The organism is Nannocystis sp. RBIL2 (assembly GCF_026626745.1).
Classification (GTDB): Bacteria; Myxococcota_A; Polyangia; order Nannocystales; family Nannocystaceae; genus Nannocystis.
Window position 1 is genome coordinate 691,131 of the sequence record NZ_JAPNJW010000002.1, and the last position, 57,671, is coordinate 748,801.

Here is a 57,671-nt window from a genome sequence, read left to right on the forward strand (position 1 = left end):
AGTCGCCGGTCAGCACCGCCATGCCGTTGCCGTACTGCAGGCGCGCGGTGGGCCGCCCGCGGCGGAATTCGCCGCCGTCGATGACGTCGTCGTGGAGCAGCGTCGCCGTGTGCAGCAGCTCGCCGACGGCCGCGATCGTGATCCGCACCGGGTCGATGAAGCCGGCCGCGCGCGCGGCCAGCAACGTGACCAGCGGCCGGAACCGCTTGCCGCCGGCGAACGCGAGCTTGCCGCCCAGCTCGGGGATGATCGCTATCGACGACTGCAGCAGCTGCTCGAGCCGCGCGTCCACCTCGGAGAGCTCGCCGGCGACGAGGCCGACGGCCTGCTCGAGCGCCGTTCCTGGGGTAGCGGGCGAGGACTGCAGGGCTGCGTGCGTGGCCGGAGGTGTCATTGGCAGGCGGCGCGGCGCGGCGCCGCAGGTGCGAGAGGATGCCAGAAACGCGCGCGCGGCTCACCTCGCCACCACGCGCCCGGCGGCCATTTTCTCACGCGGGCGCCCGGATCGGCCCGCCGGCCCGAGCATGACATGCCGGGGGCGAAGATCCGCGCCTGCGACCCGGCGTCGCGGCCGCAGGTCGGCGATCGCGCTGCCGCCCTTGCCAAGCACGATCCCGATCGCTGGACACCGGGCGCACCGCGAGACGGCATCGACCTCCCAGCGCCAGCGAGTCCGCTCGCACTCGAATCGAGCGAGCCCGCCGCTCCGCGACCCCGAACGAGCGCGAACCGCAGGTTTTACGAACAGCGTCCGCGGCCCTCCCTGGCGGGTCGCGGCGGCCGTTTGGGAATGCGGCGAGGACGCGCTAGGTTGTCCCGACGATGCCCACGAATGCCCCGGGACCCGAGCCGCGACCTGCGCGCGGCGAATCGCTGTGGATCGCCGCCGGAGCCGCGGTGCTCGGCGTGCTGCTCGGCGGGGTCGCGGTGCTGGTCGGCATCCAGACCGCGCCGCCCGCCGCATCTGTCCCTGTCGACAGCCCCGCGCCCTCCGTGCCGGTCCCTGCCCTGCCGCCCGTCGCCCCGCCGGCCGCGTGCGACTGCCCCGAGGTCCGCGGCGACGCCGGTCCGAGCCTCGTCGAGGCCGTCGAGCGCACGCGCGACGCGGTCGTCACCCTCAGCGGCACCGACGCTCTCGGCGCCGGCGTCCTGGTCGATGAGACAGGTCTGGTCCTCACCAACTACCACGTCGTGGCCGGCCAGATCCGCGACCCGCGGCAGCGCGTGCTCGGCGGCGTGACCGACGCCTCGGCCGTGGCCCAGCCGATCCGCGCCCGCTTCGTCGACGGCCGCGAGCTGCCGGCCGAGCTGCTGGTCGCCGACCGCGACCGCGACATCGCCCTCCTGCGCCTGCGCCCGGCCGACAGCGCCGAGCGGTTCGCCTTCGCCACCCGCGGGCGCTCGCACGAGCTGCGCGTCGGCGAGACCGTGTTCGCCGTCGGCACTCCGTTCGGGCTCGAGCACAGCGTGGCCCAGGGCATCGTCGCCGCGATCGGCCGCACCGGCCTGCTGCGCAGCCGACAGACCCCGCTCTTGCAGCTCGACGCCGCCATCAACCTCGGCAATTCCGGCGGCCCGATCTTCAACCTCCGCGGCCAGCTCGTCGGCATCACCACCGCCACCCTCGAGCGCGCCCAGGGCATCGCCTTCGCCATCCCCATCGATCACATCGCCGCCCTGCTCGAGGCCCTGCGCGCCGGCCATGGCGCGCGCTCCGGCCAGGTGGGCGCCGAGGTCGCCCCCCACGGCGAGCTCGACGACGACGCCCGCGCTCTCGGCTACCAGAACGGCCTCCGCGTCAGCCGCGTCCTGCCCGGCCGGTCCGCCGACGCCGCCGGCCTGCGCAAGGACGACCTGATCGTCGAGGCCCAGGGCCAGCGCTTCGACTCCTTCGGCACCGGCCCCGAGGCCCAGCTGCGCCTCGCCAACCACTTCGTCTCCACCGTCCGCGGCCTGCTCCCGGGCGAGGTCCTGAACCTCACCGTCGTCCGCGGCAAGGACCGGCTCTCGTTCAACATCCCGGTCGCCGCCGCCCCGCCCGACCAGCAGGTCCTCATCGACGCCGACGCCCTGCTCGGCCTCCGCCTCGACGAGTCGCGCCGCGAGCCGATCGTCAAGGATCTGCGCCCCGACGCCCCGATCTCGCGCAGCCGCGGCCGCGAGCTGCTGCGCAACGCCCGAGTGTCCGAGATCGCCGGCATCCCGGTCGAGAGCCGCGACGACCTCGGCCCGCTGCTCACCGAGCTGCGCCAGATCGGCCGCTTCGCCGCCGTGCAGGTCGGCTTCGTGCTCGCCGACGGCCGCGCCCTGCGCGTGCGCGACTTCCCGGTCTCGCCCGACTGAGGCGGCGCCACACAAATTCGCGGCGAAACCGGGTTCCCGGCCTGGGCCGACTGACGGCTGTGCCCGACGAACACGCGAGCAAGACCGACTTCTCGGCCTCCCCCGAGTGACTGGCTTCCCCCGACGAACACGCTGGCGAACCGGCTTCCCCGGTCTCGCCCGACCGTCGGCACCGTCCCGCGATGGTCGCTACACCGTCGCCCGCGTCTGGCCGATAGAGCATGTCTTCACGAGCATGTCTCAACGAACATGCTCGCTCGAACATGCTCGCTCGAACATGCTCGCTCGATCAAGCCAGCTGCCGCGCCTCAGGACGCCGACAGCCCGGTCTTGAGCCACACGCCGATCCGCTGCGGCGTGATCACCCCGCCAGCGCGCCGCAGGTCGACCGTGCCCTCCTCGTCGCGCTCGAGCGCCCCGAGCTCGACCTCGAGCCGCAGCAGCACCGCGGACACGAACGCCTCCGCGTGCTGGGGCGCCCCGATCGCCAGGCAGCGCTTGCGCAGGTCGGCGGCCAGGCCCGGCGCCAGGCGGCCGTTCACCAGCAGGTGATCGGCGGCCCAGGCCAGGTCGTCGGCGTCGACCGGGGCGAACGCCGCGGCTGTCTCTTCGGACATCCCGGGCAGCTGTCGGCGCAGCGCCGACGTGCGCACCAGATCGCCGAGCGTCAGGCGATCCGGCTCGTCGACGCGGCTCACCCACTGCGGGTCGATCGCGTAGCCGCGCGGGTCGAACGTCAACGCCGCCAGCGCGCCGGCCTGAGCCAGCAGCTCGGTCGCGCGGGCCACGTCGCGCAGGCCCGCGATCGGCCGCCAGCCGCTGCCGGCCGACTCGATCGGCAGCTCGGGCAGCCAGCGCGACAGCCCCTCGAGCGCGGGGCCCCACGGCCGATCGAGCAGCGACCCGATCTTCGCCAGCGAGACCCGGCCCTCGCGGTGCAGCGCCAGCGCCGTCTTGCGCAGCGTCGCCAGCGGCCCGTAGCCGACGCGGAACACTCCGCGCAGCCCGAGCGCCGCGATCCGTCCGGCCAGGAACGCGTCGACCTCGGCCGGCGGCAGGCCGAGGCCGACCATCAGCACCTCGAGGCCGAGGCTGACCGTCGCCTCGGCCTGGTGGAACGCCCGCTCCTGCGCCTTCGGATCGCCCGGCTCGCTGCGCTGGGCCGACATCAGCTCGTTGACCAACAACGTGAACTCGCGCGCGCGCACGCCTTGCTCGCCGGCCGGGAGCCCGCCGAGCACCCGCCGGAGCAGCCCCGCCGACGGCGACGGGAACGCCACCGACAGCGCCTCGCCCTCGCGCGCCGGGGCCGGGGTCGTCGGCTCCGCCGAGGCCTCGCGCGCCGACTTGGCGTCGAGCGGACGGAACAGCTTCATCGCCTCTTCCCAGTCGACGAACCCGAGGTCGGCGAGGCGACCGCTGCGCCAGCGCAGCAGATCTTCCTCGAGCTGGGCCGGCAGGGCCCCGCGCAGCGACAGCGTCATGTCGCGGCCGAGCTGAAGGTCGTCGGCGTAGACCCGCTCGAGCACGTGGATGGCCATGTGACCGAGCTCGTTGTCCGGCACCGCGACGATGAAGCCGCCGTCGGGCGTCTCGTACGGGAACAGCGCGTCGACGGCCGCCAGCGCCTGCTCGCGCAGCTCGACGTCGTCCGGATCGAGCTCGTAGACGGCCGTGCCGGGCAGCAGCGCCATCGTCCACATCTCGGGGTCCATGTCCTCGATCACGTTGCGCAAATGCCCGCGCCGCTTGCCCGTCATCGCGTACGCGTCGACGATCGCCACCAACCACCCGCGCGCCTTCTCGACGGCCAGGCGATCGCGCGACCAGCCGTCGAGGTCGAGCAGCGCCGTCAATTGTTCGGGCGACGCGTGCGGCAGCACCAGGTCGAGGCGGTCCTCGTCGCGCAGCCCGCGGGCGATCTGCACGAACGCGGTCGGCGGCAGCGTCGGCACGAGCTCGGGGAGGTCGTCGCGCTGCTCGAGCACGAGCGGATCGCGCTGCACGCTGGCGAGGTCGTAGCCGGCGCGGGGGAGCTCTGCGGGCGAGGTCATCGGCGGGAAGGTATCATCGCCGCACGCGCGTGCCACCCCGCCACCCGACCATCGCCAGCGCTCTCGGCCTGGTCCGCCGCAGCCTCCGCGCCGCCGGCTCTCCGCGGCGGCTCCTCGTCGCGTGCTCCGGCGGCGCCGACTCGACCGCGCTCGTCGGCCTGCTCCACCTCCTCGCCCGCGACGAAGCGCTCGCCTTGATCGTCGCCCACGTCGACCACGGCCTGCGCCGCGAATCGGCCGACGAGGCCGCGGCGGTCGCGCGTGCGGCCGCGCAGCGCGGGCTCCTCTCGGTCGCGACGCGCCTGTCCCTTTCGCCAGGTTCGGGCCTGCCCGCGCGCGCCCGCGAGGCCCGGCGCGCCGCCTTGTGTGCGTTCGCGTCGGCGCACGCGTGCGACGCGATCGCGCTGGGTCACACGGCCACCGATCAGGCCGAGACCTTGCTCATGCACGCCGCCCGCGGCTGCGGACTCGAGGGCCTCGCGGCGATGCGGCCGTGGGAAGCGCCGTGGCTGCGGCCGCTGTTGGAGCTGCCGCGGGCCGCCACGCGGGCGCTGTGCGAGCGCATGGCCCTGCCCTTCGTCGACGACCCGACCAATGCCGACGAGGAGCAGCCGCGCGTGCGGGTGCGCGAGCGCGTGCTGCCGGAGCTGCGGGACTACAACCCGCGCGTCGAGGCGGCGCTCGTGTGTCTCGCCACACACGCCGCCGACGCGGAGGAGGCGCTCGCCGGCTGGGCCGAGCGCGAGGAGGCCGCGCGGCGGCGAGGTCCTGCCGCTTGTTGGTCGACCGACGACCTGCACATCTTGCCGCGAGCCGTGCGGACCCGGGTCCTGCGCCGGATCTGCGGCCTCGGGGGCGCCGACCTCGGGGCGCTGCGAGCGGCCGTGATCGAGGACATCGACCGCGCCGTGCTCGCGCGCGCCGCAGCGCTCGGGGGCACCGACGCGGTGCTCCGGCCCCATGTTTGGCACCTGCGTCCCGGCCTTCACGTGCGCCTGGACCGCCAAGGCCTCACGCTCGCGGGGGCCGCTCCCGGCGCGGAGATCCCGGGCCCGTAGCGCCGAGGTACGGCCCCTGGCGGCGAGCAGAGCGGCGAACGTGCGCGATCCGAACCCTCGCGGCTGGCCGGGCGATCCGTCTTCCGCTATGCTCGCAAAGCTCCAGGCGCGGCTCTGGAACCTTCTCACCGTGAAACAGCAGACGAAGACCCTCCTGGTGTGGCTCGGCCTGATCGTAGGCGTGCTCGCGCTGGCCAACATGTTCAACACCAGCCACGAGGTGGTCAACATCTCGTACGCGAAGTTCGTCGAGACGGTCGACCGCGACTGGGGGTCGCTCAAGCACAGCTCGAACATGGTGATCGCGGTCCACCCGAGCTACGTCGACATCTCGTACGACCTCGACGGCAAGACCTACCAGGCCACCGGCCCCGTCGCCGAGAACCTGTACCAGAAGCTGAGCGAGAAGCAGATCGACTACCGCGTCGAGCCCGAGGAGGACAGCGCGCTGCTGCAGTTCGCGCTGATGTACCTCCCGCTGATCTTCATCGTCGTGCTGATGGTCGTGTTCATGCGCCAGATGCAGGCCGGCGGCGGGCGGGCGATGAACTTCGGCAAGAGCAAGGCGCGCCTGCTCAACGAGCACCAGAACAAGGTCACCTTCAAGGACGTCGCCGGCGTCGACGAGGCCCGCGAGGACGTCGAGGAGATCATCGACTTCCTCCGCGACACGCGGAAGTACCTGCGCGTCGGCGGCCGGATCCCCAAGGGCGTGCTGCTGATGGGCCCTCCGGGCACCGGCAAGACCCTGCTCGCCAAGGCCATCGCGGGCGAGGCCGGCGTCGCGTTCTTCAGCATCAGCGGCTCCGACTTCGTCGAGATGTTCGTCGGCGTCGGCGCCTCGCGCGTGCGCGACCTGTTCGAGCAGGGCAAGAAGAACGCCCCCTGCATCATCTTCATCGACGAGATCGACGCCGTCGGTCGCCACCGCGGCACCGGCCTCGGCGGCGGTCACGACGAGCGCGAGCAGACGCTGAACCAGCTGCTCGTCGAGATGGACGGCTTCGAGTCGAACGACGGCGTCATCCTCGTCGCCGCCACCAACCGCCCCGACGTCCTCGACCCCGCCCTGCTCCGCCCCGGCCGCTTCGACCGCCGGATCATCGTCGGCCTGCCCGACGTGCGCGGCCGCGAGGCGATCCTCAAGGTCCACACCCGCAAGGTCCCGGTCGACGACACCGTCGACGTCAGCCTGATCGCCCGCGGCACCCCCGGCTTCTCCGGCGCCGACCTCGAGAACCTCGTCAACGAGGCCGCGCTGATGGCCGCCCGCAACGGCCGCGACCGCGTCCACGAGGACGACTTCGACCGCGCCAAGGACAAGGTCCTGATGGGCTCCGAGCGCAAGAGCGCCATCATCTCCGAGAAGGAGCGCTGGACCACCGCGTGGCACGAGGCCGGCCACACCCTCGTGGCGATGAGCCTGCCCAAGGAGACCGTCGACCCGATCCACAAGGTCACGATCATCCCCCGCGGCCGCGCCCTCGGCGTCACCCAGCAGCTGCCCGAAGAGGACCGCTACAGCCTCGACCGCGAGCAGGCCCTGGCCCAGATCGCCATCCTCATGGCCGGCCGGATCGCCGAAGAGATCGCGTTCAACGGCCAGAAGACCACCGGCGCCAGCAACGACATCGAGCGCGCCACCGCCCTCGCCCGCAAGATGGCGTGCGAGTGGGGCATGAGCGACGAGCTCGGCCCGGTCGCCTACACCAAGGCCGAGAGCCAGCCCTTCCTCGGCCGCGAGATCCAGCAGTCGCCGAACTACTCCGAGTCGACAGCCCAGGCGATCGACCGCACGATCCACGACATCGTCACCCGCCAGTACACGCTCGCCAAGGAGCTGCTCACCACCAAGGCCGAGGCGCTCCAGCGCCTGGCCCGGGCCCTGTTCGAGCGCGAGGTGCTGTCCGCGGTCGAGGTGGCCGCGGTCATCGACGGCCGCCCGCTCCCGCCGATCCGCGCCCGCAACAGCCCCCCGGTGCCCGCCAGCGAGCCGAGCCGCAAGCCCGCGCCCGTGCCCCCGGGCGGCCTGGTCGCCGAGCCCTCCTGAGCAAACGCCGAGCGCGAGACGGCCGGGCCCGAAAAGCCCGGCCGTTTTCGTTGGGTCGTTCGGACATGTCCGATCGGGCATGCCCGTTCCGACATGCCTCAAGAGGCCGTCGCGCGGAAGCCGAACCGCTCGGCGAGCAGCTTGCCGGGTGCCCGTCAGCTGCCTGGCGGCCGGTCCGAGGGGCGCACCATCGCCGTAGCGATCACCGCCGCCAGCGTCAGCAACGCTCCGGCCGGCACCACGAGGATCGGCGGGCCCGGGTCGGTCGATCCGTGCATGAGCCCGCCGGCCATGAAGCCGGCGCCGACGAGCAGCGCGCCGAGCAATCCCGCGAGCCGGATCTTCGCGGCCCACACCTCGGGGGTGCCGAGCTGCCCGATCGACCAGGCGATCGCCAGGTTGACCAGCGCCAGGATCCCACCGTGCGCGTGGCCGAGGCGCAGGAACTCGCGGCGCAGCGGGTCGTCGACCCACCCGCCCGCGCGCAAGCCGATCATCGCCTCGAGCCACAGCCCCGAGGCGAGGAAGATCGCCAGCAACGCGAGCGAGAGCCGGTGGTGCCGTTCGGCGCGCACGGGGCGAATCTAGCCGCAGGACCGCTCGCTCGCCAAATCTTCCGTCGCGGGCCCACGCCTCGCTACCAGGCTTGAAAACGCCTCACTCCCCGATCCACAGCACCGTGCGCTCGCGCCGGGCCTCGAGCGCCTCGCGCTGCTCGGGGCTGAACGGTCCGCCGCCGAACGCCGCGCGCAGGGCATCGGCGGCCGGCACCCGGTGCTCCGCGTCGGCGTGCGGGTCGTAAGCGTCGACCAGCGCGACCTGCTCCGGCTCCGCGAGCTGCCGCAGCGCGCGCCAGGCGAACCACCGCACGGCCGGGTACTCGTCGTCGAGCCCGTCGGTGATCCAGGCGCGCCGCAGAGCGACCGCCACCGGCACCTCTGGCCGCGTCAGCGCGTGGATCGCCAGCACCCGCTGCAGCGGATCGCCGCCGACCAGGTCGAGCTGCACCCGCGAGCCCCACGCCTCGTCCGGCGCCGGCGGCGGCAGCGGACCCGGGTCCGGGAATCCGAGCCGCGGCAGCGCCTCCGCCGCCCACGTGCGGCTGCGATCGGCGTGGCACTGCGTGCAGGCGTCCGGCTGGTCGTGGCGGCCGATCCACGCCTGCGGCCGCGGCACCGCGATCCGGTGGCCGATCATCCCCTCGAGCAGGCCGTACGTGATCCGCGGCGTGTGGCAGCCCTGGCACGTGACCGTTTCCCCATGTCCTCCGTGCCGTGTCCCCGAGGACAGGTCCTCCAGGACATGGCACGAAGTACATGCCTTCGCCCCCGCGCGATCGCGGCGGACCTGCATGTCGGGCCGGTCGCCGTGCATCGCGTGGCAGTCGTCGCAGCCGAGCCCGCCCTCACGGCCGTCCTGGTGGCACGGCGACAGCAGCAGCCCCTGGTACTCGTAGGCCGACAGGCGCGGCGTCCCGTCGGGCCAGAAGCGCTCGGCGAACAGCGCCTCCCCGCCGACGGTCGCCTCGCGGAAGATCGGCCGCGACACCGCGGCCAGGTCGGTGCCCGGCAGGAAGCCGTCGCCCTCGCGCAGCACCGCCGCCACGTCGGCGCTGATCCGGTTGCCGTGGCAGCGCCCGCACACCCCGCTCTCGTCGCGCGGCACCAGCCGGCCCGGGTGCGCGATCGATCCGTCTTCCGCCCCGCCGGCCAGAAGGCGCCGGAACGGATCGGCGTGCCGCTGCAGGTGAGCCCCAGCCGGCCCGTGGCAGGCCTCGCAGGCGATCCCGAGCTCGCCCACGGTGGTGTCGAAGCGCGGCGCGCCACCTGTCTCTTGCGCCAGCCCCGGCCGCGGCTCGGTGTTGTGGCACAGCACGCAGTTGTCGTTCCAGCGGCTGAGGTGGCGCAGGTACGCCTCGGCGTCGCCGCGCGCGCCCTCCGGCTCGAGGAACGCGGCGTTCATCGGGATCCACCGCGCCGTGGCGACGTGCCAGGCGACCGGCAGGCGCCACACCTCGCCCGGTCCGCCGCCGCGGTCGAGCCGCGCCAGGTACTGCTGATAGCGGTGGCTGCCCACCGTCATGACCACGTCGACGTCGAGCAGCGGCTCTCCGGCCTCGCGCCCCTCGTCGTCGAGCGGCGCCACGCGCACGTGCGGGCGGCCCTCGGCGCCGCGGGTCATCGTCGCGCGGAAGCCGAGGTGATCGACGTGCTCGCCGGCGAACGGCGCCAGCACTGCCTCACCCTCGGCGCGCTGCGTCATCGTCCGGTGGTAGGTCGCCGACCAGCTGGCGTGCTCGGCCGGATGACAGGCGCGGCAGGCCGCCGAGCCGACCACCGCCGCCTCGCGGCGCGGCGCCGGTCCCCACGCGTCCGCCCGCGCGCCCGCCCACGCCAGCCCGGCCGCCGCCGCGAGCGCCCACGCCAGCGCCGGCCCGAACAGCAGCGCCGCGGCCAGGCGCCGCGTTCGTGTCGGTACCGGCTCAGCCTCGAGGCTGTCCTTCAGGACATGTCCAGAGGCACCGACATCGCTGTCCCTGAGGACATGTCTCGAAGCATCTCCGTCCCGAGCCTCGACCGTCTCGGCATCGCTGTCCCTCCGGACATGACCCGAAGCACTGACGCTGTCCCCGAGGACATGCCCTGAAGCGCCCTCGCCCCGCGCACCACTGCTGTCCTTCAGGACGTGTCCCGAAGCACTCTCACCCGCCGCGCTCGCCATGACGCGGCCTCACGGCCCCGTGGTGGTGCACAGACGGACGGCGATGTTGCGGTTGTAGAGCGTGAACACGGCGGTCTGGCCGCCCGGCGGGAACGGCATCGGAACGCCGGGCTGGAGCGCGCGGCCCTGGAACAGGGTGCCGTTCTGGCTGTGCAGGTCGGCGGCCCACACCCGCCCGCGGTGCAGGTACACGCACGCGTGCAGGCGGCTGAGCCGCGGCGAGCCGAGCACCACCTGGCACGACTCGTGGCGCCCGAGCACCAGCGGCCCGTGGCGCACGTCGAAGCGCTGGCGCGACTCGCCGTCGATGATGATCTCGGCCATCGGGTGGGTCAGCGCCGGGAACAACGGCGTCATGTCCGAAGGGTCAGGGATCTCCCACAGCCCGTCGGCCTTGGCCGCGCGCTCGAACTCGGAGGCCATCTCGCGCCCGCTGCCGAACCGCAGCCGCGGCTCCTTGGCCATCGCCTTGCGCATGAACGCGTCGAGGTTGGGCGACGGGTACGTCGCCTTGGCGGCGGTGTCGCGGATCGCCCCGGTGCGCACGCGCTTCGGGATCTGCAGCTCCGGCACCGGCGACTCGAGGTGCTGCCGCAACAGCTCCGGGATCGTGCGGCCCTCGAACGGCCGCCGCCCGGCGAGCAGCTCGAAGATGATGACGGCGACGGCGTAGCGGTCGGTCGCGGGGCCGACGTGCTTGGTGTCGCGGCACTGCTCCGGGCTCATGTAGTGCGGCGTGCCGAACACAGAGCCGCTCGCGGTCGCGGTCTCCTGCGCCAACCACTTGGCGATCCCGAGGTCGATGATCACCGGCTCCCAGCCGTCGACCGAGCTCCGCAGCAGCACGTTCTCCGGCTTGAGATCGCGGTGCACGACGCCGAGGCCGTGGAGGTCGTCGAGGCCCTGACCGACGCCGGCCAGCAGGCGATGCACCGACCAACAATCGCCGGGCCCGACCACCGCCGAAGGCATGAGCCCGTCGACGAACTCCATCGCCATCCACGTGCGACCGAACTCGTCGAGGCCCCACTCCTCGACCTTGATGACGCCGGGGAAGTTGGCCCCCGCCATCAGCTCGGCCTCGCGTCGGAACCGGACCGCCGCCTGGCTGCCCTCGTGCAGCTCGGCTCGCAGCCACTTGACCACGACCAGGCGCCGCTGCTGCACGTCGACGCACAGGTGCACGTCCCCCATCGACCCCTCGCCCAGCGGACGGATCTTGCGATAGGGACAGGGCTGCATCGCCGGCGAGTCTATCAGGCCCCGCCCGCCGTGCAGCGCCGATCGGCGCCGACCACCGGCGGGCTCAGCGGCGCGAGCATCAGAGGTCGATCGTCACCCGGGTGTAGGGCTCGGTCACGAAGCTGGAGACCTTGCCGTTGATCCGGAAGTACGTCAGGCCCGGGTCGCGCACGATGACCTCGGCGCCCTCGCTGCCCGCAGGAACGCGGATCGTCTGCTCCCCGCTGTCGGTCTTGACCCCGACTTCGCCGCCCGCGCCGCTCTTGAAGCGGATCTTCAGGATCGCCGTGCTGTCGGCGTTGAACTCGACCGGGAACGGGTAAAAGGCGCGCAGCTGGCGGTCGAGGTTGGCCATGCGCGCGTCGATCCCGGGCCCGCGGAACAGGTAGCCCTCGCCGAGCCCGCGCGCTTGTTCGCGCGCCCACGCCAGCTCCGACAGTGCCTCGCCGTAGCGGTTGACCTCGTCGTTGGGGTACTTGACGATCCCGCTCTTCTTCAGCTGGCGGACGATGCCCTTGTTCACGCCCGCCGCCGGAGTGATGACGAGCATCTCGGCCATCGCCACGTGGACTTCGGGCGTCTCCGCGCTGGCCGCCTGCGCGCGCGCGAGCGCGGCCTTGGCCCCCTCGACGTCGCCCTCGGCCAGGCGATCGGCGACCTGCATGCTCTCGAGGATCGCCATCACCTCCGCGTGCCCCTTGGTCTCCTTGGGCAGCGCCTTCACCACCTGGAGCGCCTTCTCGGTCTCGTGGTGGCCGCCGATCGCCAGCGCCCGCAAGAGCTTGATCTTGTCGTCGCCCGGCAAGAACTCCATCGCCAGCCGGAAATTGTCGTCGGCCTCGGCGAGCTTGCCCTCGCGCAGATAGCCGACGCCCTGCAGGCGATAGATGTCGGCGAGGAAGCGCTGGAACTCGGTCTTGCGGTTGGCCGGCAGCGTGTCGGTGTGCGTCGAGCCGAGCATCGTCCGTGCGCGCGTCACGGCGACGTCGACCTTCTTCTGGCGGTACAGCTCCTGCGCGACGCGCAGCTGCAACACGTACCAGCCGTCACCGCCCGCGCCGGGCGGGAAGAAATTGAGCCAGCGATCGCAGGTGGCGACGTCACCGCGACCCGCGGCCGCCAGCACGGTTCGCTCGCGGAACCCGAGAAATTCCGTCTGCGCCGCGGTGTCCTCGGGGCGGATCAGCGGCACCGCCTTCTCGATCGCGCGCGTCATGCCCTCGAGATCGCCGAGCTGTTCGCTGCTGCGCGCGACCGCCAGCGCGGTCGTGGCGTCAGGGATCAGCTCGGTCGCCCGCGAGTAATCGGTGCGCGCGCCCTCGAAGTCCTTGGCCGCCTCGCGCTTGCCGGCCCGCTCGAGCAGCAACACCGAGAGGTAGCGCTTGCACATGTCGCAAGACTTGCCGTCGCCCTCGCCGAGCACCTGGATCGCCTCGTCGAGGCGGCCCTGCGCGTGGATGACGCGACCGAGGAGATCGACGGCCTTCTCGTCGCTCGGGACCAGCGTGAGGCTCTCGCGCACCAACTTCTCGGCGGCCGCGGGATCTTGCTTGGCTTGGGTCTGCGCTTGGGCGAACTTGAGCGACGCCAATTCACGCTGGGCCGCGGCGCGGTCCTCGGGATCGCTCGCCATCGACTTGCGGAGGTACTGCTCGGCCCTGACGTCGTCATTCGCGTTGCGTGCGACACGGGCCTTGTCGAGCGACGAGGCGCACGCGACGAGGATCGAGGCCGCGAGGAGAGTTGCGCAGACAGAGAATGAAGAGCGCATACGGGCGAGGGGCAAAATGGCCCCGGTACTGTACCAGCCCGGGGCCATATCCCGGCAATTGCGTGCAAAAGGGTGTGTGTTGGCTCCATCCCTCTGCGGACGGCGCTGCCGCACATCTTTCTCGATTGCCGCGCAGTCGCAGGGTGAGCTAGCAGGTGACGCATGCGTCGGTTCAAGATCCTCGCAACTGCGCGCGCCTTGCCGCCGCGGGTGCTGACGAACGCCGAGCTCGAGACGATGATCGACACCACGGATCAGTGGATCGTCGAGCGGACCGGAATTCGTGAGCGCCGGATCGCGGCTCCCGAAGTAGCGACCTCCGACCTCGCCGCCGAGGCCCTGCTCTCGGCGTGCAACGCCGCCGGCCTCGGACCTGATGCGCTCGACGTCCTCATCGTCGCCACGTCGACCCCGGACACGTTGTTCCCGTCGACCGCGTGCTGGGTGCAGCACAAGCTCGGCCTGCGCGGGCCCGCGGCGTTCGACGTCAGCGCCGGCTGCTCCGGGTGGCTGTACGGCATGGAGCTCGCGGCCAGCTTGATCGCCGGCGGAGGCGCCCGCACCGCCGCAGTCATCGGCGCCGAGGTGATGAGCAAGGTCGTCAACTGGGAGGACCGCAGCACCTGCGTGCTGTTCGGCGACGGCGCCGGTGCGGCGATCCTCACGGCCTGCGAAGAAGATCGCGGCCTGCTCGGCTCGGCCTGGGGCGCCGACGGCACTCTGGCCCGGGTGCTCTATCAGCCCGCCGGCGGCACGCGTCAGCCGGCCAGCGCCGAGAGCGTCGCCGCCCGGGCGCACACCGTCCACATGGAGGGCAACACGGTGTTCAAGCACGCCGTCACCGCCATGAGCGAGGGTGCGATCGAGGCCCTGAAGCGCGCCGGCGTGACCCCCGAGGACGTCGCGCTGCTCATCCCGCACCAGGCCAACACCCGCATCATGGAGGCCACGCGGGCCCGCACCGCGATCGCGCCGGCGAAGATGGTGTCGGTCGTCGATCGCTACGGCAACATGTCGGCCGCGACGATCCCCGTCGCCCTCGACGAAGCCCGCGCCGCCGGCCGCCTGAAAGACGGCGACCTCGTGGCGATGACCGCCTTCGGCACCGGCTTCACCTGGGCCGCCCAGGTCCTGCGCGTGTGAGCGTGGGCGCGAGCCGGCGGACCAAGATCGTCGGCCGCAACAAGACCGCCGCGCCGAGTCGGCCTGCGAGCGAACGGCACGAGCATGACAAGCGTGATCGGCGGCCCGTGAATGACGGTCGCAGCAAGCCTCGGGAGTCGAGTCGGCGGGAGCACGCGGCCCACAGGCGGACTGTGAGCGACGGCCGCAGCAAAGGCCGCAGTGTCGCGCCCGCGCCAGGAGCGGACGGCGCGAGCACGCGGCAGACGTGACTGGCGGACGGTGAGCGACGGCGCTGCGAGACCGCAGCGTCGGGGGATTCGCCCTGTGTCGAGACCCTGCACCTGCGTCTCGCCAACGCAACGAAGCGCTGCTGGGCGACAGCGATCCCCGGGCCGCTCGAGTGGAGCGGCCCGGCCCTTCGAGCTTCGGCGATCACCGTCTCGCCTAGCCTCGTCATCGGGACATGTGAGGAGCCGAAGGGCCCTGCTCGCCGCGCCCGGCAGGTCCGCTCGTGCTCAGTCGGACATTCGAGGCACGCCGCGTTGCCGACGGCTCGCGCTCCTGCGAACAGGACGCAAAGGACATGTCGCAGAGGACATGTCACCCGGCTCACTCTCGGGGCACGAGCGACCTGCTCGGGACCGCGGACGTAGCTCGCGCACGAGCGCGAAGAGACCGTGAGCGACCCAAAGCGAACGCGCATCACGACCCGGAGGTCGTGACGCGCGTGGTGCTCGTCGTCGGACCGTGGGGTCCGACGGGGTTACTTCTTCTTCGCCTTGCCGGCGGGCTTGGCGGGCGCAGCGGCCTCGACCTTCGCGGGCGCCGGGGCGGCGGCAGCGGCGGCGGGCTTGGCAGCAACGGGGGCGGCCGGGGCAGCCGACGCGCCACCCTTGACGCCGTAGCGGCGGCGGAAGCGGTCCATGCGGCCCTCGGTGTCGACCTCGCGCGATTGGCCGGTCCAGAACGGATGGCTGAACGACGAGATGTCGACGCGGACGACCGGGAGGTCCTCGCCCTTGTGCGCGCGCGTGTCGCCGCCGGTCATCGTCGAGTAGGACACCCACTCGTCACCCGAGGAGGCGTCGACGAACAGGACCTTGCGGTAGCTGGGATGGATTCCGGACTTCATGACTCTCCTGCGGCAGGCGAAAAGTTCACCAGCTCGACTTGGTCACGCCCGGCAGTTCGCCCTTGAGGGCGAGCTCGCGGAGCATGTTCCGGCACAGGCCGAACTTGCGATAGACCGCCTTGGAGCGGCCCGTCAGCATGCAGCGCCGGGTCTTGCGGGTCGGGCACGAGTTGAGCGGCAGCTTGGTGAGCTGCGCCGAGATCGCGAGCTTGTCCTCGAGATCGATGTTCGGATCCTTGAGCTTGTCGCGCAGATCGCTGCGGCGGGCAGCGTACTTGCTGATCAGCTTGTCGCGCTTCTTGTCGCGCAAAACTTGAGAGTTCTTGGCCATACGAAGTCCTGGCGGAAATTGTCTTCACGACCCTGCGGGTCCTGAACGACGAGCGGGCGCGGACACTACCCCGCCCGCTTCCGCGGCGCAAGCCGGGACCGCGCCCGTCCGCCCGCATCGGAGGTCGAATCCTCGCCGTCGGCGCGGGGCCGGGGCTTGGCGCCGGGATGCGCGGCCGGCGACGCGGCCGCCATGAGGTCGTAGACCTCGGTCGGGGTCAGCGGACGAAACTCACCATCTGCCAGTCCGTCCGCTGTGACGTCGCCGATGGCGACGCGGATCAGCTTCAGCACGGGCCTACCGATGGCCTCGCCCATGCGGCGAATTTGCCGGTTCAGGCCCTGCCGCAGGGTGATCTGCACCCAACTGTTGGTCGAGGTGTCCTTGATGACGCTGACCTCGGCCGCCGGGCGGGTGACGGTCCCGTCCTCGAGCGTGACCCCCGTGGCCAGGGTCTCGAGCTCGGCCTCCGTGAGCTTGCCCTGGAATTTCACGTGGTACGTCTTCGGGATCTCGTGCCGCGGATGGGTCAGCGCAGCCGCGAGATCGCCGTCATTGGTCAGGATCAGCGCGCCGCGGGTGTGAAAGTCGAGGCGGCCGACCGGGTAGATCCGCTGCGGCAGCTCCGGGAACAGCGACAGCACCGTCGGCCGGCCCTCGTTGTCCTTGGTCCCCTCGGCCGAGCAGACCACGCCGTCCGGCTTGTTGAGCAGGAAGTACACCTTCTTCTCCAGCTGCACGCGCGTGCCCCGGACCTCGATCGCGTCGCGGTCGGGATCGACCTTCGTGCCGAGCTCGGTGACCCGCTTGCCGTTGACCTTGATCGCCCCGGCCGCGATCAGCTCCTCGGCCTTGCGCCGCGACGTCACGCCGGCCGCCGCCAGCGCCTTCTGCAGCCGCACCTTGGCCGGCCGGAGGATCTCCGGGGCGGCAGCGCTCCCCTTCTTCGCCCGGGTCTTCGCGCCGGTCCGCGCCGCTGCCGTCCGCTCGGCCTGCCGCAGCGCCACCGCGTCGGTGAGCCCACGCGGCGCAGTGCTGTCCTTCGCGCCCGCCGAGCGGGCCTTGGCCCCTCGCGTGGCGCTGTCCTTCGCGCCAGGCGACCGGACCTTTCCGCCGCGGCTCGCCGCGCCGGCTTGAGACCTGTCCCCACGGACAGCCCCGCCCGCGCGCGGCTTCGATCGGTCACCACGTTCAGCCCTGTCCTCCGAGGTCCCGCGGGCGGCCGACCGCCGCGGCGCGGACTCCGTCCAGTCGCCGCCGGCAGCCGCATCCGCGCGGCTGCGGCGCGCCGCCGCGTCCGACCGCTCGCCACGGAGCACGGCCCGGTCCCCTCGCTCGGTCGCAGCCGACCTGTCCCCGCGGACAGCTCGCCCTGCGCCCCGCGCCTCCGACCTGTCCCCACGGACAGCCCGGCCCTCGCGCCCTGCGGCTTCCGACATGTCCCCGCGGACAGGCTTTCGTGCAGCACGCGTCGGGCCTTCCGACCTGTCCCCACGGACAGTTCGGCCCTCGCGCTCCGCCACCTCGGACCTGCCCCCTCGGACAGGTTTCCGCACCGACCTGTCCCCGCGGACAGCCCGGCCCTCGCGCTCCGCTCCCTCGGACCTGGCCCCTCGGACAGGTTTCCGGGCCGCGCGCCCCGGCGCCTCCGCTCGATCCCCGCGGACAGTCCGGCCCTCGCGCTCCGCCGCCGCTCGCCGGCGATCGCTCGGACCCGCCTGCTCTGCGCCGTCACGGTCCGCGGCGGTCCCCCTGCCGCGCCGACCGCCGCTCGCGCCGCCGGCCCTGTCCCCCCGGACATGCTCGCCGCGCCCTGGCGCTTCAAACCTGCCCTTTCGGCCAGCCGCGTCGCCCGCGGATCCCCGGCGCTCGAACCCGCCCTTGGGACCCGAGCTCGCGCCGCCGCGAGTCTCAGCGCCCGCTCGCCGCGCTCCTGCAGCGCCGGCCGGACGGCCACGTCCGGCCCCGCCCTTGCCCGCGGGACGTTCCGCCCCGGCCGCATCCCGGCGCCCCTGCGCCTTGCCCTGTTGACGGGCGCCCTGCGACCGCGCGGCAGCCTTCGGTCCGCCGCTCCTGCCCTGGTTGGTCGTTCGCTTCATGCTCGCTGCTCCTCTGCGCCGTCTCGCGGCTCAACTCTGGGTTTCTTCGTCCTTGGCCGCCGACTCGTCCCGCGAGCGTCGAGGCCCGGTCGATCGATCGTCGTCCCCGTCACTCTCACGCGACTCCGCGTGGTCCGCCTCGGCGGCGTCCAAATCACTGCGCTCGTCTTCCGCCGTCGCGTCCTCGTCCGGCGAATCTTCGCGCTCGCTCTCGTCGTCCAGCGGCGATCTCTCGTCGTCCGCGTCCAGCGAGCCGTCGCGCTCGTTCACTTCGTCCGGCGGCGAACCTATGTCGTCTGTGTCCAGCGAGTCGTCGCGCTCGCTCGCTTCGTCCGGCCGCGGGTCTTCGTCGTCCGTGTCCTGCGAGCCGTCGCGCTCGCTCGCTTCGTCCGGCGGCGAACCTTCGCCGTCCCCGTCCAGCGAATGATCAAGGTCGCTCGCCTCGTCCTCGGCCGAGCCCTCGTCCAGCGAGTCGTCGCGCTCGCTCGCTTCGTCCGTGTCTTTGACGAGCGAGTCATCAGACTCGCTCGCTTCGTCCGAATCCTCGCTCAGCGAGTCATCGACATCGCTCGCTTCGGCTGCGTCCTCGTCCAGCGAGTCAATCTCCTCGCTCGCTTCGTCCGGGTCACCGCCTTCGGGGAACCCGTGCGAAGACCCGCCGTCCGCGTCCTCGTCCAGCACGTACCTGCGCTCGGTCTCGACGGCCGCATCGTCGGCGCTGTCGTTCGCCGACTCAGCTGGCTCGCTGACATCGTCTGCGAGCGAGCCCCCGTCGTCCGCGAGCGAGCCCCCGTTGTCCGCGAGCGACCTTTCGTCGTCCGCCAGCGAGCTCTCCCCCTCGGCGAGCAAGCTCTCGCCGCCCGCGAGGGAGCTCTCGTCATCCGCCTCACTGACATCCTCGTCGCCCGGGCCATCGACAGCTGGAGCGCCCTCGTCATCCGAATCCGCGGCGCTCTCGTCCGCAGAGTCGGCACGGGCACCCGCATCGACAGCTTGCGAGCCCTCGACGTCTCCGGCGCTCTCGTCCTGCGGCGAGCTCTCGTCATCCACTTGCGAGCTCTCGACGTCCGACGAGTCCGAGCGCTCCGTCTCGCTCACCCCGTCACCACCCGCGCCATCGCCGGCTTCGCCGACTGCGGCCTCGCCCACCCGCGAGCTCTCGCCCTCATCCGCCTCGCCGGAAGCGGCCTCGCTCGTCCCAGGCCCAGCGTTCTCCTTGGCAGCCGCATCTTCGCCGGAAGCGCCGTCAGCCCCCAACGCCACCCCGCTCTCGACACCAGCTCCGGCGCCCGCCTCATCGGAGACCTCGCCTCCGGCCTGGGGACTCGCCTCGGCGCTGGCGGGCACGTCCTCGCCCTGCCCGTCCCCGGCTCCGGTCTCACCACTCGCCGCCGGCGCTTCACCCCCGGCATCACCCGAGTTCTCGCCCGCAGCTGCGGCCGTCGCCTCCGCGCCTGCCTCTGCGGCCATGTCCCCAGGGCCATGTCCCTCGGGACCGGTGAAACCGAGCACCTCTTGCCCGAGCGCCTCGGCCACCTGCAGGTCGCCGAGCCGCTCGCGCACGGTGGCCTTCGACTCCTCCGACAGGTCGCGGAAGTCCCGCAGCGTCGGGAGGTCGCGCAGCCCGCGGAGATTGAAAAATTCGAGGAAGCGAACGGTCGTCCCGTACAGCAGCGGGCGCCCCGGTTCGTCCTTCTTGCCGACGATCTGGATCAGCTCGCGCTCGAGCAGCGACTTCAACACCGCCCCGCTGTCGACCCCGCGGATGTCGTCGATCTCCGGCCGCGTGACCGGCTGCCGGTAGGCGACGATCGCCAGCGTCTCGATCTGCGTGCGGCTCAGCTTCGCCGGCTTCGCCTGCAACATCTTCTGCACCCACACCGCGTTCTCCGGGTGCGTGCGGAATTGGAACCCGCCTGCCACCTGCGCGAGCACCACCCCGCGCGAGCTCGTCACCTCCAACAGGTGCCGCAGCGCCAGCTGGATCTGCCGCTGACTGGTCTCCTGCAACACCTTTCGCAGGTCCTTGACCGACAACGGCTTCGCCGCCGAAAACAGCAGGCTCTCCAAAATCGACACCAGCCGCGCCGAGGCCTCGCCCTCGATCCCGCGCAGGTCGTCGTCCGGGTCGATCGGCAGCTCGTCGCTGAGCACGACGCCCGGCGTGGCGGTCCGCGGCGCCGAGGCTGCCGCGAGAGCCGCTGCGATCGGATCCTCGCCGCCTGCGCCCTCGGCCGGACTCGCGCCGTCGCCCCCGTCTGCGGGTGCGCCAGCATCGGGCGGCGAAACCTCGTCACCTGTCGCTTCGGACAGCTCCGACAGTTCGCCCGACGAGGGCCCTGCCTCCGCAGTGGTCGACCTGTCCCCTCGGACAGCCCGTCGCTTGCGCGGCGCCTCCGAACCATCCGCGGCGCTGTCGGCTACCGTCTCTTCAGACAGCACCCCAGCGTCCGCCTCGACCTCCGCGCCGCTCTCGGCAAGGCTGCTCTCTGTCTCTTCGGACAGCCCCGCAGCATCGCTCGCCTCGGACGCCTCGCCGCTCCGCTCGGCCGCGCCGGCGTCCCCCGGATTTTCCGAATCTTCGCTCACGCGCTCGCGTCGCGCCTCGTCTGCCTGCTCGGCCGAGGCGCCCGGGGCCGCCTGCGGGTCCGGCTCACCGCCAGTATCCTCGCGCTCGCCGCTCGCTCGTCCCGCGCGTCCACGGCGTTTTTTCGGGGCCCGCGGCGCTTCGTCGTCGGAGCTCCCTTCGCCCCCGCCGCCCTTGCTGCGCGCCGCGCCCCGCCCGCGACGCCCCGCCCGCGGCCGCGACTCCTCTTCGGACGGCCTCGCATCGCTCTCCTCCGAGGCCTCCACGCTCGTCGCTTCCGCCGCGAGCTCCTCACCGCTCTCCTCGGATGTCGAGTCGCCGGCCCCTTCGCTCGGGACCTCTTCCGCGGCCGCGTCCTCCGTCGGCGCGACGTCGTCACGCTCGGGCTCCGGCGTCGACTCGGTCGACTCGGGCGCCTCGGCATCGACGGCCGGCACGCTCTCGCCCGCATGTACCCGCGGAGGGGCCTTCAGGCCCGTCTTGCGCGGCTTCACCATGTCCTACCCCCTGTCACGGCCGCCGTCACTGCGCGTCATCCTCATCATCGTCGACGTCGCCGAGCTCGCGCGCCCCGAGGCCTTCACCGGTGTTGAGGAACAACCCGCCGGCCTCGTCTTCGTCGCTGTCCGAACGGACAGGTTTGCTCGCATCATCCTCGCTGCTCGACGGCTCGGCGTCCGACGCCGCCGGTTCGTCCGCGCCCTCGCCGCTCGCCAGGCTATCCTTCGGGACATCCTCCGCCTCCGCGGCTGCGTCTGCGACCGCCTCGGCCGATCTCGCGGACTCGACCTCGGCCGCCGCGAGCTCCTCTTTCAAGACATCTTCCGCAGCACCATCCCCGTCCGCTGCCGTCGATGTCGCCAGACTGTCGCCGAGGGCATCCTCCCCGCCCTCTTCCGGAACCGTCGCCTCGATCCCCTCGGCCGTCGAGCTGTCCCTGAGGAGGACCTCTTGCGCACTCTCATCCTCGGCTGCAGCCGGTGACTCCATCGCATGGAAGCCGCCGCCCATCGAGCTGGCCTCGAGGACATCTTCCTCTCCAGCCGCGACCTTCGACCCCGTAGCCGCGACCCCGCCGCCCTCCGAGCTGGCCCCGAAGACATCTTCCGTTTCGTCCCCCGCCGCAACTGTCGGATCCGTCGCCCCGGCCCCTCGTTCCTCCGCCGAGCTCGCCGGCTCGGCCTCGCCCCCAATGGCCGTCGAGCCTTCTTCGAGGGCTCGTTCCTCCGCCGAGCTCGCCGGCTCCGACGCTTCCAAACTTTCAACGTGGAGTCTGTCCTCAAGGACATCTTCCGCGACCTCATCCCCGGTCGCCGCCGGTGCCTCCGCGTCGGCTCCACCGACCGCCGAACTGTCCGTTAAAACATCCTCTGCGGCTTCGTCCCTGGCCATTGCCGGCGGCGGCGCCGATCCAGCGTCCGCCCCACCGGTAACGAACGTCTCGGGATTGGTCGCGGCAAGGACTTCGGCCGCATCACGGGCGCCGCTCGCCATATCCGAGGAAGTAAGGACCTCCTCAACCTCCGACGCCCCCTCGCCAAGCTCCGCCGCGATGTCGACTACCGTGTGCGCCGTCTCGCGGTCTTGTGATGCCTCTGCGGGCTCCTCGGCATCGTCGGCACGCGAAATGTCCTCGGGGACATCCTCGGTCAGCAGCGCAACATCCGCCGCTGTCTCAGCGGACACCTCGCTGGGCTCGACAGCATCTTCCACGGCCGCGGTGCTCGAAGAAGCAATGGCCTCGCCGTCCTCGTCCGCACCGGACATGTCCCCGAGTACATCCTCGCCCGGCGGCCAGTCGGCGCTCGCTGCCGCGTCGACCTCGATCGAACGAGCATCCTCCTCCGACGACGTGTCGCCATCCACCTGGCGCTCCGTCGCCTCTGGCGCGCCCACTGCCGGCAAGAACGCCTCGACACGCTCCCCGAGACCTTCCGCGCCCTCACGCCTCGGCGCCGAGAGCTCTGGCTCGCCGTCACTCTCCGGGCTCGCAAGGCCCTGGTCGACCTCGAGGCCCGCCGCGGCACCGTCGCTCTCGGACGCATCCGGGACGCCTTCGTAACGCTCCGGCGGCTCGCCCTCTAGGACCCCGCCTGCTGTCGGCCCAACCCCGTCCGGTGCCTCGAACTCGCTATCTGTCGACGCAACGTCGAGGACATCCTCGCCCGCGAGCGCTGCCCCGGCCCCGTCACCTTCGTCCGGGCCGACGCTCCGCACCTCGATGCCCGCGCCCGACATGCCCTCGCGAACGCCCTCTTCCCCGGGCGCGTCGTCGAGGCGTCCTTCGTGCACCGCGACGCTGAGCGCCTCACCATCGCGCTCGCTCGAGTTCGACGTCACATCGGAGCTCGCCTCCGACCTGTCCTCAAAGACATCCTCGGCGTCCGGCGCCTCTTCACCGGCGCTCGCGTCAGCCGCCTCCGACATGCCCTCAAGGACACCCTCGGCTCCCGGCTCCTCGTCGCCCGCATCGGCCGCGTCCGCGAAGTCGCTCGCCTCAGACCTGTCCTCAAAGACACTCTCAGGCCTCGGCGTCGCATCACCCGCGTCCGCGCGGTCGCCCTCGAGGCGATCCTCGGCCCCAGACCTCTCGTCCAGGGCACCCGCGTCGGCCGCGTCCTCGCGCAGCTCCGCCATGTCCTCGAGGACATCCTCGCCCCGCCCCGCTCCATCAGCCGCGCTCGCCGCCGACTCTTCCTCGGCCGTCCCGCCCGGACGTCGGCCCCACCGCGGCCCCTCGGGCTCGCGCGGCACCTCGGCGCTGCTCCCTTCGACGATCACCAGCCGTCCGTCCGGCCCGTCGTCCAACGCCTCGTCCCTGTCCTCGAAGACATCCGCCCGGGCCATCCGGCTCTCGCTCCGGCTGCGCCGTGGCGCCGGGCGCGGCTCGTCGTCGTACTCGCTCGCGGGGTCGTTCGCCGCCACGTCCTCGCTCTCGTCGGAGTAACCGACGACCGGCTCCTCGGGCTCCTGCACCGACGCCAGCGCCTCGGCGAGCAGGGCCGCCTCTTCGACCGCGTCGAGCTCGGCCTCGGTCGGGCGCTTCGGGGCGCTCGGTGCCGGGCGCTCCGCCTCGCCGTCCTTCGGCTTCGGCGCGCCGAAGCTCGCGTCCTCGTCGTAATCGGCCAGCGCCTGCTGCGTCTCCTGGGCCGACGCGCGGCGGTAGATCCGGATCGTCGTGGTGTCTTGCGGCTGCTGCACCCCCGCGACCCCGAGCTTGACCATCTCGAGGATCGACATCAGCGTCACCACGAGCATCGCCCGCAGCTCGCGCTCGCTGTTCCAGGTGCGGTTCAGGAACAGCTCTTCGAACTCGAAGTGCGGCTTCTCGTCGAGGATCAGCGCCAGCTGCTTGATCCGCTGGGCCACCGTCACCGCCTCGATCTGCACCTCGTGCGTCGACTTCACCTTCGCGCGCGTGAGCACGCGGTAGTACGCCTCCGCGAGGTTGAACAGCGACACTGGCGCGAGGCCCGGGTCGATCGGCGGCATCACCAGCTCGGCGCCGCGGGCGAACACGTCGCGGCCCGACACCGGCAGCGAGTCGAGCTCGGCCGCCGCCTGCTTGAACCGCTCGTACTCGACCAGCCGGCGGATCAGCGCCTCGCGCGGGTCCTCGCCCTCCTCTTCCTCGCTCTGACCCGCCTCGCGCGCGCGCGGCTCGGGCGGCAGCAGCTCGCGGCTCTTGAGGTACGCCAGCGTCGCCGCCATCACCAGGTAGTCGCCGGCGATCTCGAGGTCGAGCTGGCGCATCACGTCGAGGTACGCGAGGTACTTCTCGGCGACGAACGAGATCGGGATGTCGAGGATGTCGAGCTCGTGCTTGCGCACCAGGTGCAGCAGCAGATCGAGCGGGCCTTCGAACACCTCGAGCTCGACCGAGTAGATCGGGCTCGCGGCGCCCTTGCGCTCACGCGGGCGAGGGCCTCCCTCGCCGAGGCCGGTGCTTCCCTGCTCCATCGCCCGCTCCCGCTCGCTCACGCCCCGCTTCAGCGCCCCAGCAGGCCGGCGTAGGCGGTGAGCCAGCGGACGTCGACCAGCGCCATGCTCTTGAACGCGAGCCGCATCACCGGTTCGAAGATGATGGCCAGCGCCGGCGACAGCAGCAGCGCCAGCAGGATGGCCCAGCCCCACTTCGCCAGGAAGTCGTCGATCGCCTGCGCGCGCGACGGGAGCAGCCACGCCAGCACCTTGCCGCCGTCGAGCGGGTGCACCGGCAGCAGGTTGAACACCGCCAGCGTGATGTTCATGATGAAGAACAGGCCGAGCACGCCGAACAGGCTCGCGTGCGCGTCGGGCGAGACCCCGCCGGCCACCAGGCCCCAGGCCAGCAGCGCCACCAGCAGCGCCTGCAGTACGTTCGACAGCGGGCCCGCGAACGCGACCAGCGCCATCCCGCCGCGCATGCTCACCTTGCGGTTGTAGTAGCGCGGCTGGGTGTTGACCGGGCGGCCCCAGCCGAACAGCGGCGCGCGCGTCAGCCCCGCGAACAGCGGCAGCGCGATGGTGCCGATCGGGTCGGCGTGCGCCAGCGGGTTCAGGGTCAGGCGACCCTCGCGCCCCGGCGTCGGGTCGCCCAGGCGGTCCGCAGTGTACGCGTGGGCGAACTCGTGGACCGCGGTGGCCAGCACCAGGCAGACGACGAAGACGAGCATGCGCCGGACGTCGGCGGCCTGGACGCCGAGCAGGCCGAGCACGGCAATTTGGGAGAGAGCGCGATCCACGGCGAGACGCCCGCACGAGCGGGACCGGGCAAAATTACCGCCCGCGCCCGCCCGAGTCAAACCTCGGGCCCCCGCGCTCGCAGACCCGGCCCCCGGGCGGCGTGAGCCGGCGCAAATTCCGGCCCCGCCGGCCCCGTCCGCGCTCGCCGACGCGGATCACGGATGACCGATCGGACATGCCCGTTCGACCATGTCTCTCGCGCCACGCGACGCCCGCCCGCCGCGTCGACCGGCGACGCTCACGCCCGCGGGGTGCCGCTCATCACGCTCGCGCAGGGGGTCGCCCGGCGACGGTCACGCCCGCGGGTGGTGCCGCTTGTGACGCTCGCGCAGGTGGTCGCGCGTGACGTGCGTGTAGATTTCGGTGGTCCCGATGTCAGCGTGGCCGAGCAGCGCCTGGACCGCGCGCAGGTCGGCGCCGCCCTCGAGCAAGTGCGTCGCGAAGCTGTGCCGCAGCTTGTGCGGCGAGATCGGGCGCGTGACCCCGATCGCCAGCGCGTACTCCCGCAGCTTGAGGAAGAAACCCACCCGCGACAGGCGCCCGCCGCGGTGGTTGACGAACACCCAGCGCACCGTCCCGCGCACCAGCTCCGGCCGCCCGCTCGTCAGCCACGCCTGCAGCGCGGCGATGGCCGGCGACCCGAGCGGCACCAGCCGCTGCTTGTCGCCCTTGCCGGTGAGGCGCACGATCGCCTGGTCGAGATAGAGCCGGTCGAGGGTGAGGTCGAGGGCCTCGGAGATCCGGCAACCTGTCGCATAGAGCAGCTCGAGCAAGGCCGTGTCGCGCAGCGCCAGCGGGCCGTCCTGCCCCGGCGCGGCCAGCAAGGCTTCGACCTCGCCGCGACTCAGCAGCTCGGGCAATCGCTTGGGCAGCTTGGGCAGCCGCAGCGCCTGCGCAGGGTCGATGTCGAGCCGACCCTCCTCGCGCAAGAAGCGGAACAGCCCGCGCACCGCGGTCAGCCGCCGGGCCTGGCTGCGCGGCGACAGCCCCGCCTGCGACAGGCCGACGGCGAACCGCAGCAGCAGCGCCGGCGTCACCGCGTCCAGCGCCGCGACGTCGGCCGCCTCGGCGTGGCCCGCGAACGCCTCGAGGTCGCCCGTGTACGCCAGCAGCGAGTTGGGCCGCAGCCGCCGCTCGACCTTCAGGTGCTCGAGGTAGTCCTCGATCGCCCGGGCGAGCGTCTGGGCGTTCGCCTGGCGCTTCGGACCTGTCCCTTCGGACCTGCTCGAAGGGCCAGCGCCGGCCGCCCCGCCGCGAGCCCTGCCGGGCCCGGCGCGGCGGCCTGGGGTCAACGCTCCTCCAGGCCGAGGGTCTCGCGCACCAGCTTGATGACCGCGGGGGCCTGGATGGGCTTGGTGATGTACGCGTTGGCGCCCAGCGCCAGCGCGCGCTGTCGATCCTCTGCGGCCCCCTCGGTCGTGATGATGATGATCGGCACGTCCTGGTAGGTCTCGTCGGCGCGCAGGCGCTTGACGAGCTTCAGCCCGTCGAGGATGGGCATGTTGATGTCGGTGATGATGATGTCGAACTTGGTGCCCGACAGGCGGCGGAGCGCGTCGACGCCGTCATCGGCCTCGACCACGCTGAGCTCCCGGATCCGCGACAACGCGAACACGATCATCTTACGCATCGGCGGGCTGTCTTCGACCACCAACGCGTTGAGCCGGCGAGTTTGGGTGTCCTGGGTCATGCTCCGAGGAGGTGTTCTACGGCCTGCCGCTGCAGCGCGACCGCCTTGGCGTGGGCCCGGATCCACGCCGACTCGATCGCGATGCCGGCGTGTTCGGAGATCATAGAAAGGAGGCTGTAGTCATTGTCCTCGAAGCCGGGCTTTTGCGCCAAAAAGGCTTCGAGGCGCAGGACAGCGACGAGGCGCCGCCCGCTGACCAGCGGAAGATACATGATCACGTCGTCCGAGGCGTATGCGGGATCTCCGCGAGACCACGGCCGTCCGCGCTGGACCATCTGCGCCGCGGGGCTCGCCTCGTCCATCTCGAGCTCGACGAGCTCGTTCATCTCGCCGCCCTCGCGCGCGATCGGGAACAACACCCGCCGCTCTTCATCGACGAGATAGAGGGTAAAAGCCCCGACGCCGATGAAGTTGAGCAGGATCTCGGTGGTCGTCTGCAGCACGTCGCCGATGGTCCGCGACGCGTGGAACTGCAACCCCGCGACGTACATCGACGCGAGGTGGTAGTTCTCGTCTTCGAGCTGCACCAGCCGCTCGCGCAGACGCGTCTCGGCGCCCGCAGGCGCGCCGGGCTCGCCCGCTCGCGCCTTTTCGAGCTCGACGATCCGCCCGATCAGGCCCTCCATCACCGAGCCCGGCGTCAGCTCGGGCCGCGCCGGTCGATCGGGCTGCGCCTCGTTGAGCTCACTGCGCAGGCGTTCGTTCTCGGCGATGAGCTGACGGACGAAGGCCTCCCCGCGCCCGAAGAATTCATGAAGAGCCGCGCGGGTCTTGTCGTGAAGGTCCCCCTGGCCGGCGTCCTGCGCACGCATCGGGGCGAAGATATCACGGCTTTTGCCCTGAGGGGCGCCCGCCGGCGACAGGTCCTGGGGGTGATTTCGCATCACGAACTCCAGCGCCGCGATCGCGGGCACCCCGCGCCCGCCCGCACCCGGCCTCGGGCCAGCCCCGGCGCTACGGCAGCAGCGGTTCCAATCGGGGCCGGCAGGCGTCTGCAAACCGCTGGATCGCCACCGGCAGCTCCTCGAGCGACAGCACGGAGTCGACCACGCCGGCGTCGATCGCGGCGGCCGGCATGCCCGGCATCACCGCCGTGTTCGGATCCTCGGCCAGCACCGTCGCCCCGAGGCGCTTGGCCAGCTCGGCCCCCTCGCGCCCGTCGCTGCCCATGCCGGTCAGGATCAGCGCGCAGAACCGCGGCCCGAACAGGTCGGACACCGTCTTGAACAGCAGGTCGCCCGACGGGACGATGGTCGCCCCGCTCCGCGGCGGCCGCACGCGCACTCGCGGACCCGTCGGCCCCGCGTCGATCTCGAGGTTCGCCGCGCCCGGGGCGATGTACACCATGCCCGCCTGCAATTCTTGCTGGTCGGTCGCCTCGCACACATGGAACGAGCAGATCTTGTCGAGCCGCGCCGCGAACGCCCGGGTGAAACGGGCCGGCATGTGCTGCGCCACGAGGATCGCGATCGGCAGCGTCACCGGCAGCGCGCACAGCAGCTGCTGCAGCGCGGGCGGACCGCCGGTCGAGGCCGCGATCCCCAGCACCCCGAGCGGCGGCCCGCGGCGCTTCTGCGGCTCGTAGCGGCCGCTGTCGAACGCGGGCACCTCGAGCGTCGTCCGCTCGCCGCGCTGCTCGGCCAGGTGCTGCGCGCGCTGCAGCAGGCGGACCACGCTGAGCCGCCGGACCACGCGCAGCTTGGCCAGCAGGTCCTCCTGGATCGTGCGCAGGTCGGGGCCGATGTGGCGTCCCGGCTTGGCGATGAAGTCGAGCGCGCCGAGCTCGAGCGCGCGGAACACATGGTCGCGTTCGGCGTGGCCGCTGACGACGATCACCGGCAGCGGCTTCTTGGCCATCAGCACCCGCAAGAACGCGAAGCCGTCCATCTCCGGCATCTCGAGGTCGAGGGTGATGACGTCGGGCTGGAGGTCGAACACCATGCGCAGCGCCTCCTTGCCGTTGGAGGCGCGGCCGATGACCTCGACGCCCGGATCGAGCTCGAGCATCGCGGCGATCGTCTGCCGGTTGTAGGCCGAGTCGTCGACTACCAGGGCGCGGAGCTTGTGACCGTCCATCGCAGTTCCTCTAACTCGGCTTGCGATACACGAGGTCGTTGCTGAGGTTCACGAGATCGAAGCGCCCCGGCACGCTGATCAGGCTCTCCGAGTGTCCGAGCAACAGGTAGCCTCCCGGCACCAGCGCGTCGTAGAACCCTTCGACCACGCGCCGCCTCGCCTGGCTCGATAAATACATCAGGACGTTGCGGCAGAAAATCGTGTCGATGGCGCCGAGCTCGCAGTAACGGGCGGTATCGAGGAGGTTGAGGTGGACGAAGGTGCACATCCGCCGCAGAGGCTCGACGACCCGCCACTGCCCGGTCGGGAGCGGCTCGAACCAGCGCTCCCGCCGCTCCTCCGGGGTCGTGCGAAAACTGCTCGGCCCGTAGATCCCCGCCTCCGCCGTCCTGACCCCGCGAAGGCTGATGTCGCTGCCGATCACCCGCGACCCCGGGCGGGCGTTCTCGGCCAGCAGCGCCGCGATCGTGTACGCCTCTTCGCCTGTCGAGCACCCGGCGCTCCACACCACCGGCGCCCCGGCCCCCCGCCGCCCGAGCAGCACCGGGAGGATCTCGCGCTGGAACGCGTCGAGCTGGAACTGCTCGCGGAACAGGTAGGTCTCGTGGGTCGTGACCCGCTCGATGCACTCGAGCAGCTCGGCCGACCCGCCGAGGTCGTAGCTCAGGTAGTGGTAGTACTCGAGGTAGGACCCGAGAGACAGGTGGTCGAGCCGCGAGGCCAGCCGGCGCTCGAGCAGGAACCCGGCGTCGCCGCCCAGCAGCACGCCGCAGTGATCGAGGATCAGCTCCGCCAGCAGCCGCGACTCCTCCGGCGTGATGCGCACGCGCACCGGGGGCTCGATCCCGCCGGGGGCAGTCCGGCCGTTCACGCCGTCGGCGCTCCCTCGCCGTCGCTCGCCGCCCGCTCGGCCGCCTGCGCCTCGATGCGGGCCACCGCCCCGGCCAGCACCTTGCGCACCAGCGGGTCCGGCTCGACCGCGTGGACGCGGCGCAGCGGCGGCAACGCCGTCGGGTCGCCGCGCTCGCCGAGCGCCTCTGCCGCCGCCCAGCGCACGTCCCAGCGCGGGTGTTCGAGCAGCCCGAGCACCGCCGCCGTGGCCCGATGGCCGCGGCAGCCGGCCAGCCCGCGGGCCGCCGCCTTCACGATCTCGTGGTCAGGCGCGCGGCACAGGCTCATCAGCATCACCAGATCCTGATCGGTGCCCGAGCGGCTCAACCCTGCGATCGCCTGGATCACCACCGCCGGCGCATGGTCGGCCAGCACCACCTCGCGCAGCCGCGCCAGCGCGATCGGGTTGTCGAGCCCGACCAACGCCTGCACCGCCGCCGCGCGCACCGACGAGCTCGAGTCGCGCGACGCAGTCAGCAGCGCCGGCACCGACTCGGCCGCGCCGAGCTGACCGAGGCTGCGGCAGGCCGCCGCGCGCACCCCCGCGTCCTCGTCTTGCAGCGCCAGAGCCAGCGCCGCCGCGCCCTCGTGCTCGCCGCCGATCTGGCCCAGCGCGCGCGCGGCCAGCAGGCGCACGCCGACGTCGCGATCGCCGAGCCGGGCGATCAGCGGCCCCACGAAGCCGACATCGCCGCCGCGTCCGAGCAGGCCGAACGCGCGGCACAGGTTGCGCACCAGCGCCCCGCCGCCCGCGTCCGCCGGCAGGTGCGGGGCGACGCGAGCGTGACGCGACCCGAGCGCGCGCCCGGCCACCGCCGCGAACGCGACCGCGGCCGCCTCGCCCGCCGGGCCCTCGAGCGCGAGCGCGCGGGCCAGCGGCGCGATCACCTCGGTCCCGCCGACCTTTCCGAGCGCAGTCGCGGCCATGCACGCCGCGTGGCCGTCGGGGCCCTCGAGCGCCGTCGTCAACGCCTCGATCAGCCGCGGGTGCGCGCCGGCCGGGCCGAGCCCGCTCACCAGCAGGAACAGGTCGCCGAGCGTCTCGGGGGCTGACTGTTCGACCATGTCCACAAGGACAGGCACCGCCGCCTCGCCGAGGCCGGCCGCGAACTCGACCGCCCGCTCGCGCAGCTCTGGATCCGACATGGCCCGCAGGACATGCGACAGGCTGCGCACGTCGCCGAGCGCCCCGGCCAGGGCCAGCGCCGCCAGCTTCACCTCGAGCTGGCGGTGCTCCACGAGCTCGCGGATCCGCTGGCGCAGCGGCTCGCCGTCGCCGGTAGCCAGCGCCGCCGCCACCGCGACCGGATCGCCGCGCACCGACAACGCCGCGTGCAGCCGCACCACCGCGACCGCCGCGGCCGCGCGCACGCCTGGCATCGCGTCGCCGAGGAACCGCACCAGCTGACTCGCCGCGGCCGGATCGCCGCTGTGCCCGAGCACCGCGACCGCGGCCCGGCGCGTCACCGGATCGGCGAGCAGCGGCCCGAGGCGGGCCGGCGGCATCACCGTCCCGAGGCGGGCCAGCGCGTCGAGGGCGAACATCCGCAGCATCTCCGAGCTGTCCGAAAGGACATTCGTCAGCGCGCGCTCGGCCTCGGCCCCGCCGAGCACCCCGAGGGCCGCGGCCGCCGACGCGCGCACGTTGTCGTCGCCCGGCGCGCCGAGGATCGCCGCCAGCAGCGGCACGTCGTCGGCCCCGCCGACGTCGCCGAGCAGGTCGACGATCATGCGCGCCCCTGCTCCGCCGACGCGGAGTCGCCGGCGGATGGCCGGCACCACCGACGGACCGATGCCCGTCAGCACCTCGTGGCACACGGACCGCCGCGCCACCGAGTCCGGCGTCACCAGGCCGTCGAGCAGCTGCTCGACGAGGATGGCGAGCTGGTCGGGCGCGGGTGGTTGCTCGCGGACCGCGGCCAGCAGGTCGCGGGCCGCGTCCTTGCGCTCGCGCCAGCGTTCGCTCCCGAAAAACTCGAGACACCGCGCGAGATCGGAGCGAAGCGCGTTCATCGGGGCTCCCCGGGATCGAGGTTGAACATCCGCATCATGTCGTCGAAGGCGGCGCCGATCGGATCGACGCCCGGCGCCAGCGGGACCGGGTTGATCTGGCGGAACAGCTGACGCGCCGACTCGAGGTCGCCGGCGAGCAGCTCGCGCGCCTCGGCCTGGGTCGTCGCCGCCAGCACGCGGTCGCCGGCGTAGAGGATCAGGTCGGCGACGATCAGCTCGGACAATCGCAGCGTACGGCCGCGCTGTTCGAACAGCCGCTGATCGCCCTCGTCCTGGATCGTCGACAGCACCGCCTCCGCCTCGACGAGCCCCGGCATCGCCGCCGGATCGCCGCCGAGCAGGTGCCACAGCTTGCCCGGCAGCTGATCGCCGAGGCGATGGATCTCGACGTAGTCGTCCGCGCCGTACAGCTGGGTCGGTCGCCGCTTGTAGCTGGTCTTGCGGAACACCGACGCCACCAGCACGACCGCGGGGATCGGCGCCGGCAGTTCGAACTTCGCCAGTTGGATCAGCTCGTGACACGCCTTGCCGCCCGGCAACGCGACGTCCAGCACCAGCGCCGCGAACATGTCGCCGCGCATCGCCTGCTCCGCCGCCGCCGTATCGGTCACGGTCACCGCCACGAACCCTTGCGCCGCCAGAACGCGGCCGATCGCCTGCCCGAGCGCCAGCCGCTCGTGCGCGACCAGGATCTTGAGCCTCGCCTGCGCCTCGCTCACCCCGCGCTACCTCCCCCCCGTGCGCAGCAGCGCATCGAGGTTGATGACGAACACCATGTCTTCACCTGCTTGACGGTCTTCCGTGGGCGCGGGCTGACCCGACCCACCCACCTGCGTCGGCGCCCGACGATCGGGCCCGATCAACGGCTGGCGACGCCCTTCCGAGCGGTCGCGGTGCCGATGGGCCCGCGACACGCCGCTGAAGATGTTGCCGTCGGCGCTGCGATCCAGCTCGGGCCGCAGCATCGACGGCGCCGGGCGCAGGCCGCCGGCCGGCACCCGCAGCTCGCCGATCACCCGGTCGACCTTGAGCCCGGCGATCCGCCCGGCCACGCTGACGATGATCAGCTTGTTGAGGTGGTCGATGGCCGGATCGATCGGCACCCTGAAGCGACGCCGCAGGTCCACCACCGGGATCACCACGCCGCGCAGCTGGATCACGCCCTCCACGATCTCCGGCGCGTAAGGCACCGGGCGGATCGGATACGGGCGGGCCTGGATGACCTCCTTGATCCGCATGATCTCGATGCCGTAGAGGCCCGGGCCGACGTAGAAGCCGGCGACCTTGAGGTCCTCCTCGCCGACAGCGCTGCGGCCGTCGCGAGCCTCGCGGCCGTCGCGGACGTCGGTCACGTGCGACCCTCCTCGTAGACCGTCGCCTTGACGAAGTCCTTGGCGTCGAGCAGCGCCGGCAGGTGGAGGATGATGACCAGATCCCTGCCCGTGCGGCCGAGCGCGCGGATGTACTCGGCGCGCGCGCCGGTGAGGCCGCCGGGCTTGTCCTCCATCGCCTCGGGCGGGATCCGGATCACGTCCATGACCTCGTCGACCACCAGCCCGTAGGGCTCGTCGTTGAAGTGGACGATCAGCACGCGGGCCGCTCGCCCGCGCTCGACCGGGCGCAGACGCAGTCGACGGGCCAAGTCGATCACCGGCATGATGCGGCCGCGGACGTTGCCGATGCCGAGCAGGAAGTCGGCCGTGCGCGGCACGTGGGTGGTCTGGAAGACCTTGCTGATCTCCTCGATCTCGTGGATCGCCAGGCCGTAGACCTCGCCGCTGACGCGGAACGTCACGTACTGCTGCAGGTCCTGCCGGACCTCGCGCTTGTAGCCGTGCTCGTAGTCCTCGTCGGTGACCACCGCCTCGCCGCCGCGCAGCAGCGCCTGCCACAGGTCTTCGCGCTCACCGGACATGGCCGCCTCCGATCTGGTACGCCGCGTCCACCTGGCGCACGCCCTCGTCGACGAGCCGGCCGACGTCGAGCAGCAGCACCGTGCGGTTGGCCCCGAGCTCCGTCGCGCCGGCGATGCCCGGCACGTTGCGGACCGCGCTGCCGAGCGGCTTGATGACCACGTCCTGCTGACCGAGCAGCTCGTCGACCACCAGGCCGACGCGGTGCTGCGCCAGGCCGACCACCACCACGTAGAGGCGGTTCGGGTCGCGGTAGTTCTTGTGCAGCGGCTTCAGCCCGAACAGGCGCGACAGCTGCAGCAGCGGCAGCGTGCGGCCGCCGAGCGTGATGACCTCGTGGCCCTCGACCGTCCCGATCTCGCGGGTCTCGACCATGATCGACTCGAGCACCGAGTTGAGCGGGATGCAGAACGTGTGACCGGCCGACTGGATCACCAGCGCCTGGATGATGGCCAGAGTCACCGGCAGCGTGATCGAGAAGGTCGTGCCGCGGCCGAGGTCGGTGGTGACGTCGATCATCCCCGACAGGCGGGCGATGTTGGTCTTGACGATGTCCATGCCGACGCCGCGGCCCGACAGCTCGGTCGCCGAGTCGCGGGTGCTGAAGCCCGGCTGGAAGATCAGGTTGACCGCCTCGCCCGGGGTCAGCGACGCGGCCTCCTCGGTGTTGAGGAGGTTGCGGCGGACCGCGACGTCGCGGATCCGGGTCCAGTCCATCCCGCGGCCGTCGTCCTCGACCTCGATGACCACGCGGTTGCCCTTCTGGAACGCGCGCAGCTCGATCTTCCCGCCCGGCAGCTTGCCGAGGGCCACGCGCTCGGCCGCCGGCTCGATCCCGTGGTCGATGCAGTTGCGGATCATGTGCATCAGCGGGTCGGACAGCTCCTCCACGATCAACTTGTCGAGCACCGTCTCGGCGCCCGAGATGACGAGGCGGATCTCCTTGTCGAGGTCGCGGCTCAGCTTGCGGACCACGCGGGCCAGCTTGTCGAACACCTGGCCGATCGGGACCATGCGTACGTCGAGGATGCCCTGCTGCAGCAGCGCCAGCTTGCGGTGCATGTCGCGGATCTGGACCCGCAGCTCGCGTGACACGTCGGCGCTGTGATCGATCTGGCGCAGCTCGTCGAGCACCCCGGTGAGGTTGGCCTGCACCAGGCCCAGCTCGCCGACCAGGTTCATCAGCACGTCGAGGCGGCGCAGGTCGACCCGCACCGTCTGGCTGAGGCTGCGCAGGCTCGCCTCGCTCGACGCCGCGCTGGTCGGGTCGGGCTCCTCCGTCGTCGTCACCACCGTGCGCGTCTGCGTCGGCGATCCGGCGCGCGGTGGCGGCTCGGCGCGGCGAGATGTCCCTTCGGACATGCTCGGAGGGGCAGGCTTCGGGGCCGCCGGCGCCGGCGTCGGGCGGCCGGGCGCCGGCTGCGGCGCGGCCGGAGCGTCGCCCGCGGGCGTCAGCCGGTGGACGGTGACGTCGGGGTTGGCCAGCGCCCCGTTGATCTCGCCGAGGCTGCCCTTCGAGCCGAGCAGGATGTCGAGCTCGATCGCGTCGTCGGACGAGCCGTCGGCGCTGGGGAGGTACGTGATGACCTCCCCGTAGCCCTTCATCTTGTCTTTGAGCTGCTCGAGCCCGACATCGATCTGCATGATGTCGAACTTGGCGTGGACGCGGTACAGGTTGCGCCCGGCCTTGATGTTCTCGCGCAGCCGGTGCTCCTCGTACTCGGTGAGCACGCTGAGGATGTTCTCGCCGACCCACTCGAGGCTGTCCTGAGGGCCAGTCGACTCCGCCTCGCGCTCGCCGAGCTGGCGCAGCCGCTGCAGCACTGGCTCGATGTCGACCTCGCCGCCCCCGCCCTCGTCGCCCTGCGGCACGAGCAACCGGCCGAACATCTCGATCGCCTCGAACAGCACGTCGAGCACCGGGCGCGACAGGTCGAGCTTGCCGAGGCGCAGGCTGTCGAGCGTGTTCTCGAGGCTGTGGGCCAGCCCGCCGATGGCCGCCGCGCCGAACAGACCGGCGAGGCCCTTTAGACTGTGGATCGCCCTGAACGCCGCGTTGATCAGGTCCGGCTCCGGGCCTGATCCGCGCGACTGCGCCTCGAGTTCGAGCAGCGTGCGCGAGAAGGTCTCGATGATCTCCTGCGCCTCGGCGATGAACTCGGCGGCGTTCTGGTCGATGCTCGTCAATCGCCGCCTCCGAGCGCCTTGGCGACCGCCGCGAGCAGGACCTCGGGCGTGAACGGCTTGGTCAGCACGACGTGAGCCCCGGCCTGCTTCGCGCGCTCGACGTCGCCGAGGCGGCCCTCGGTGGTCATCACCACCAGCGGCGTCTTGGAGTAACGCGGCTGCTCGCGCACGGCCCGGATCAACTCGAGCCCGTTGAAGTCAGGCATGTTCACGTCGAACACGAACAGCGCGTAGTCGCCTCGCGGCAACAGGCGTATGGCCTCGAACCCGTGCCCGACCTCGTCGACGTCGTACTGACCCGACGACTCCAGGACCGAGCTGACGAAGTTCCGCATCGCCGGGGAGTCATCGACGACCAGAGCGCGGATCGGCATCTCGGCGAGTATACGCCCGGACGCCCGTCCCCCCGTAACATCGCGGACGGACAGGAATCGCGCAGACACCGCGCGGACAACTGTACGGTCGCCGGGCGCGCGCCCCGTCCTCCCCTGTGCCCGAGCGTCCGCACCCGTCTCCGCGCTACGACTCTTCGCGAGAGTCGCCGCGCAGCTTGCCGGCCAACGCTTGCGCGACCCCGTTGACGAACGGGGCGCTGCGCTCGCTGCCGTAGCGGGCCGCCAGTCGGACCGCCTCGGAGACGACCACCGCACGTGGCGTTTCGGACAGGCCGAGGCTCTCGGCGCCGACCAGGCGCAGCACGTTGCGGTCGACGCGATCCATCCGCGCCAGCCGCCACGAGCGCGACGTCGCCTCGATGGCCCCGTCGATCTCCGCCGCGCGCTCGCTGCTCACCGTCAACAGCCGCCGCGCGAACTCGACGACCTTGGGATCGGCCAGCCAGCCGCGCAGCTCCTGGCCGCCGTCGCCGGCCTCGGCGGGGACGTGGGCCCAGAACAGCTCGAGCGCCCGCGCGCGCTCCTCGGGGCGATACGACTCGAGGTGACACAGCGCCAGCAACGCCACCTCTCGTCCGTGCGCCCGATGCGGGTGCCGCGGCTTCGCGTCAGCCACCGGAGGCCTCGGTCTGGGCGTCGGCCGCCCCGCGGGCCGCGATCTCGCGGTACAGCCGGACCTGCTCGACCGCCGCCATGGCCGCCTCGGCGCCCTTGTTGCCCGCCTTGGCGCCCGCGCGGTTGATCGCCTGCTCGAGAGTGTCGGTCGTCAGCACGCCGAACGTCACCGGCACCTCGAACGCGAGCGCCATCTGCGACACGCCGCGCGTGCACTCGGCCGCGATCAGGTCGAAGTGGATGGTGTCGCCGCGGATCAGGCAGCCCAGGGTGATCACCGCGTCGTAGCTCTTGGCCGACAGCACCTGGCCGACGACCATCGGGATCTCGAACGCGCCCGGGCAACGCACCACGGTGATGTCTTCGGGGCGGGCGCCCGAGCGCACCAGCGCGTCGACGGCCCCCTCGAGCAAGCGCTCGGTGACGAAGTTGTTGAACCGGCTGACGACGATCGCCAGCCGCAACCCCGCCGCGTCGAGTGTGCCCTCGATCGTCTGCACCTTCGCCAGTACCTCGGCCATGCCCGGCGGCTTACCCCGACTTCGGGGAGCGATCAAGCGCCGTCGCGCACGCTGCCTTGAACAGCGAAGGCCCCGCCTGCATCCGCGGGGACCGCAGATCGGACGGGGCCTTCATGCTCCGCGGCGCCACCACCCTGGGGTGGTCGGCGCCGCGAGCTCACGTCCCGCGCAGCCGCGCGGGCCCACGACTACGAGCGGTCGCGGAACTTGTTGGCGAACACGTCGCCGAGGGTCGCGCCGGCCTCGCTGGCGTTGGCGTAGCCCTGGGCGTCGGCGAGCTCGTCCTGGCGCTTGGCGCTCTTGACCGACAGACCGATCTTGCGCTCGCCCGGATCCATCTGGATGAGCTCCGCGCGCACCCGCTGATTCGGCTCGAGCACCGAGCGGGGGTCCTCGATGCGCTCCTCGCTGATCTCCGAGATGTGGATCAGGCCCTCGATGCCGGGCTCGAGCTCGGCGAACGCGCCGAAGTCGGTCAGCTTGAGGATCTTGACCTCGATGATCTTGCCGATCGGGTAGTCGTACGGGATCCGGTCCCACGGATCCTGCGCGAGCTGCTTGAGGCCGAGGCTGATCTTCGGCTTCTCGCCCGAGTTGTCGATGTTCAGGACCATCGCGCGCACGCGGTCGCCCTTCTTGAACAGCTCGCTCGGGTGGCGGACCCGCTGCGTCCAGCTGAGGTCCGTGATGTGCACGAGGCCGTCGATGCCGGGCTCGAGCTCCACGAACACGCCGAAGTCGGCGATGTTGCGGACCACGCCCTCGACGATGGTGCCCGGCGGGTAGGTCTCGAGCACCTTGTCGTACGGGTTCTCCTCGAGCTGCTTCATGCCGAGGGAGATGCGGTTCTGCGACACGTCGATGTCGAGGACCACCGCGCGGACCTGATCGCCGATCTTGAGGATCTGCTTCGGGTTCTTGATCTGGCGCGTCCAGGACATCTCGGACACGTGGACCAGACCCTCGATGCCCTCCTCGAGCTCGATGAAGGCGCCGTAGTCCTTGATGCTGACGACCTTGCCCTCGACCACGGTGCCGGGGATGTAACGCTGCTCGGCGTTGACCCACGGGTCCGCGGTGATCTGCTTGAGGCCGAGGCTGACGCGCTCCGAGTCCGAGTTGAACTTCAGGACCTTGACGCGGACCTTGTCGCCGACCTGGAACAGCTCGCTCGGGTGGTTGACGCGGCCCCACGACATGTCCGTGATGTGGAGCAGGCCGTCGATGCCGCCGAGGTCGATGAAGGCGCCGTAGTCGGTGAGGTTCTTGACCACACCCTCGACGATCTCGCCCTCTTGCAGCCGGTTGAGCGTGTCGCTCTTGAGGTTGGCGCGCTCCGCCTCGAGCAGCACCCGGCGCGACAGGACGATGTTGCCGCGCTTCTTGTTGAACTTTATAATTTTGAAGTCGAAGTCCTTGCCGATGAAGGTGTCGAGGTTGCGGACGGGCCGCAGATCGACCTGGCTCCCCGGCAAGAACGCCTTCACGCCGCCCTGCAGCAGCACCGCGAGGCCGCCCTTCACGCGCGCCTGGATGGTGCCGCGGACCAGACCCTCGGCCTCGCAAGCCGACTGGATCTCGTCCCACACCTTACGCTTGCGGGCCTTGTCCTTCGACAGGACCACGAGGCCGTTGTTGTCCTCCTGCGCCTCGAGCAGGACCTCGATCTTGTCGCCCACGCGGACGTTGATCGTGCCGTCCTCCTCGGCGAACTCGCGCAGCGGCACCTGGCCTTCGGCCTTGCAACCGACATCGACGACTGCGTACTCGCCGATCACGTCGACGATGGTCCCCAGGACGATCGTGCCTTCACGAATCTCTGGATTTTCCTGGGTGTTCTTCTCGAAGAGCGCCGCGAAGTCGTCGTCTCCCTCGGCGCGCAGGTTGTGTTGCTCTTGCATGTTGGGGTGAAAGTTCCTTCCAACCCGCGCTGGCTCTTGAGTGGGAGGGCCTCGTGCCGTGACCTCGCGGACACGCACGACGCACGCCACCATGGCCTACGCGAGCGGGGGGAAGCTAGGCGCTTTTGGGCGACCCGTCAACCGGCCCGCCGGCGGCCCCGCGGGGCCCTGAGAGCCTGGACGTCACCGCCGTGACGATGGCGGCCACCACCGCGTCGGCGTCGAGGTCGCTGGAATCGACGAGAACGGCGTCCTCGGCCCGGGTCATGGGGGCCGTCGCCCGGGACCGGTCGCGTTCGTCCCGCCGGTTCAGGTCGCGCAGGACGTCTGCCAGCGCGGCGCCCTCGAGCTCGGCCTGGCGGCGAGCGGCGCGGACGGCGTCGCTGGCCGTGAGGAAGAACTTGTGGGCCGCATCGGGGAACACCACCGTGCCGAGGTCGCGACCTTCGGCCACGCAGCCGTCGCGGCCGAGCCGGCGCTGGATCTCCAGCAGGCTCGCGCGCACCGCCGGCAGCGCCGACACCTGCGACGAGCCCTCGGAGATCTCCGGCGTCCGGATCGCCTGCGTGACGTCTCGCCCGTCGTAGAGCACCCGCGGGCCGCCGCCTTCCCTCGCTGCTTCGAAGCGGATCGGCAGGCTCGCGGCCAGCGCCACCAGGCCCGCCTCGTCGCTCCAGGCGATCCCGCGCTCGCGGGCCGCCAGCGCCAGCGTGCGATAGATGGCGCCGGTGTCCAGCACCGGCAATCCGAAGTGCTGCGCCACGCGGCGCGCGACCGTGCTCTTTCCCGCGCCGGCAGGCCCGTCGATGACGATCAGGAGGCCCATGCGCACGGGGGGATAGACCAGGCGGGCCGCGCTGACAAGAGTGCAACGGCCGTCGACGCCCGATCCGCGGGGCCTTGCTGCCGCGAGATTTCTGGCGCTAAGTTCGGGCCGATGTTCGCCGGACCCGCGCGCCTCGTCGCCCTTGTCCTCGCAGCAGTCGCCCTCCCGGCCGGCTGCGCCACGGTTCGTCCTTCCGAGCGCGAGGTCCTGAGCCGCCCCGAGATGAACCCCGCCGTCGAAGGCATGGAGGAGAAATTCCAGTCGCACGTCGAATCGGCGCGCGAGGGCGGGTTCGGCGGCCACGGCGCCGCAGGTGGCGGATGCGGCTGCGGCTAGTCGTCTTCGCCTGCTTCGTCTCGCTCCTCGTCGCCCGCGACCTCGCGGCCGAGGATCGCGTCACCGTGCGCGGCAACTACTACCGCGAGACCTCGACCCGGGTGCTCGCGCCGGTCGTCTACGTCGAGAAGGACCTCCCTGACGAGCGCTTCACGATCGGCGCCGAGTACCTGCTCGACGCCGTCACCTCCGCCTCGATCGGCGCCGGCGCGGCGGCGGTCACCGGCGGCGACTTCCTCTTCACCGAGTTCCGCCACGAGGGCACCTTGCGGGCCTCTGCGCGGCTCAAGGAGTGGTCGTTCGGCGGCTTCTTCCGCTACTCGACCGAGAGCGACTGGGTCTCGCGCAGCTTCGGCCTCGGCGGCGCACGTGACGTCTTCAACCGCGCCGGCACCGTCAGCCTGCAGTACATGGCCAACCTCGACTCCGTGCTGCAGCTCTACGGCGGGCGCGCGATCCCGTGGACCGGCGGCCGGATGAACCTCGAGGAGATGTCCCCGGAGACAGGTGGTCGGCCGTCCAACCTCTTGCAGGTCCACTACCTCGGCCTCGGGTACACCCACGCCCTCACTCGCCGGCTGCTCGGCGGCGTGCTGGCCGAGGGCATCGTCTCCAAGGGTCCGCAGGACAACCCGTACCGCAAGGTCCGCGACGGCCTCGACGAGTCGCACCCGCGTCTGCGCCGGCGCGTCGCCTTGAGCGGCTTCCTGCGCTACGCCGTGCCGAAGACCCCGCTCGTGCTCGAGGGCCGCTACCGCTTCTACGCCGACGACTGGGCCATCCTCGCCCACGCGCCCGAGTTCCGGGCCCACGTCCGCTTCTTGCGGCGCGTCATCCTGCGCCTGCGCTACCGCTTCTACACCCAGACCGGCGCCTACTTCTGGCGCGCCGACGGCAACTACGGCAGCGACACCATCTATCGCACCGCCGACCCGAAGATGACCAAGTTCCACTCGCACACGCCCGGCGTCGAGATGACCGTCGAGCTCGACGGTCTGGCCAAGGTGCGCGGCCTCCACTGGCTCAAGGGCGCGTGGGTGCAGGCCACGTACAACCACGTCTTCTACTCGGAAGGCTACCGCTTCGGCCCCTACGCCCGCCTCGGCAGCCTCGCCTTCTCGGTCCCGTTCTGACGCCCTGCCCGCCCCGCTCCGCGGCTCCCGTATGAGGATGCCGCGAGCGAGGCACAGGCGCGGCCGGCCGCTACGACGCCGGCTTCTCGAGCTGCTTGAACCCGAGATAGAAGTCGACGTGTTCCATGTCGGTGCGGGCCATCCGCTGCTGCAGCGCCTCGACGCTGCGCGGCGGCGGGATGATGACCTTGTCGCCCGGGCGCCAGTTCGCGGGCGTCGCCACCGAGTGCTTGGCCGAGGTCTGCAGGCTGTCGAGCAGGCGGATCACCTCGTCGATGTTCCGTCCGTTCGTCAGCGGGTAATAGACGAGCGCCTGCACCTTGCGGTCGGGGTTGATGAAGAACACCGCGCGGACCGTGGCGGTGCTGCTCGCCTCGGGGTGCAGCATGCCGAACTTCTGCGCCACCTTCATGTCGATGTCGGCGATCAGCGGGTACGGGATCTCGACCCCGAGCCGCTCCTTGATGTTCTGCAGCCACGCCATGTGGCTGTGGATCGAGTCGATCGACAGACCGATGAGCTTGGCGTCGCGCTTGGCGAACTCGTCGTTCTTCCGCGCGAACTCGGCGAGTTCGGTCGTGCAGACCGGCGTGAAGTCGGCCGGGTGCGAAAACAGCACCACCCACTTGCCGCCTTGCCACTCCGAAAACTTGATGACGCCCTGCGTCGTCTCGGCCTCGAAATCGGGGGCCACTTCGCCGATGCGAGGGATCGCGCCAGAAACCGCTTCAGACATGGGACTCTCCTTGCGCCGCCCGCCACGGGCTGCCTGCGACGCGCGCGAACTATAGCCGACGCTGCCGCGAGCGAAAACCGACCACGCCGCTGCACGGCCGTTCGTGCGGCTGCCGGCGGAGACCGACCTCGTCCGCGACCGCCTGCGGCGCGCCCGGCTCCGTCGCCCGCACGACCTGTCTCTCGGGACATCCATCGCGCCAACAGGCCCGCGCCGCGCGTTCGCGACAGCGTACGCGCGCCCGATCGAACGTTGACACCCTCGCCTCGGCCGCGGGAAACGTGGGTCAGCGCGGACAACCGCGCCGCGAGGGCCGGGTGTCGCCGAGAGCGACCCGCCTCCTCGCCAGAGCGACTCGCCCACGGAGGCCGGGATGCACGACGACCAGATGGAGACGATGGACCCCCTCGAGGCACCCGCTGCCCCACACCCGGCCGCGGCGACCCCAGCGAGCGGGCCACCGACCCCACCGACGGTCACCCAGCCCAGCCCTTCGGACCCCACCCGGCCCAGCACCGAACCTGTCCCTTCGAACATGTTGCGGACCGGCTCTTCCGAGCCTGTCCCTTCGGACACCTCGCTGAACCCACCCTCGGAACATGACCATTCGGACATGTTTCGAGTTCCCTCTTCCGACCCTGTCCCTTCGGGCACCCCGCTGACCCCGCACTCCGAGCCCGTCCCTTCGGACGCCCCGCTGTCGCCACGCTCAGAATCTGCCCCTTCGGACAGCCTGGCCGAGACGCGCGAATCGCTGCTCGCTGCTTATCGAGCCCTGCTCGACCGGATCCGCGACCTCGCTCCGGGCGATCGCAGCGACCGCGTGGCGCAGCTGGCCGAGGCCGCCGCCGCGCTCGTCGAGGGAGAGTTCGCGCGGCGCCTCGTGTTCGACGCTCACCGCGAGTGAACCCGCCTCACCCCACGAGAATCGAAGAAAGAGTCGCTCGCTCCCGCCTCAAGTGCGCGGGATGTCGGGCTCGACGAAGCACCACTTCACCTCGGGGCAGCGACCGCGCAGGCGCGTCTCGAACTCGTTGATCGTCCCTGCCACCTGCTCCACCGTCATCCCCTCGGCGAAGCCGAGCTTGACGGCCACCAGCACCTCGCCCGGCCCCTGCTGCACCGTGATGAGCCGCAGCACGCGCGTGATCTTCGGGTCCTCGACCGCCAGCGCCGCGGCGGCCGCCGCGATCTCTGGGTCGGCGGCCTCGCCGACCAGCAGCGACTTCACCTCGACGGCGAGGAACACCGCCACGCCGATCAGCACCACGCCGATCGCCAGCGTGCCGATCGCGTCCCACCGCGCATCGCCGGTCACGCTCGCCATCAGCAGGGCCAGCAACGCGAAGATGAGGCCGAGGCAGGCCGCCGCGTTCTCGCCGAACACCACCACCAGGTCGGAGTCCTTGCTGTCGCGCAGGTACTGGAAGAACGGCTTGCCGCGGCGGCGCTTGTTCATCTCGGCGATGTTCTTCAGCGTCGCCCAGCCCTCGATCGCCAGCGACAGCGCCAGCACCGCCAGGCCGACCTCCACGCTCTCCACCTCGCCCGGGTGGCCGAGCTTGTGGATGCCCTCGTACAGCGAGAACACTCCGCCGCCGGAGAACAGCAGCAGCGCCACCATGAATGACCAGAAGTAGAGCGAGCGGCCGTGGCCCAGCGGATGCCTCTCGGTCGGCGCCCGTCGGCTCGTGCGCACGCCCAGCAGCAGCAGCAGCTGGTTCCCGCAGTCGGCGAACGAGTGCAGCGTCTCGGCGAGCATCGCGCCCGAGCCCGTGATCACCGCCGCAACGCCCTTCGCCACCGCGATGAGCAAGTTGGCGACGAGCGACTGGATGATGTGCGCGGTCGAGTGGTCCCCTGCCATCGGCCGCAGGTTTTACCACGCGTCCGCGCGCGCTTTTGACATGTCCCTTCGGACAGATCGATGCGTGAGCACATCCGCGCTGCGCACTCGCGCGCAGGTGCGCCGATTCGCGCTGGTCGGTTCCGAGCGTAATGCAGAACACACAAATTTCTTTGATTCTGATTGGATGTTCAGTAACTTTGTCGCATGACGGTCGTGGCGCTGAGGGGGGTTGAAGAGGAGGAGAGGACGGTTGACGAGCTGGCCGAAGGGACAGCTTCCGAATCGACCGAGAGCGTCGCCTCGCCCGCCTCCTTCGTCACCCTGGCCGCGCCCGGCAAGCTGATCGAGGTCTCGGGCGGGGCCGCGGGCGCTCGCCTCACCACCGCCGTCGCGCTCGTCCGTCAGGCCCAGCTCGAGGGCGAGACCACAGTGTGGATTCAGCCGGCAGGCGGCCCGCTGTTCCCGCCCGACCTGGCCGACTCCGGCGTCGACCTCGACGCCCTGATCGTCATCCACATCCCCGAAGATCGCGGCCCCGCCGGCATCGCCCGCGCCGCCGAGCTGCTGCTGCGCTCGGGCGGCTACGGCCTGTGCGTCCTCGACCTCAGCGCCCCGCCCCCGCCGCGCGCGGACGCGAGCGACAAGCTCCCCGCGGGAGATCGACCTGTCCCGGAGGGCATGCCCGTTCGGACCTGTCCTCGCGGACTGCACGGCAGCGCCTGGCAGGCTCGCCTGGCCGGCCTCGCGCGCGTGCACGGCTGCCGCGTCGTCCTCCTGACCCGCCGCTCGGCCCAGCGCGACTCCCTGGGCCCCATGGTCGGCCTGCGCCTCCAGCCCCGTCGCGAGCGCCGCGGCGCCGGCCTGTTCGCCGTCCGCCCCGACATCCTCAAGCACAAGGGCGCCGCCCCGCGCCTGGCCGCCAGCGAGCTCCGCCGCGGCCCCTGGGGCCTGGCCTGACAGCCGAGCGCGCGACGAGCCCGCTCGCGCGCGCCTTCGCTCGCCTCGCATCACCGCCGTCGCTCGCGCATCGCCTGCGTCCTCGCTCTCCGCGCTCCTCCGCCTCGCATCACCGCCTTCACTCGCGCATCGCCTGGCGTCCTCTCCGCGCTCCTCGCCTCGCCGCCTCCGCTCGCGCTCCGCAACATCGCTTCGCGCCTCGCTCGCTCCCTGCGCTTCGCAGCCTCGCGCCTCGCTCGCTCCCCGGCTCCTTCGCCTCGCATCACCGCCTCCGCTCGCGCTCGCCGGCGTCGCTCCTTCGCTTCGCAGCACCGCGTTCGCTTCGCCGGCCTCGCCGTCCCCCTCATGGCCCGTCCGTCTCAGCCCGCGCTCTTCCTCGGCGCTCCGCCTGCGAGCGCCGGGATCGCGCGCGCTCCGGCACATGTCCCCGAGGACAGCTCGTCTCCGGCCGCGCCCTCGCGCCTCGCCTGCGCCCACCTGCCCGCCTTCCCGCTGCAGGTCCTGCTGCGCCGGCGGCCCGAGCTGCGCGGCGCCCCGGTCGCCGTGCTCCGCCGCGAGGGCCCGCAGGCCGAGGTCCTGTGGGCCAGCCAGGCCGCGCGGCGCCGCGGCGTCGCTCGCGGCATGCGCTGCGCCGCCGCGCGCGGCCTCGTGCCCGAGCTCCACGCCGAACCTGTCCCCGAGGACATCCTCGACGAGGCCGCCGACGAGCTGCTGCGGACCCTGCTGCGCCGCTCCCCGCGGGTCGAGCCGTGCCTCGATCCGCGCGGCGCCTTCTGGCTCGATCCGACCGGCCTCGAGCGGCTGCAGGGCGATCTCCCGACCTGGGCCGGCGGCCTCCGCCGCGACCTCGAGGCGCTCGGTTACGCCGCCGGCGTCGCCGTCGGCTTCACCCGCTTCCACACCCTCGCCCTGGCCCGCCTCGGCTCGCTGAGCGCCCCGCTCGTGCTCGCCAGCCCCGCCGAGGAGACCGCCCGCGTCGGCGCGGTCCCGCTCGCCGCGCTCGACCTCTCACATGTCCTTCAGGACACCCTCGAGAAGCTCGGGATCTCCACCCTCGGCGGCTTCCTCGCCCTGCCCGCGGCCGACGTGCGGACCCGCCTCGGCAGCGCCGCCGCCGCCCTCCACGCCCGCGCCTCCGGCCGCGAGCACGCCCCGCTGCGCCCGGCCCAGCCCGACGATCCGCCCGAGGTCGCGCTCGAGATCGACCCGCCCGACGACGACCGCGAGCGGCTGCTGTTCGCGCTCAAGGAGCCGATCGCCTGTCTCTTACGCCAGGTCTGCAGCGGCGGCGACGCCCTCGTCGAGCTCCGCCTCACCCTCGAGCTCGACCACGAGGACCCCGTCGTCACAGTCGTCGAGCCGGCCGCCCCGCTGCAGGCCGAGCCCGACGATCTGCTGCAGCTGCTCGACCTCCTGCGCCTGCGCCTCGACGGCCTCACCCTCGCCGCCCCGGTCCAGCGGGTCGTCCTCGTCGGCCTCGGCGCCCGCGCCCGCGCCGAGCAGCTGGCCCTCCTGCGCGGCCGCGGTCGCGACCTCGCCGCCGCCGCCAGGGCCCTCGCCCGCGTCCGCGCCGCCTTCGGCGAGCAGGCCGTCACCCGCGCCACCCTCCGCTCCGCCCACCTCCCCGAAGCAAGCTTCGCCTGGGAGCCCGTGTCCGAAGTGACATGTCCGATCGTACATGACCTTCCGGCCAACCACCACGAGGCCCTGGCCGCCCCACCGCTTTGCCGGCGCCTGCTCCCGCGCCCCGTGCCGCTGCCGCGCCGCGACGAGGCCGACGAGCACTGGTTGGCCGCCAGCGGCCTGGTCCGCGGCCCCGTCGTGCGCATGGCCGGGCCCTACCGGATCAGCGGCGGCTGGTGGGCCCGCGAGGTCGAGCGCGACTACTACTTCGCCGAGACCGCCCACGGCGACATCGCCTGGCTGTTCTACGACCGCCCGCGCGACCGCTGGTACATCCACGGGATCCTCGACTGAGAGGCGGAGCGATGACCGTCCGCGCCGCCGCTCTGTGGGTCAAGAGCAACTTCTCCTTCCTCGAGGGCGCCTCGCACCCCGACGAGCTGGTGAACGCCGCCCACGCCCACGGCCTCCAGGCCCTGGCGCTGACCGACCGCGACGGCGTCTACGGCCTCGTGCGCGCCCACGTCGCCGCGCAGAAGCTCGGCTTCCCCGTGATCACCGGCGCCCAGGTCACCATCGGCGACCCCGACGACCTGCTCGGCGTCGCCCCCGAGGCCCCGCCCGACGAGCCCGAAGAGCATGTCCTCCAGGACATGCCCCACGACGCCTATCCCCAAGAACATGCTCAACAGAGCATGTCCCGACCGCCAGGCACCAAGCGCCCCGTCACCAGCCCGCCGAAGCAGGACCGCCGCGGCCGGCCGGCCCAGCGGCCCCGCCCCGTGGCCCCGCCGCCCGGACGCCCGCTGCTGCTGCTCGCGCCGACCCGGGCCGCCTACGCCGACCTGTGCCGCCTGCTGTCGCGCGGGCGCATGTCCTGTCCCAAGGGACACAGTCGGGTCCGCCTCGCCGACCTGCCCGAGCACGGCCGCGAGCTCGTGGCCCTCACGCTCGACCCCGACATGCTGCCGGCCCTGCGCGAGCCGTTCGCCGGCCGCCTCTACGCCCTCGTCGCCCGCCACCGCGAGGCCGCCGAGGCCCCGCTCGAGGCCCGCCTGCGCGCCGCCGCCGAGCGCCTCGAGGTCCCGGTGGTCGCCGGCACCGAGGTGCTCTACCACGACGCCGCCCGCCGCCCGCTGCAGGACGTCCTGACCTGCATCCGCCGCAACGTCAGCCTCGCCCAGGCCGGCGCGCAGCTGCGGGCCAACGCCGAGCACGACCTCAAGTCGCCGGCCCAGCTGGCCGCGCTGTTCCGCGACGACCCGGCCGCGCTCGCGCGCACCCTCGAGGTCGCCGAGCGCTGCACCTTCTCGCTCGCCGAGCTGCGCTACCGCTACCCCGGCGGCGAGCTGCCCGACGGCACCTCCGGCTCGGCGTGGCTGCGCGAGCTGACCTTCCGCGGCGCCCGCGATCGCTACCGCGGCGACGTCCCGCCGGCCGTGGCCGCGCAGCTCGACCGCGAGCTCGCCCTCATCGACGAGCTCGACTACGGCGGCTACTTCCTGACCATGTGGGAGCTGGTGCAGTTCTGCCGCTCGCAGCAGATCTTGTGCCAGGGCCGCGGCAGCGCCGCCAATTCGGCCGTCTGCTTCTGCCTCGGCATCACCGCGATCGACCCCGTGCGCATGGATCTGCTGTTCGAGCGCTTCATCAGCCGCGAGCGCGCCGAGCCGCCCGACATCGACCTCGACATCGAGCACGAGCGGCGCGAGGAGGTCATCCAGCACGTCTATCAGCGCTACGGCCGGCGCAACGCCGCCATGGTCGCTACCTTCATCCGCTACCGCCCGCGCTCGGCGATCCGCGACGTCGGCAAGGCCCTCGGCGCCGCGCCCGACCTGCTCGACCGCGCCGCCAAGCTGCAGAGCGCCTGGGGCGCCGAGTTCGACGTCGCCATGCTCAAGTCCGCCGGCATCGACCCCGACATCCCGCTCCACGGCCACCTGCTCCGCCTCTCGCGCGAGGTCCTCGACTTCCCGCGCCACGCCGCCACCCACCCCGGCGGCTTCCTCTTGGGACATGACCCAGTGGACACGTTGTGCCCGATCGAGCCGGCGGCGATGGTCGGCCGCACGATCGTGCAGTGGGACAAGAACGACGTCGAGGACCTCGGCCTGTTCAAGGTCGACCTGCTCGGCCTCGGCGCGCTGGCGCAGGTCCGCCGCGCCCTCGAGCTCATCCGCGTGCACCACGGCCGCGAGCTGTCGATGGCCACCATCCCCGCCGAGGACCCCGCGACCTACGACATGCTGTGCGCGGCCGACACCGTCGGCGTGTTCCAGATCGAGAGCCGCGCGCAGATGGCGATGCTGCCGCGCCTGCGGCCCCGGACCTTCTACGACCTCGTCATCGAGGTCGCCATCGTCCGCCCCGGCCCGATCCAGGGGGACATGGTCCACCCCTACCTGCGCCGCCGCAACAACGAGGAGCCGACCGTCTACCCGCACCCCAGCCTCGAGCGCGTGCTCGCCAAGACCCTCGGCGTGCCGCTGTTCCAGGAGCAGGTCATGCGCCTCGCCATGCTCGCCGCCGACTACACCCCCGGCGAGGCCGACCAGCTGCGCCGCGACATGGCCGCCTGGCGCAGCCCCGGGCGCATCGAGCCGCACCACGACCGGATCGTCGAGCGCATGGCGAACAAGGGCATCGACCGCACCTTCGCCGAGCGGGTGTTCGCCCAGATCCGCGGCTTCGGCGAGTACGGCTTCCCCGAGAGCCACGCCGCCTCGTTCGCCCTGATCGCCTACGCCACCGCCTGGCTGCGCCGCCACTACCCGGCCGCCTTCACCTGCGCGCTGCTCAACGCCCAGCCGATGGGCTTCTACCACCCCTCCACTCTGGTCGCCGACGCCCAGCGCCACGGCATCGAGGTCCGCCCGATCGACGTCCGCAAGAGCGCCTGGGACTGCACCTTGGAACATGACCCGGAGGACAGCTCGAAGGTCGCGCTGCGCATGGGTCTGCGCTACGTCAAGGGCCTCGGCGTGCTCGACCGCGCCGCGCTCGAGGGCGCACCGCCCCCGTACGCCAGCCTCGACGAGTTCGCCCGCCGCACCCGCCTCTCGGCCCCCGCGCTGCACGCCCTGGCCGAGGCCGGCGCGCTGATCGGCTTCGGCCTCGACCGCCGGGCCGCGATCTGGCGCGTCCGTGGCCTCGCGGCCGCCCGCGGCGACGCCCTCGCGCTGCCCGAGGCGGCCCCTCCGCCGGCCCAGCAGACGCTGTTCACCCCGCTGACCGCCGGCGAGGCCGTCCTTTGGGACTACCGCCGCACCCACCACAGCACCCGCGGCCATCCGCTGTCGGAGTGGCGCCCGGCCCTGCGCCGCCTCGGCATCGAGGGCGCCGCCACCGTCGCCCGCCTGCGCAACGGCACCCCGATCGACTACGTCGGCGCAGTCACCTGCCGCCAGCGCCCGCCGACCGCCGGCGGCGTCACCTTCTACACCCTCGAAGACGAGACCGGCATGCTCAGCGTGATCGTCTGGGCCAGCGTCTACGAGCGCTACGGCCTGATCGGCCGCACCGCCCAGCTCCTCGGCGTCAGCGGCCGCCTGCAGCGCGAGCAAGGCGTGCTGCACCTGATCGCCGACACTCTGTGGGACCCCCGCAGCGCGCTCGGCTGATGCGTACTTTCAGACATGTCTATACAGACATGCTCTGAAGGACATCCCTGCACCAGCCGCTCGCGAACACGGCCGCCGGGGTGAACCCCGACGGCCGCGCCTCACCCCCGAATCAGCTCAGAGCTGGACCGGCGGGTTGGCCTTGAACGTGTACTTGTACGAGGCGACGCCCTCGCGGCGATCGACCGGGTCGAGCACCAGGCCGTCGACGGCGCGGACGATGCACGACTGCAGCGTCTCGGGGGCCTGCGTGCCGGTGGGGTCGACGGCGACGTCGTACAGCCGGCCGGTCTTCTTCTCGACCTTGAAGCGGACCAGGACCTCGCCGCTGACGTTCTGGTCGTCGACCAGGGCCTGGTCGTAGCAGGCCTTCACCGCGCTGTTCTTGGTCTCGAGCAGCGAGCGCGTGTCGGCGCGGTAGGTCTCGGCGTCGCGCTTGACGCCGGAGCAGGCGGTCGCCATCGCGGCGACGAACAGGGAGCAGAGGATCGTGGAAGTGCGCATGTTCGTGGCTCCCTTCTACTTGGCGGCCTTGGCCGGGTCGGCGGCGGGCGCGGGCGCGGGCGCAGCAGCGCCACCCTCGGCCGGCGTCTCGGGCGACGGGTTGGCGATGGTCGACGTCGACTCCTCGACGACCTTCTTCTGGCCGGTCTTCGGATCGATCTCGACCTTCTTCTTCGTCACGTCCTGCTCGACGATGTTGAACTCGACGCGGCGGTTCTTCTCCTTGCCCTCCTCCGTCGATTCGTCGGCGATGAGGCGCGTCTCGCCGTAGCCCTTGGCCGTGAACATCTCCTTGGGCAGCTCGCCCTTCTTCACGAGATATTCCATCACCGCCTTGGCGCGCGCGTCCGACAGCTTGAGGTTGTGCTTGTCGGTGCCCTCGCTCGAGGTGTGACCCTCGATGGCGATCTTCTTGATGTGCGGGTTCTCCTTGATGACCGAGATGATCTCGGCCATCAGGCCGTCCGACTCGGGGCGGATCGTCGCCTTGTCGAGGTCGAACTGGATCTTCTCGCCGATCGAGATCTTGTTGTCCTCGACCACCACGCGCTTGGGCGGCTCCGGCTCCGGCTCGGGAGGTGGTGGTGGCGGCGGCGGCGCCGGCAACGGCGGCGGGTCCCCGACTACGGCCAGCGCCGTCGCGTCGTCGAACACGGTCGGCGCGCAGGCGGCGAGCTGCGACGCGAACAACGCGAGCAGCATCGGCAGGGTGAGGGAAGTTGTCCGAGACATTGGCATCTGAGTCTCCTCCGTGGGGGCCGCAGTAGCCCCAGGCGGCTTTGATACACCGCCGGGACGGCCCGGGCGGTGAGTTTACGGCAGCTTTACCGACTCACGCCACTTCGCCAACGATCGCGCACAAACCCCGAAGTTGGCCGTCTTCTCGGCTTTTCCAGGCCCAAACGCTGATTTCTCAGCGTAAATTGCGCGCGTCCCGCCCGAAATCGTCCGGGGGACCGCTACTCCGGGATCCCGCAGACACCGACGTTTTCGAACCCCGGCGGGGCCTGATCCTTGGGGTACCACGCGATGCACGACATCTTGTCGCTCAGCTCCTGGCACGGCCCGTCGCCCTCGGACAGGTCGCACCACGGCGAGCAGCAGTACGAGAAGCTGCAGTCGGGCACGAGCGAGTCGTAGATGCAGGCGAAGCCCGGCGCGCACGACGACCAGCCGATGCACGTGTCCTGGAAGGTCGCCTCCGCCCCGCCCTGCACGACCGGCAGGCACACGAAGCCGGTGCCGCCGACCTTGATCGCGTCCATGTAGCAGCCCTCGCCGTCGGCGCAGTTCTGCAGCAGCGGGTCGCACTGCTTGAAGCAGTTGCCGAAGTCGTAGCCGAAGAACAGCTTCACGCAGGTGGTGTCGCTGCCCTCGCACACCGGGTTCTGCGAGTCCCCGGTGCAGTACGGCAGGCAGAAGCCGCTGCCGTCGTAGTCGAGGTCGAGGCAGACCGTGCCGAGCGCACAGTTGTCGTCGCCGAGGCCCTCGGCGCCGACGCTGCACGGCTCATTGGGGGCCTTCGGGTCGTCCGGCACGGGCACGCACTTGATGCCCTCCGGGATGAAGGTGTTGGGGCTCGCGTACGCCGTGCACTTCTGGTCGCCGGAGCAGTCCTGGTCGTAGATGTTGCACATGCCGCCGCCCGACGGGTCGGTCGTCGAGCTCGTCGGCACCTCCGTGGGATCGCCGGTGGTCGTGTCCACGGCCGTCGTCCCTTGCGTGGACGTCACCGGCGTCTCGCCCGTCGTCGTCGTCGTCGTGCTCGAGGCGTCCGGCGCCGTCGGCTTGCCGGAGCTGTTGGGGAACTCGAAGTCGTCGCTGCAGCCGGACGTCGAGGCCGCGGCGACCAACAGCGCGAGGGAGAGTGCCCGAATCTGCATGCGAAGAACCTTTCTGGGACGCTACGGGCGGGGCCCGCCCGGTGTCAAGTTGTCGGCAATGCCGCTTCTGGAGCCGTTCGGCTGGTGCTACCGCCGCTTCGCACCGGCCCCGCGCGAGCTCACTGGTTCGTGCTGCGAAGCGCGCGGAGGTTCGGTTATGGTGCAGCCATGGCCGCCCCTGATCCTGACGAGCTCGTCTCATTTCGCAAGAAGGCCAGCGCCGTGCTTGGGCCCGAGCATCGTGAGATCTCGGACAAGGCGCTCGAATACGCCGAGACGGGCGTGCCGAGCGGCGACCTCGTCGCCGCAGCCACCTTCGCGCCCGGCGATCCGGGTCACGCGTCGCACGGCTCGCACGGCTCGCACGGCTCGCACGGCTCGCACGGCTCACACGGCTCGCATGGATCCCACGGCTCCCACGGCTCCTGGTGAACGCCTGCCCGCCGGCGGCGCGATCGAGGCGCGGATCGCCGGCAAGGCGCCGCGGGTGCATATCCTGACCGGCGCGGTGTGCAACAACAATTGCATCTTTTGCATGGAGGAGGACCGCGACGGCCGCTACGTCGTCAACTCCGCCACCACGGACGAGACGGTGCGCTGGATCCTCGGCCAGCACGACGCCTTCGAAGAAGTGTGCTTCACCTCCGGCGAGCCGACCACCAACCAGCGGCTGCCCGTCTGGGTGAAGATGGCCAAAGAGGCAGGTGCCCGCCAGATCAGCATGATGACCAACGGTCGCGCACTCAGCTATGACCGCTACGCGCGCCTCCTGCTGTCCGCCGGGCTCAACAAGGTCTACGTCAGCATCCACGGCCACACCGCCAAGCTGCACGACGGCCTCACCCGCACGCCCGGCAGCTTCGAGCAGACCGTCGGCGGCATCGCCACCATCGCCCGTTACAAGCGCCTCGGCGTCGCGCTGCACACCAGCACTGTCGTCACCAAGCGCAACCTGCCCCACCTCCACGACATCTACGCGTTCCTGCGCGAGCGCGGCGTCGACCAGGTCGTCTTCAACGTCATGCAGGCGAACGGCCGGGCCAACACTTTCTTCGACCAGCTGTTCCCGACCTACACCGAGATCGCCACGGCCGCCGAGGCTTTCCTGCACCAGGCGTCCGCGCGCGAGCGGCAGGCTCAGGCGTTCTTCGTCGACATCCCGCTCTGCACCACCACCCGGCTGCCCGACCACAACCGCGGCTACGTCGAGGACTACGTCCACTTCGAGCCGCCGGTGGCCGTGCACACCGACCTCATCCCTGCCGAGCGCCTGGCCGAGCGCCGCTCCGGCCCCGACGGCGGCCTCGTCGCCGTGCGCCGCGCCGACCTCGACGACAGCGCCCGCCACAAGCGGCCCGAGTGCGCCGGCTGCCGCTACGATCGCGTGTGCGAGGGCGTGTGGGGCAACTACCTCCGCCGCTACGGCTGGGACGAGTTCGTCCCGGTGCCCTGACGAGCGCTCGCCGCCCTGAAGGCCGCGCATGCTCCTCGACGTCGCCACCGCGCCGCTGCCCGAGCCGGCGGGTCCCGACGCCGAGGCCGCCCTGCTCCGCCCCTTCCTCGGCGCCTATCGCCGGCGCTTCGGCGTCGCCCCCGCGCTCGCCCGCGACGACCACGGCCTCCTGCTCCGCTTCCCCGCCCACGACGTCCCCGCCCACGCGGCCGTCGTCGGCCGCGTCGACGTCCTCGGCGGCCACCCGGCCGTGCGCGCCTACCTGCAGCGCCTCGGCTTCACCTGGGACGCCCGCGGCGTCATCGACGGCGCCCCCGCGCCGGCCAGCCTGATAGCGCGGGCGCCCATGCTCGGTCCGCGGCCGCGCTATTATCAAGCTGCCTCTTCGGCCATGAACAAACGGACATGGCTCGAAGGCAACCTCCGCGGCGAGCTCCCGCTCGCCCTCGGCACCGCCGCCTACTACACCGCGCTGGCCCTCGCGTCTCGCCTGCGCCTGCCCGAACCCCGGCGCGTGCGGGCCGGTCGCGACTACCACTTCTTCGGCGTGCAGCACGACCTGAGCAAGCACCTGCTGCTCACGCATCGGGTCCCGCGCCCGCTCCTGCTCGACCTCGGCCGCGCGCTCGCGGACGGCCTGCGCCGCTGGCACCGCGGCCCGCTGGTGTCGGCCCCGCTGGTCCGCTTCTACGAGAACGACCTGCTCGCCTACTGCCAGCAGATCTGGCGCGACCTCGCCGACCCGTCGCAATTCGCCCCGACCTGCCTCCTGCCCGCGAACCTCGATCAGCTGTGGCGCGCCGTCGACGACCGCCTCCGCGAGTCCGCCGCCGGCCCGCACACCTGGCTGTGGAACGACGCCGACACCTGCCCGACGTTCCGCATCACTCGCCCCGCGCGCGCCACGTGAGCGCGGCGCGGCACCTGTCCCCGAGAACAGAAGGCAGACGACGCGACGGCCGCCTACCTGTCCCGAAGTGCACCTCGATTCGGCTGCACCCCCGCAGCCTTCAGCGCCCCGCCTCCGCCGGCAACGCCCCGTAGTGGATCAGCAGCGCCCGCGCCAGCTCGGCGCGCACGGGCATCAGCCGCTCCACCTCGGCCTCCGGTGCCCGCAGCATCAGCGCGTACGCCCACGTGGTGCCGCGGCGTTCGGTCAGACCGACCAGCCAGCCCACAGCGCGTCCTTCGTGTGCAGTGAGCCCCGTCTTGCCTCGCCAGGACCACCCGGGTGCCTGCGCTCGCGTCAGCATGTGCTCGACCAACGCCATGTGTTCGCGCGCCACCGGCAGCGCGCGGCGGTGCAGCCGGCTCATGAACTCGACCTGCTCGCGCGGCGAGATCCGCAGCGCCCCCTGCAGCCAGAAGCGGTCGATGCCGCCGCCGATGTCCGCGTTGCCGTAGGCGAACGCGACCAGCGACGCACGCATCGCCTCCGCCCCGATCCTGCGGGCGACCTCCTGAAAGAACCACACGGTCGAGTCGCGCAGCGCCGATCCCAGATCGTGATCGCGGTCCCACTCGGGCGAGCCTCCGCGCTCGACGCCGTCCCACTTCAGCGTCGCGTCGGCGCCTGCCAGCACCCCGCGCTCGAGGCCGATGAGCGCGTTCGGGATCTTGAACGTCGACGCCGGCAGCTCGCCGACCCCCGCGAGCGCCGCGTCGGTCACGATCTGCTCGCCCGTCGTCAGCGAGCGCAGGACGAACACCCCCTCGACCTGCGCCGCCGCGAACAGCGGCTGCGCCGAACCGTCAACGCGCTCCACGACCGGAAGCGCCGGGCTGCTCGGCGCTTCCGCGATCGGCGGTGCGACCGCGGGCGTGGGCCTCGCACAGGCGAAGAGCAGGAGCGGAACGATCGAGAGCCAGGCGCGCACACCCACCCGACGCGCGAACCCGGCCGCGCATTCCCGAGCCCGCGCCGCGGGCACACCCTCGCTCCAGGCCATAGACGACGAGCATCACCATCGCGTCCACGCTCGCAACGCGGTGGCACGCGTCGCTACGCTACGCATCTGTCTCTTCGGACATCTGCATCACCGCCGTGGCCTGGACAGGCTGTGGCGCTCCGTTCATCTTGCTCTGTGGTCCGGAGGTAGAGTCATCATGGCCCAGATCGACATCCGTCGCGCGAACCCGCTCGGCAAGGCCACGGCGCGCGAGCGCACCGAGGCGCTCGCCAGGCGCCTCGAAGCCAAGTTCGACATCCGCTGGCAGTGGAAGGGCGACGACCTCGCGTTCAACGCCCCTCAGGGCCCTGCCCGAGGCACCACCGGCACGATCAGCATCGAAGAGTCGCACGTGCGCGTCCAGGTCGCCCTGCCGTTGCTGCTGCGCGCGTTCAAGGGCCGCGTCGAGGACCGCGTCAAGGACGAGCTCGACAAGCTCGTCGGCTGAGCGAGAGGGGCATGTCCCGAAAGACATCCGAGCGCCGCCGCAGTCATCGCGTGTTCCAGACACCATTGCCGACACCGCCGAGTCATTCGCGCCGACGGGAACATGCAGACACGGCGCGCTCGGCCCCGTAGGCGCGAGCTGGCGTTCGCCTCAAATCAGGCGTAGAAGTGCGATCGCCTCGGCCAGGCCTCGCCGAGCCAGGCACTGGCGTCTGTCTGAAAAGACACTGTCTGAAAAGTCAGCAAGTTCAGGCAGAAACGACTCACAGTCGCCGCTACCCCGCGCGCGCGTCGAGCACCCGGTGCAGGGCCGCCACCACTTCTTCGGGCTCGCTGCCCATCGGCACCGGCTGATTCGCGTACGTGCTGGGGAACTCGAGCTTGCCCTCGTGGTAGCGGGCCTTGAACTCGGTGAACTTGAGCCCGTGCGCGGTCGAGATCACGATCACCCGCTCGCGCCGACCGATCACCCCGCGCTTCGCCAATTTCAGCAAGCACGCCAGCGCCACGCCCGTGTGCGGGCAGTTGAACATCCCCGATCGATCGGCGAGCGCGGACGCGTCGGCGAGCTCGGCCTCGCTGGCCTCCTCGACCAGCCCTTCGCAACGCTGCAGCGCGCGCACGGCCTTCGGCAGCGACACCGGCGCCCCGATCTGGATCGCCGACGCCAGCGTCGTGCGGGCCTGCTGCGGCGCATAATCCTCCTCCCGCAGCGGCCGGCCCTCCGCCTGCGCGCGCGCGAACGCCAGGTACAGCGGGTCCGCGTGTTGCGCCTGGCAGCACACGATCCGCGGCAGCCGGGCGATCACCCCGAGGTCGAGCATCATCTCGAACCCCTTGGCCAGCGCCGACACGTTGCCGAGGTTGCCGCCGGGGATCAGCACCCAGTCCGGCACCTGCCAGTCGAACTGC

48 protein-coding genes (2 of these 48 cut by a window edge) are annotated in these 57,671 nt (G+C 71.7%); 14 read left to right on the top strand and 34 right to left on the bottom strand.

The genetic code is table 11. The features are described from left to right. Positions 1–394, bottom strand: partial view of a polyprenyl synthetase family protein gene (locus OV090_RS28000; protein ID WP_267707685.1) — the 5' portion only. 626 nt of this gene lie to the left of the window's left edge; the window shows 394 of its 1,020 coding nt (coding positions 1–394); the start codon lies at positions 392–394; its stop codon lies off the left edge, out of view. A gap of 428 nt (positions 395–822) precedes the next feature. Between OV090_RS28000 and OV090_RS28005 the strand changes: the two genes are divergently transcribed. Further along, positions 823–2,343, top strand: coding sequence for a trypsin-like peptidase domain-containing protein (locus OV090_RS28005; RefSeq protein ID WP_267707686.1), 1,521 nt, complete (start codon positions 823–825; stop codon positions 2,341–2,343). Positions 2,344–2,651: 308 nt separating this feature from the next. On the opposite strand, the gene OV090_RS28010 is transcribed toward OV090_RS28005, so the two are convergent. Continuing rightward, entirely contained in the window at positions 2,652–4,397 is a 1,746-nt protein-coding gene (locus tag OV090_RS28010; protein ID WP_267707687.1) for a DUF6178 family protein, read from the bottom strand. A 29-nt stretch (positions 4,398–4,426) separates the two neighbouring features. Between OV090_RS28010 and tilS the strand changes: the two genes are divergently transcribed. After that, positions 4,427–5,455 (top strand): tRNA lysidine(34) synthetase TilS, encoded by a 1,029-nt coding sequence (gene tilS, locus OV090_RS28015; protein ID WP_267707688.1) that lies wholly within the window; start codon positions 4,427–4,429, stop codon positions 5,453–5,455. 130 nt (positions 5,456–5,585) lie between these two features. Next, the gene (gene ftsH / locus OV090_RS28020; protein WP_346660405.1) at positions 5,586–7,505 is read left to right on the top strand and encodes an ATP-dependent zinc metalloprotease FtsH; all 1,920 of its coding nucleotides are present in this window, start codon (positions 5,586–5,588) and stop codon (positions 7,503–7,505) included. A 155-nt stretch (positions 7,506–7,660) separates the two neighbouring features. Here the strand turns inward: ftsH and OV090_RS28025 are convergent, their stop codons facing one another. The 4 genes from OV090_RS28025 to OV090_RS28040 all read right to left on the bottom strand — a co-directional run bounded on the left by OV090_RS28025 (position 7,661) and on the right by OV090_RS28040 (position 13,239). Further along, the gene (locus OV090_RS28025) at positions 7,661–8,080 is read right to left on the bottom strand and encodes a hypothetical protein (protein WP_267707689.1); all 420 of its coding nucleotides are present in this window, start codon (positions 8,078–8,080) and stop codon (positions 7,661–7,663) included. A gap of 82 nt (positions 8,081–8,162) precedes the next feature. Further along, positions 8,163–9,767, bottom strand: a complete 1,605-nt coding sequence (locus tag OV090_RS28030) for a hypothetical protein (protein WP_267707690.1) — start codon at positions 9,765–9,767, stop codon at positions 8,163–8,165. A gap of 468 nt (positions 9,768–10,235) precedes the next feature. Beyond that, positions 10,236–11,468, bottom strand: a complete 1,233-nt coding sequence (locus OV090_RS28035) for an FHA domain-containing serine/threonine-protein kinase (RefSeq protein WP_267707691.1) — start codon at positions 11,466–11,468, stop codon at positions 10,236–10,238. A 79-nt stretch (positions 11,469–11,547) separates the two neighbouring features. After that, a complete protein-coding gene (locus tag OV090_RS28040; protein WP_267707692.1) occupies positions 11,548–13,239 on the bottom strand; it encodes a hypothetical protein in 1,692 nt (563 codons plus the stop codon). A 162-nt stretch (positions 13,240–13,401) separates the two neighbouring features. Between OV090_RS28040 and OV090_RS28045 the strand changes: the two genes are divergently transcribed. Further along, positions 13,402–14,382, top strand: coding sequence for a beta-ketoacyl-ACP synthase III (locus OV090_RS28045; RefSeq protein ID WP_267707693.1), 981 nt, complete (start codon positions 13,402–13,404; stop codon positions 14,380–14,382). Between the two features lie 745 nt (positions 14,383–15,127). On the opposite strand, the gene OV090_RS28050 is transcribed toward OV090_RS28045, so the two are convergent. The 21 genes from OV090_RS28050 to cmk all read right to left on the bottom strand — a co-directional run bounded on the left by OV090_RS28050 (position 15,128) and on the right by cmk (position 40,266). Next, positions 15,128–15,496, bottom strand: coding sequence for a type B 50S ribosomal protein L31 (locus OV090_RS28050; protein WP_267707695.1), 369 nt, complete (start codon positions 15,494–15,496; stop codon positions 15,128–15,130). 25 nt (positions 15,497–15,521) lie between these two features. Continuing rightward, positions 15,522–15,827, bottom strand: a complete 306-nt coding sequence (gene rpsN / locus OV090_RS28055; protein ID WP_267684656.1) for a 30S ribosomal protein S14 — start codon at positions 15,825–15,827, stop codon at positions 15,522–15,524. A 65-nt stretch (positions 15,828–15,892) separates the two neighbouring features. Beyond that, positions 15,893–16,834, bottom strand: coding sequence for a pseudouridine synthase (locus OV090_RS28060; protein WP_267707696.1), 942 nt, complete (start codon positions 16,832–16,834; stop codon positions 15,893–15,895). 1,122 nt (positions 16,835–17,956) lie between these two features. Continuing rightward, positions 17,957–20,080 carry an SMC-Scp complex subunit ScpB gene (gene scpB, locus OV090_RS28065; RefSeq protein WP_267707697.1) on the bottom strand — a complete coding sequence of 708 codons (2,124 nt, stop codon included), beginning with the start codon at positions 20,078–20,080 and terminating at the stop codon, positions 17,957–17,959. A 955-nt stretch (positions 20,081–21,035) separates the two neighbouring features. After that, positions 21,036–24,473, bottom strand: coding sequence for a segregation/condensation protein A (locus OV090_RS28070; RefSeq protein ID WP_267712096.1), 3,438 nt, complete (start codon positions 24,471–24,473; stop codon positions 21,036–21,038). Between the two features lie 29 nt (positions 24,474–24,502). Continuing rightward, positions 24,503–25,237: a site-2 protease family protein gene (locus tag OV090_RS50975; RefSeq protein ID WP_267707698.1), complete on the bottom strand. Its 735-nt coding sequence runs from the start codon at positions 25,235–25,237 to the stop codon at positions 24,503–24,505. A gap of 294 nt (positions 25,238–25,531) precedes the next feature. Then, on the bottom strand, positions 25,532–26,530 hold the full coding sequence (locus OV090_RS28080; protein ID WP_267707699.1) for a site-specific tyrosine recombinase: 999 nt from the start codon (positions 26,528–26,530) through the stop codon (positions 25,532–25,534). After that, entirely contained in the window at positions 26,527–26,928 is a 402-nt protein-coding gene (locus tag OV090_RS28085; RefSeq protein WP_267707700.1) for a response regulator, read from the bottom strand. Before OV090_RS28085 ends, OV090_RS28080 begins: the two co-directional genes overlap by 4 nt. Continuing rightward, positions 26,925–27,740 (bottom strand): GAF domain-containing protein, encoded by an 816-nt coding sequence (locus OV090_RS28090; RefSeq protein ID WP_267707701.1) that lies wholly within the window; start codon positions 27,738–27,740, stop codon positions 26,925–26,927. The genes OV090_RS28085 and OV090_RS28090 overlap by 4 nt, the downstream gene beginning before the upstream one ends. A gap of 142 nt (positions 27,741–27,882) precedes the next feature. Continuing rightward, positions 27,883–29,004 carry a chemotaxis-specific protein-glutamate methyltransferase CheB gene (gene cheB / locus OV090_RS28095; RefSeq protein WP_267707702.1) on the bottom strand — a complete coding sequence of 374 codons (1,122 nt, stop codon included), beginning with the start codon at positions 29,002–29,004 and terminating at the stop codon, positions 27,883–27,885. Positions 29,005–29,014: 10 nt separating this feature from the next. After that, positions 29,015–29,875, bottom strand: a complete 861-nt coding sequence (locus OV090_RS28100) for a protein-glutamate O-methyltransferase CheR (RefSeq protein ID WP_267707703.1) — start codon at positions 29,873–29,875, stop codon at positions 29,015–29,017. Beyond that, complete coding sequence (locus tag OV090_RS28105) at positions 29,872–31,908, bottom strand: HEAT repeat domain-containing protein (protein WP_267707704.1); 2,037 nt, start codon at positions 31,906–31,908, stop codon at positions 29,872–29,874. The genes OV090_RS28100 and OV090_RS28105 overlap by 4 nt, the downstream gene beginning before the upstream one ends. Further along, complete coding sequence (locus tag OV090_RS28110) at positions 31,905–32,627, bottom strand: hypothetical protein (protein WP_267707705.1); 723 nt, start codon at positions 32,625–32,627, stop codon at positions 31,905–31,907. The genes OV090_RS28105 and OV090_RS28110 overlap by 4 nt, the downstream gene beginning before the upstream one ends. A 6-nt stretch (positions 32,628–32,633) precedes the next feature. After that, complete coding sequence (locus OV090_RS28115) at positions 32,634–33,260, bottom strand: chemotaxis protein CheW (RefSeq protein ID WP_267707706.1); 627 nt, start codon at positions 33,258–33,260, stop codon at positions 32,634–32,636. Continuing rightward, a complete protein-coding gene (locus OV090_RS28120; RefSeq protein WP_267707707.1) occupies positions 33,257–33,823 on the bottom strand; it encodes a chemotaxis protein CheW in 567 nt (188 codons plus the stop codon). Before OV090_RS28120 ends, OV090_RS28115 begins: the two co-directional genes overlap by 4 nt. Continuing rightward, entirely contained in the window at positions 33,813–36,008 is a 2,196-nt protein-coding gene (locus OV090_RS28125; protein ID WP_267707708.1) for a chemotaxis protein CheA, read from the bottom strand. Before OV090_RS28125 ends, OV090_RS28120 begins: the two co-directional genes overlap by 11 nt. Continuing rightward, entirely contained in the window at positions 36,005–36,382 is a 378-nt protein-coding gene (locus OV090_RS28130) for a response regulator (protein WP_267707709.1), read from the bottom strand. The genes OV090_RS28125 and OV090_RS28130 overlap by 4 nt, the downstream gene beginning before the upstream one ends. 145 nt (positions 36,383–36,527) lie before the next feature. Then, positions 36,528–36,971 carry a transcription antitermination protein NusB gene (locus tag OV090_RS28135; protein ID WP_267707710.1) on the bottom strand — a complete coding sequence of 148 codons (444 nt, stop codon included), beginning with the start codon at positions 36,969–36,971 and terminating at the stop codon, positions 36,528–36,530. Positions 36,972–37,011: 40 nt separating this feature from the next. Further along, positions 37,012–37,539 carry a 6,7-dimethyl-8-ribityllumazine synthase gene (gene ribE, locus OV090_RS28140; protein ID WP_276599918.1) on the bottom strand — a complete coding sequence of 176 codons (528 nt, stop codon included), beginning with the start codon at positions 37,537–37,539 and terminating at the stop codon, positions 37,012–37,014. Between the two features lie 188 nt (positions 37,540–37,727). Then, a complete protein-coding gene (locus OV090_RS28145) occupies positions 37,728–39,440 on the bottom strand; it encodes a 30S ribosomal protein S1 (RefSeq protein WP_267707711.1) in 1,713 nt (570 codons plus the stop codon). A gap of 115 nt (positions 39,441–39,555) precedes the next feature. Beyond that, on the bottom strand, positions 39,556–40,266 hold the full coding sequence (gene cmk / locus OV090_RS28150; protein ID WP_276599994.1) for a (d)CMP kinase: 711 nt from the start codon (positions 40,264–40,266) through the stop codon (positions 39,556–39,558). 243 nt (positions 40,267–40,509) lie between these two features. Here cmk and OV090_RS50980 point away from each other — a divergent pair, with 243 nt between their 5' ends. Together OV090_RS50980 and OV090_RS28155 are read left to right on the top strand one after the other, a co-directional pair. After that, the gene (locus tag OV090_RS50980) at positions 40,510–40,602 is read left to right on the top strand and encodes a DUF4266 domain-containing protein (protein ID WP_346660429.1); all 93 of its coding nucleotides are present in this window, start codon (positions 40,510–40,512) and stop codon (positions 40,600–40,602) included. Next, positions 40,587–41,735 (top strand): DUF3570 domain-containing protein, encoded by a 1,149-nt coding sequence (locus tag OV090_RS28155; RefSeq protein ID WP_267707713.1) that lies wholly within the window; start codon positions 40,587–40,589, stop codon positions 41,733–41,735. Before OV090_RS50980 ends, OV090_RS28155 begins: the two co-directional genes overlap by 16 nt. Before the next feature lie 70 nt (positions 41,736–41,805). Here the strand turns inward: OV090_RS28155 and OV090_RS28160 are convergent, their stop codons facing one another. Continuing rightward, positions 41,806–42,471 (bottom strand): peroxiredoxin, encoded by a 666-nt coding sequence (locus OV090_RS28160; RefSeq protein WP_267707714.1) that lies wholly within the window; start codon positions 42,469–42,471, stop codon positions 41,806–41,808. Positions 42,472–43,084: 613 nt separating this feature from the next. On the opposite strand from OV090_RS28160, the gene OV090_RS28165 reads away from it, so the two are divergent. Continuing rightward, complete coding sequence (locus OV090_RS28165; protein WP_267707715.1) at positions 43,085–43,378, top strand: hypothetical protein; 294 nt, start codon at positions 43,085–43,087, stop codon at positions 43,376–43,378. A 48-nt stretch (positions 43,379–43,426) separates the two neighbouring features. On the opposite strand, the gene OV090_RS28170 is transcribed toward OV090_RS28165, so the two are convergent. Next, on the bottom strand, positions 43,427–44,338 hold the full coding sequence (locus tag OV090_RS28170) for a cation diffusion facilitator family transporter (RefSeq protein ID WP_267707716.1): 912 nt from the start codon (positions 44,336–44,338) through the stop codon (positions 43,427–43,429). A gap of 186 nt (positions 44,339–44,524) precedes the next feature. Here OV090_RS28170 and OV090_RS28175 point away from each other — a divergent pair, with 186 nt between their 5' ends. The 3 genes from OV090_RS28175 to OV090_RS28185 all read left to right on the top strand — a co-directional run bounded on the left by OV090_RS28175 (position 44,525) and on the right by OV090_RS28185 (position 50,523). Continuing rightward, the gene (locus OV090_RS28175; RefSeq protein WP_267707717.1) at positions 44,525–45,277 is read left to right on the top strand and encodes a hypothetical protein; all 753 of its coding nucleotides are present in this window, start codon (positions 44,525–44,527) and stop codon (positions 45,275–45,277) included. 345 nt (positions 45,278–45,622) lie between these two features. Next, positions 45,623–47,254: a DNA polymerase Y family protein gene (locus OV090_RS28180; protein ID WP_267707718.1), complete on the top strand. Its 1,632-nt coding sequence runs from the start codon at positions 45,623–45,625 to the stop codon at positions 47,252–47,254. Positions 47,255–47,265: 11 nt separating this feature from the next. Next, a complete protein-coding gene (locus OV090_RS28185; RefSeq protein WP_267707719.1) occupies positions 47,266–50,523 on the top strand; it encodes an error-prone DNA polymerase in 3,258 nt (1,085 codons plus the stop codon). A gap of 117 nt (positions 50,524–50,640) precedes the next feature. Here the strand turns inward: OV090_RS28185 and OV090_RS28190 are convergent, their stop codons facing one another. The 3 genes from OV090_RS28190 to OV090_RS28200 all read right to left on the bottom strand — a co-directional run bounded on the left by OV090_RS28190 (position 50,641) and on the right by OV090_RS28200 (position 52,910). Next, the gene (locus OV090_RS28190) at positions 50,641–51,027 is read right to left on the bottom strand and encodes an AgmX/PglI C-terminal domain-containing protein (protein ID WP_267707720.1); all 387 of its coding nucleotides are present in this window, start codon (positions 51,025–51,027) and stop codon (positions 50,641–50,643) included. A 15-nt stretch (positions 51,028–51,042) separates the two neighbouring features. Continuing rightward, positions 51,043–51,759: an OmpA family protein gene (locus tag OV090_RS28195; protein ID WP_267707721.1), complete on the bottom strand. Its 717-nt coding sequence runs from the start codon at positions 51,757–51,759 to the stop codon at positions 51,043–51,045. Positions 51,760–51,986: 227 nt separating this feature from the next. Further along, on the bottom strand, positions 51,987–52,910 hold the full coding sequence (locus OV090_RS28200) for a hypothetical protein (protein ID WP_267707722.1): 924 nt from the start codon (positions 52,908–52,910) through the stop codon (positions 51,987–51,989). 168 nt (positions 52,911–53,078) lie between these two features. Between OV090_RS28200 and hxsA4 the strand changes: the two genes are divergently transcribed. Genes hxsA4 through OV090_RS28215 form a run of 3 tightly spaced genes read left to right on the top strand, consistent with a single transcriptional unit; the run spans position 53,079 to position 55,273 of the window. Then, positions 53,079–53,342 carry a His-Xaa-Ser repeat protein HxsA4 gene (gene hxsA4, locus OV090_RS28205; protein WP_100792712.1) on the top strand — a complete coding sequence of 88 codons (264 nt, stop codon included), beginning with the start codon at positions 53,079–53,081 and terminating at the stop codon, positions 53,340–53,342. Beyond that, entirely contained in the window at positions 53,311–54,363 is a 1,053-nt protein-coding gene (gene hxsC4, locus OV090_RS28210; RefSeq protein ID WP_267707723.1) for a radical SAM protein HxsC4, read from the top strand. The genes hxsA4 and hxsC4 overlap by 32 nt, the downstream gene beginning before the upstream one ends. Positions 54,364–54,391: 28 nt before the next feature. After that, positions 54,392–55,273, top strand: a complete 882-nt coding sequence (locus OV090_RS28215) for a hypothetical protein (protein ID WP_267707724.1) — start codon at positions 54,392–54,394, stop codon at positions 55,271–55,273. A gap of 100 nt (positions 55,274–55,373) precedes the next feature. On the opposite strand, the gene OV090_RS28220 is transcribed toward OV090_RS28215, so the two are convergent. Further along, positions 55,374–56,129 (bottom strand): penicillin-binding transpeptidase domain-containing protein, encoded by a 756-nt coding sequence (locus OV090_RS28220; RefSeq protein WP_267707725.1) that lies wholly within the window; start codon positions 56,127–56,129, stop codon positions 55,374–55,376. Between the two features lie 340 nt (positions 56,130–56,469). Here OV090_RS28220 and OV090_RS28225 point away from each other — a divergent pair, with 340 nt between their 5' ends. Beyond that, a complete protein-coding gene (locus tag OV090_RS28225) occupies positions 56,470–56,760 on the top strand; it encodes a polyhydroxyalkanoic acid system family protein (protein ID WP_267707726.1) in 291 nt (96 codons plus the stop codon). A gap of 274 nt (positions 56,761–57,034) precedes the next feature. Here OV090_RS28225 and thrC read toward each other — a convergent pair whose 3' ends face one another. Next, a protein-coding gene (gene thrC, locus OV090_RS28230) for a threonine synthase (RefSeq protein ID WP_267707727.1) crosses the window boundary here: on the bottom strand, positions 57,035–57,671 show its 3' end. It continues 722 nt past the right edge of the window; the window shows 637 of its 1,359 coding nt (coding positions 723–1,359); its start codon lies off the right edge, out of view — the gene reads right to left on this strand; the stop codon is at positions 57,035–57,037.

Excerpts from the sequence above, each read along its gene's own strand:
- OV090_RS28005 (WP_267707686.1), top strand. The coding sequence starts at position 823 with ATGCCCACGAATGCCCCGGGACCCGAGCCGCGACCTGCGCGCGGCGAA.
- OV090_RS28010 (WP_267707687.1), bottom strand. The coding sequence starts at position 4,397 with ATGACCTCGCCCGCAGAGCTCCCCCGCGCCGGCTACGACCTCGCCAGC.
- OV090_RS28030 (WP_267707690.1), bottom strand. The coding sequence starts at position 9,767 with ATGACGCAGCGCGCCGAGGGTGAGGCAGTGCTGGCGCCGTTCGCCGGC.
- OV090_RS28035 (WP_267707691.1), bottom strand. The coding sequence starts at position 11,468 with ATGCAGCCCTGTCCCTATCGCAAGATCCGTCCGCTGGGCGAGGGGTCG.
- OV090_RS28040 (WP_267707692.1), bottom strand. The coding sequence starts at position 13,239 with ATGCGCTCTTCATTCTCTGTCTGCGCAACTCTCCTCGCGGCCTCGATC.
- OV090_RS28045 (WP_267707693.1), top strand. The coding sequence starts at position 13,402 with ATGCGTCGGTTCAAGATCCTCGCAACTGCGCGCGCCTTGCCGCCGCGG.
- OV090_RS28050 (WP_267707695.1), bottom strand. The coding sequence starts at position 15,496 with ATGAAGTCCGGAATCCATCCCAGCTACCGCAAGGTCCTGTTCGTCGAC.
- rpsN (WP_267684656.1), bottom strand. The coding sequence starts at position 15,827 with ATGGCCAAGAACTCTCAAGTTTTGCGCGACAAGAAGCGCGACAAGCTG.
- OV090_RS28070 (WP_267712096.1), bottom strand. The coding sequence starts at position 24,473 with ATGGAGCAGGGAAGCACCGGCCTCGGCGAGGGAGGCCCTCGCCCGCGT.
- OV090_RS28085 (WP_267707700.1), bottom strand. The coding sequence starts at position 26,928 with ATGACCCAGGACACCCAAACTCGCCGGCTCAACGCGTTGGTGGTCGAA.
- OV090_RS28090 (WP_267707701.1), bottom strand. The coding sequence starts at position 27,740 with ATGCGTGCGCAGGACGCCGGCCAGGGGGACCTTCACGACAAGACCCGC.
- cheB (WP_267707702.1), bottom strand. The coding sequence starts at position 29,004 with ATGGACGGTCACAAGCTCCGCGCCCTGGTAGTCGACGACTCGGCCTAC.
- OV090_RS28105 (WP_267707704.1), bottom strand. The coding sequence starts at position 31,908 with ATGAACGCGCTTCGCTCCGATCTCGCGCGGTGTCTCGAGTTTTTCGGG.
- OV090_RS28120 (WP_267707707.1), bottom strand. The coding sequence starts at position 33,823 with ATGTCCGGTGAGCGCGAAGACCTGTGGCAGGCGCTGCTGCGCGGCGGC.
- OV090_RS28130 (WP_267707709.1), bottom strand. The coding sequence starts at position 36,382 with ATGCCGATCCGCGCTCTGGTCGTCGATGACTCCCCGGCGATGCGGAAC.
- ribE (WP_276599918.1), bottom strand. The coding sequence starts at position 37,539 with ATGGCCGAGGTACTGGCGAAGGTGCAGACGATCGAGGGCACACTCGAC.
- OV090_RS28145 (WP_267707711.1), bottom strand. The coding sequence starts at position 39,440 with ATGCAAGAGCAACACAACCTGCGCGCCGAGGGAGACGACGACTTCGCG.
- cmk (WP_276599994.1), bottom strand. The coding sequence starts at position 40,266 with ATGGGCCTCCTGATCGTCATCGACGGGCCTGCCGGCGCGGGAAAGAGC.
- OV090_RS50980 (WP_346660429.1), top strand. The coding sequence starts at position 40,510 with ATGGAGGAGAAATTCCAGTCGCACGTCGAATCGGCGCGCGAGGGCGGG.
- OV090_RS28155 (WP_267707713.1), top strand. The coding sequence starts at position 40,587 with ATGCGGCTGCGGCTAGTCGTCTTCGCCTGCTTCGTCTCGCTCCTCGTC.
- OV090_RS28160 (WP_267707714.1), bottom strand. The coding sequence starts at position 42,471 with ATGTCTGAAGCGGTTTCTGGCGCGATCCCTCGCATCGGCGAAGTGGCC.
- OV090_RS28165 (WP_267707715.1), top strand. The coding sequence starts at position 43,085 with ATGTTTCGAGTTCCCTCTTCCGACCCTGTCCCTTCGGGCACCCCGCTG.
- OV090_RS28170 (WP_267707716.1), bottom strand. The coding sequence starts at position 44,338 with ATGGCAGGGGACCACTCGACCGCGCACATCATCCAGTCGCTCGTCGCC.
- OV090_RS28175 (WP_267707717.1), top strand. The coding sequence starts at position 44,525 with ATGACGGTCGTGGCGCTGAGGGGGGTTGAAGAGGAGGAGAGGACGGTT.
- OV090_RS28180 (WP_267707718.1), top strand. The coding sequence starts at position 45,623 with ATGGCCCGTCCGTCTCAGCCCGCGCTCTTCCTCGGCGCTCCGCCTGCG.
- OV090_RS28185 (WP_267707719.1), top strand. The coding sequence starts at position 47,266 with ATGACCGTCCGCGCCGCCGCTCTGTGGGTCAAGAGCAACTTCTCCTTC.
- OV090_RS28190 (WP_267707720.1), bottom strand. The coding sequence starts at position 51,027 with ATGCGCACTTCCACGATCCTCTGCTCCCTGTTCGTCGCCGCGATGGCG.
- OV090_RS28195 (WP_267707721.1), bottom strand. The coding sequence starts at position 51,759 with ATGTCTCGGACAACTTCCCTCACCCTGCCGATGCTGCTCGCGTTGTTC.
- OV090_RS28200 (WP_267707722.1), bottom strand. The coding sequence starts at position 52,910 with ATGCAGATTCGGGCACTCTCCCTCGCGCTGTTGGTCGCCGCGGCCTCG.
- hxsA4 (WP_100792712.1), top strand. The coding sequence starts at position 53,079 with ATGGCCGCCCCTGATCCTGACGAGCTCGTCTCATTTCGCAAGAAGGCC.
- hxsC4 (WP_267707723.1), top strand. The coding sequence starts at position 53,311 with ATGGATCCCACGGCTCCCACGGCTCCTGGTGAACGCCTGCCCGCCGGC.
- OV090_RS28215 (WP_267707724.1), top strand. The coding sequence starts at position 54,392 with ATGCTCCTCGACGTCGCCACCGCGCCGCTGCCCGAGCCGGCGGGTCCC.
- OV090_RS28225 (WP_267707726.1), top strand. The coding sequence starts at position 56,470 with ATGGCCCAGATCGACATCCGTCGCGCGAACCCGCTCGGCAAGGCCACG.